Origin of the sequence: Streptomyces sp. B15 (assembly GCF_018070605.1) — a bacterium.
Taxonomy (GTDB): domain Bacteria; phylum Actinomycetota; class Actinomycetes; order Streptomycetales; family Streptomycetaceae; genus Streptomyces; species Streptomyces smyrnaeus.
This window is the reverse complement of record NZ_JAGPXJ010000064.1, coordinates 1-45,197: the sequence shown is the minus strand read 5'-3', so window position 1 is coordinate 45,197 and position 45,197 is coordinate 1. Positions and strand designations below refer to the sequence as shown.

Annotated in this window: 35 protein-coding genes and 1 pseudogene; 17 read left to right on the top strand and 19 right to left on the bottom strand. The window is 72.3% G+C overall.

Annotation, left to right across the window (positions count from 1 at the left end):
- Window positions 1-108: pseudogene (locus tag KBY19_RS36860) on the top strand (IS5/IS1182 family transposase); the annotation flags it as partial.
- Window positions 109-123: 15 nt separating this feature from the next.
- Here the strand turns inward: KBY19_RS36860 and KBY19_RS25185 are convergent.
- The 9 genes from KBY19_RS25185 to KBY19_RS25145 all read right to left on the bottom strand — a co-directional run bounded on the left by KBY19_RS25185 (window position 124) and on the right by KBY19_RS25145 (window position 18,065).
- The gene (locus tag KBY19_RS25185) at window positions 124-1,359 is read right to left on the bottom strand and encodes an ATP-grasp domain-containing protein (RefSeq protein WP_099885346.1); all 1,236 of its coding nucleotides are present in this window, start codon (window positions 1,357-1,359) and stop codon (window positions 124-126) included.
- Window positions 1,356-4,196, bottom strand: coding sequence for an amino acid adenylation domain-containing protein (locus KBY19_RS25180; protein WP_210966773.1), 2,841 nt, complete (start codon window positions 4,194-4,196; stop codon window positions 1,356-1,358). Before KBY19_RS25180 ends, KBY19_RS25185 begins: the two co-directional genes overlap by 4 nt.
- A 59-nt stretch (window positions 4,197-4,255) precedes the next feature.
- Window positions 4,256-5,131, bottom strand: coding sequence for an SDR family oxidoreductase (locus KBY19_RS25175; protein ID WP_210966772.1), 876 nt, complete (start codon window positions 5,129-5,131; stop codon window positions 4,256-4,258).
- The gene (locus tag KBY19_RS25170) at window positions 5,128-5,859 is read right to left on the bottom strand and encodes a thioesterase II family protein (protein ID WP_210966771.1); all 732 of its coding nucleotides are present in this window, start codon (window positions 5,857-5,859) and stop codon (window positions 5,128-5,130) included. Before KBY19_RS25170 ends, KBY19_RS25175 begins: the two co-directional genes overlap by 4 nt.
- A 1-nt stretch (window position 5,860) precedes the next feature.
- A complete protein-coding gene (locus tag KBY19_RS25165) occupies window positions 5,861-10,948 on the bottom strand; it encodes a non-ribosomal peptide synthetase (protein ID WP_210966770.1) in 5,088 nt (1,695 codons plus the stop codon).
- A gap of 63 nt (window positions 10,949-11,011) precedes the next feature.
- On the bottom strand, window positions 11,012-14,791 hold the full coding sequence (locus KBY19_RS25160) for a non-ribosomal peptide synthetase (RefSeq protein WP_210966769.1): 3,780 nt from the start codon (window positions 14,789-14,791) through the stop codon (window positions 11,012-11,014).
- Window positions 14,727-16,025: an MFS transporter gene (locus tag KBY19_RS25155; protein WP_099885350.1), complete on the bottom strand. Its 1,299-nt coding sequence runs from the start codon at window positions 16,023-16,025 to the stop codon at window positions 14,727-14,729. Before KBY19_RS25155 ends, KBY19_RS25160 begins: the two co-directional genes overlap by 65 nt.
- Window positions 16,026-16,606: 581 nt before the next feature.
- The gene (locus KBY19_RS25150) at window positions 16,607-17,509 is read right to left on the bottom strand and encodes a helix-turn-helix transcriptional regulator (protein WP_099885351.1); all 903 of its coding nucleotides are present in this window, start codon (window positions 17,507-17,509) and stop codon (window positions 16,607-16,609) included.
- A 319-nt stretch (window positions 17,510-17,828) separates the two neighbouring features.
- The gene (locus tag KBY19_RS25145) at window positions 17,829-18,065 is read right to left on the bottom strand and encodes a DUF397 domain-containing protein (protein ID WP_099885352.1); all 237 of its coding nucleotides are present in this window, start codon (window positions 18,063-18,065) and stop codon (window positions 17,829-17,831) included.
- Between the two features lie 226 nt (window positions 18,066-18,291).
- Here KBY19_RS25145 and KBY19_RS25140 point away from each other — a divergent pair, with 226 nt between their 5' ends.
- Complete coding sequence (locus KBY19_RS25140) at window positions 18,292-18,477, top strand: hypothetical protein (RefSeq protein WP_099885353.1); 186 nt, start codon at window positions 18,292-18,294, stop codon at window positions 18,475-18,477.
- Here the strand turns inward: KBY19_RS25140 and KBY19_RS25135 are convergent.
- Together KBY19_RS25135 and KBY19_RS25130 are read right to left on the bottom strand one after the other, a co-directional pair.
- Window positions 18,454-20,649, bottom strand: coding sequence for an ATP-binding domain-containing protein (locus KBY19_RS25135; RefSeq protein ID WP_210966768.1), 2,196 nt, complete (start codon window positions 20,647-20,649; stop codon window positions 18,454-18,456). The two genes, KBY19_RS25140 and KBY19_RS25135, sit on opposite strands and share 24 nt — an antisense overlap.
- Window positions 20,650-20,709: 60 nt before the next feature.
- Window positions 20,710-21,426 (bottom strand): TetR/AcrR family transcriptional regulator, encoded by a 717-nt coding sequence (locus KBY19_RS25130; RefSeq protein WP_210966767.1) that lies wholly within the window; start codon window positions 21,424-21,426, stop codon window positions 20,710-20,712.
- A gap of 247 nt (window positions 21,427-21,673) precedes the next feature.
- Between KBY19_RS25130 and KBY19_RS25125 the strand changes: the two genes are divergently transcribed.
- The 5 genes from KBY19_RS25125 to KBY19_RS25105 all read left to right on the top strand — a co-directional run bounded on the left by KBY19_RS25125 (window position 21,674) and on the right by KBY19_RS25105 (window position 26,461).
- Window positions 21,674-22,585, top strand: coding sequence for a universal stress protein (locus KBY19_RS25125; protein WP_099885356.1), 912 nt, complete (start codon window positions 21,674-21,676; stop codon window positions 22,583-22,585).
- A 190-nt stretch (window positions 22,586-22,775) separates the two neighbouring features.
- Entirely contained in the window at window positions 22,776-24,356 is a 1,581-nt protein-coding gene (locus KBY19_RS25120; RefSeq protein ID WP_099885357.1) for a cytosine permease, read from the top strand.
- Window positions 24,357-24,552: 196 nt separating this feature from the next.
- The gene (locus KBY19_RS25115) at window positions 24,553-25,338 is read left to right on the top strand and encodes an aldo/keto reductase (protein WP_210966774.1); all 786 of its coding nucleotides are present in this window, start codon (window positions 24,553-24,555) and stop codon (window positions 25,336-25,338) included.
- A gap of 2 nt (window positions 25,339-25,340) precedes the next feature.
- Window positions 25,341-25,760: an HIT family protein gene (locus KBY19_RS25110; RefSeq protein ID WP_099885358.1), complete on the top strand. Its 420-nt coding sequence runs from the start codon at window positions 25,341-25,343 to the stop codon at window positions 25,758-25,760.
- 77 nt (window positions 25,761-25,837) lie between these two features.
- Window positions 25,838-26,461, top strand: coding sequence for a hypothetical protein (locus KBY19_RS25105; RefSeq protein WP_099885359.1), 624 nt, complete (start codon window positions 25,838-25,840; stop codon window positions 26,459-26,461).
- Between the two features lie 3 nt (window positions 26,462-26,464).
- Here the strand turns inward: KBY19_RS25105 and KBY19_RS25100 are convergent, their stop codons facing one another.
- Entirely contained in the window at window positions 26,465-28,003 is a 1,539-nt protein-coding gene (locus tag KBY19_RS25100; RefSeq protein WP_210966766.1) for an ATP-dependent DNA ligase, read from the bottom strand.
- 89 nt (window positions 28,004-28,092) lie between these two features.
- On the opposite strand from KBY19_RS25100, the gene KBY19_RS25095 reads away from it, so the two are divergent.
- Entirely contained in the window at window positions 28,093-29,169 is a 1,077-nt protein-coding gene (locus KBY19_RS25095; RefSeq protein ID WP_099885360.1) for an ATP-dependent DNA ligase, read from the top strand.
- Window positions 29,170-29,173: 4 nt separating this feature from the next.
- Here KBY19_RS25095 and KBY19_RS25090 read toward each other — a convergent pair whose 3' ends face one another.
- Window positions 29,174-29,827, bottom strand: coding sequence for a TetR/AcrR family transcriptional regulator (locus tag KBY19_RS25090; protein WP_099885361.1), 654 nt, complete (start codon window positions 29,825-29,827; stop codon window positions 29,174-29,176).
- Between the two features lie 168 nt (window positions 29,828-29,995).
- Here KBY19_RS25090 and KBY19_RS25085 point away from each other — a divergent pair, with 168 nt between their 5' ends.
- Window positions 29,996-31,432: a carboxypeptidase regulatory-like domain-containing protein gene (locus tag KBY19_RS25085; RefSeq protein WP_210955107.1), complete on the top strand. Its 1,437-nt coding sequence runs from the start codon at window positions 29,996-29,998 to the stop codon at window positions 31,430-31,432.
- Between the two features lie 140 nt (window positions 31,433-31,572).
- Here the strand turns inward: KBY19_RS25085 and trxA are convergent, their stop codons facing one another.
- Window positions 31,573-31,962 carry a thioredoxin gene (trxA, locus tag KBY19_RS25080; RefSeq protein WP_099885363.1) on the bottom strand — a complete coding sequence of 130 codons (390 nt, stop codon included), beginning with the start codon at window positions 31,960-31,962 and terminating at the stop codon, window positions 31,573-31,575.
- 192 nt (window positions 31,963-32,154) lie between these two features.
- Here trxA and KBY19_RS25075 point away from each other — a divergent pair, with 192 nt between their 5' ends.
- A complete protein-coding gene (locus tag KBY19_RS25075; protein WP_180289809.1) occupies window positions 32,155-33,030 on the top strand; it encodes an endonuclease/exonuclease/phosphatase family protein in 876 nt (291 codons plus the stop codon).
- 30 nt (window positions 33,031-33,060) lie between these two features.
- Here KBY19_RS25075 and KBY19_RS25070 read toward each other — a convergent pair whose 3' ends face one another.
- From KBY19_RS25070 to KBY19_RS25060, 3 genes are all read right to left on the bottom strand, one after another.
- Window positions 33,061-33,597, bottom strand: a complete 537-nt coding sequence (locus tag KBY19_RS25070; protein WP_307843615.1) for an ATP-binding protein — start codon at window positions 33,595-33,597, stop codon at window positions 33,061-33,063.
- A 108-nt stretch (window positions 33,598-33,705) separates the two neighbouring features.
- Window positions 33,706-34,623, bottom strand: coding sequence for a 5-dehydro-4-deoxyglucarate dehydratase (gene kdgD / locus KBY19_RS25065; protein ID WP_210966764.1), 918 nt, complete (start codon window positions 34,621-34,623; stop codon window positions 33,706-33,708).
- A 121-nt stretch (window positions 34,624-34,744) separates the two neighbouring features.
- A complete protein-coding gene (locus tag KBY19_RS25060) occupies window positions 34,745-35,908 on the bottom strand; it encodes a mandelate racemase/muconate lactonizing enzyme family protein (RefSeq protein ID WP_307843616.1) in 1,164 nt (387 codons plus the stop codon).
- 203 nt (window positions 35,909-36,111) lie between these two features.
- On the opposite strand from KBY19_RS25060, the gene KBY19_RS25055 reads away from it, so the two are divergent.
- From KBY19_RS25055 to KBY19_RS25025, 7 genes are all read left to right on the top strand, one after another.
- The gene (locus tag KBY19_RS25055; protein ID WP_099885366.1) at window positions 36,112-37,008 is read left to right on the top strand and encodes a LysR substrate-binding domain-containing protein; all 897 of its coding nucleotides are present in this window, start codon (window positions 36,112-36,114) and stop codon (window positions 37,006-37,008) included.
- 170 nt (window positions 37,009-37,178) lie between these two features.
- Window positions 37,179-38,573, top strand: coding sequence for an MFS transporter (locus tag KBY19_RS25050; protein ID WP_099885367.1), 1,395 nt, complete (start codon window positions 37,179-37,181; stop codon window positions 38,571-38,573).
- A 206-nt stretch (window positions 38,574-38,779) separates the two neighbouring features.
- Entirely contained in the window at window positions 38,780-40,282 is a 1,503-nt protein-coding gene (egtA, locus tag KBY19_RS25045; protein ID WP_247691399.1) for an ergothioneine biosynthesis glutamate--cysteine ligase EgtA, read from the top strand.
- Window positions 40,276-41,610: an ergothioneine biosynthesis protein EgtB gene (gene egtB / locus KBY19_RS25040; protein ID WP_185018595.1), complete on the top strand. Its 1,335-nt coding sequence runs from the start codon at window positions 40,276-40,278 to the stop codon at window positions 41,608-41,610. Before egtA ends, egtB begins: the two co-directional genes overlap by 7 nt.
- Before the next feature lie 40 nt (window positions 41,611-41,650).
- Window positions 41,651-42,406, top strand: coding sequence for an ergothioneine biosynthesis protein EgtC (gene egtC, locus KBY19_RS25035; protein WP_099885369.1), 756 nt, complete (start codon window positions 41,651-41,653; stop codon window positions 42,404-42,406).
- On the top strand, window positions 42,403-43,386 hold the full coding sequence (egtD, locus tag KBY19_RS25030) for an L-histidine N(alpha)-methyltransferase (protein ID WP_099885370.1): 984 nt from the start codon (window positions 42,403-42,405) through the stop codon (window positions 43,384-43,386). Before egtC ends, egtD begins: the two co-directional genes overlap by 4 nt.
- Before the next feature lie 25 nt (window positions 43,387-43,411).
- Window positions 43,412-43,699, top strand: coding sequence for a hypothetical protein (locus KBY19_RS25025; protein ID WP_210966763.1), 288 nt, complete (start codon window positions 43,412-43,414; stop codon window positions 43,697-43,699).
- 109 nt (window positions 43,700-43,808) lie between these two features.
- Here the strand turns inward: KBY19_RS25025 and KBY19_RS25020 are convergent, their stop codons facing one another.
- The gene (locus KBY19_RS25020) at window positions 43,809-44,201 is read right to left on the bottom strand and encodes a DUF2267 domain-containing protein (RefSeq protein ID WP_099885372.1); all 393 of its coding nucleotides are present in this window, start codon (window positions 44,199-44,201) and stop codon (window positions 43,809-43,811) included.
- Between the two features lie 64 nt (window positions 44,202-44,265).
- On the bottom strand, window positions 44,266-45,197 hold a 932-nt coding region (locus KBY19_RS25015), incomplete at its 5' end, for a 4-hydroxybenzoate 3-monooxygenase (RefSeq protein WP_210966762.1).

Below are 45,197 nucleotides of genomic sequence, written 5' to 3'. Positions count from 1 at the left end.
AACAGGCTGAAGCAGTCCCGGGCAGTCGCCACCCGCTACGACAAGCGCGGATACGTCTTCCTCGGCACCGCCACAGCAGCAGCCCTGTTCATCTGGCTCCGCACATGATCGACCGGACAAGTCCTAGGCGTTCGGTGTGCGCGGGTCCGCGAGCGGTCTGAGCACCTCCAGCCGTACCGCCCCCGCAGCCTTCTCCAGCTCCGCACGGCACTCCTGCGGCGTGTCCGCCACCGCGGTCACCAGCGCGTACCGGCCGGCCACCTGACCGTGCGGCGGCAGCCGGAGCTCCTGCCCCGGCAGTGCGATCGGCAGCGCCTCCGTCACCGACGGCGGCAGCGCCGCCGCGTCGATCCGCACCTGGCGGGCGAGGCAGTCCGCCTCCGGATAGCAGAACCGCACCCCGGCCACCCGGCGGCGCCCGGGGCGGATGTCCGGCTCGGCGCCGCAGGCCACCCGGGCCGCGGTCAGTGCCGCGTCGGTGCCCAGCGCCAGCCGGCCGATGTCCGGGATACGGTCGCCGCCGATCCGGGCGTTGATCTCGACGATCTTCGGGCCGTGCGCGGTCAGCCGCAGCTCGGTGTGGGTCCACCCGGTGGCGAACCCCACCGCCCGGTGCGCCCGCGCCACCACCTCCAGCACCGCCGGATCGCCCTGAAGAGGGTCGGAGCCGTCGACGAGGTGGCCGGTCTCCTCGAAGTACGGCGGGAAACCGCACTGCTTCCGGGCCACGAAGGCAGGCTCCATCCGGCCCCGGAACCAGGCGGCGTCCACGCTGATCTCGGGGCCGTCCAGATACTCCTCGACCAGTACGTCGCCCGGGGCGACCTCCACCGCCCCCGGCGTCCTGGCGCCGCGGGCCAGCCGGAAGCGGCTCGCCAGCCGGTCCGCCGAGGACACCTGCACGACGCCCGTACTGGCGTTGAGCGCGCGCGGTTTGAGGACCAGCGGGTAGCCGACCCGGGCCGCCGCCGCCCGTGCCTGCGGCAGCGAGGTGACCAGCACCGAGCGGGCCTGCGGCACCCCCGCCTCGTCCAGCGCCAGGCGGGTGGCCCGCTTGTCCCGGCAGGCGAGCGCCGCCCGGGAGGTGCTGCCGGGCAGCCCGAGCAGCTCGGCAAGTTCAGCGCTCTGCACGACCCGGGTGTCATCCCAAGTGAGTACACCCTCGACCGCCAGCTGCCGGACAGCCGTCGCCATGGCGGCCACGTCCGAGGTGTCCACCACCGAGTGCCCGGACAGATACGCCGCCTCCCAGGCGGGCGCGCGGTCCGCGAGCAGATGGATGTCGTACTCGGCGGCGACCGAAGCCAGCAGATACTCGCGGTACACCTGCGAACCGGCGCCGACCAGCAGCAGTGTCATGCGGGAACCCCCTCCTCGGACAGCAGCGGGGCGAGTTGGCGCACCGTGCGGTGCAGATACAGCTGCGGCAGCGGGAAGCCGGGCAGCCCGGCCGCCTTCAGCGCAGCCAGCAGCCGCACCCCGAGCAGGGAGTTGCCGCCCAGCGCGAAGAAGTCGTCGTCCAGGCCGATCCGGAAGCCGAAGACCTCTTCCCACACCGCGCGCAGTCGCGACTCGACGTCGTCCCCCGCCGGTTCCTCCGCACTCTCCGACGGTCCGCGCAGCGGGGCCGGCAGCCGTGCGGTGTCCACCTTCCCGTTGGGGGTCAGCGGCAGCGCGGGCAGCGCCGTGACGGTGGACGGCACCATGTGCGCGGGCAGGAAGCGCGCGGTGTGCTGCCGCACCTCTTGCGCGGCGCCGGCCCGGCTGCCGCCGGACCCGTCCGCCCGGAGGACGACGTAGGCGTCCAGCCGGGCCCCGGCCGTATCCCCGCCCTCGCCCAGCCGCAGCACCACGGCCGCAGCCGTCACCGACGGCGCGTCGAGCAACTGGGCGCGGATCTCGTCCAGCTCGATGCGGAAGCCGCGCAGCTTCACCTGGTTGTCCAGCCGCCCCAGGTGCTCCAGCCGCCCGTCCGGCAGCAGCCGGCCCCGGTCACCGCTGCGGTACATCGGCCCCGGCGCGTGCGGGTCCGGCACGAACCGCCGCGCGGTCAGCTCCGGACGGTTGAGGTACTGCCCGGCCACCCCGGCCCCGCCGACGTGGATCTCACCCGGCACGCCGGGTGGCAGCGGACGGCCGTCGGGATCGAGGACGTAGACATGCCAGCCGGGCAGCGGCCGGCCCACCGAGCGCGAACCGGTCAGCGCCGCACCGCGGGTGACGGTCTGCGCGGTCACATGCACGGTGGTCTCGGTGATACCGAACATGTTGACCAGCCGGCAGTCCCGCTCCGGATGCCGGTCCAGCCAGAACCGCAGCGGCCGGGTGTCGAGCGGCTCACCGCCGAAGACGACCAGCCGCAACGAGTCGGTGATCCGGCTCTCCCGGTCGAGCTGCGCCAACTGGGCGAAGGCGCTCGGCGTCTGGTTGAGCACCGTGACCCGTTCCCGGTCCAGCAGCGCGGCGAACTCGGCCGGCTCCCGTGCCGCCCAGTACGGCACCACCACCAGCTTGCCGCCGGTCGTCAGACAGCCCCAGATCTCCCAGACCGAGAAGTCGAACGCACTGGAGTGGAAGAGCGTCCACACGTCCTCCTCGCCGAGCCCGAAGTCCCCCTCGGTGGCGGCGAGCAGGGCGGCGACGTTGCGGTGCGGTACGACGACCCCCTTGGGGCGGCCCGTCGAGCCGGAGGTGTAGATGAGGTAGGCGGCGTCCTCCGGTGACGGCCGGTGCGCCGTGCCGCCGTCCGGGGACGGCTGCGGCTGTCCGCCGCCCGCTCGCAGGCGACCGGGACCGTCGAGCGGGCCGTCGAGTGCCGCAGGGTCCACAAGGCACACCCCGTCCAGCCGCGGGAAGGCGTCCGTGTCCGTGACGACGAGGGGGACTTCGGCGTCCTCGGCGGTGTACGCGAGCCGCTCGGCCGGATACGCGGGGTCCATCGGTACGTAGGCGGCGCCCGCCTTGAGCACCGCGAGCAGCACCACCACCAGGTCGAGTGACCGCTCCAGACAGACGCCCACCCGGTCCCCGGGCCGTACCCCACGGCTGCGCAGCCCGGCGGCGAACCGGTCCGCACGTTGGTCGAGTTGGCGGTAGGTGAGACCTTCTCCCTCGCAGGTGACCGCCGGCCGGTGGGGAGAGCGCTCGGCCCTGCGCCGTACGGCCTGCTCGATCCGTTCGGCGGGTACGTCCAGCGGCCGCCCCAGCCCGCCGAGCCGGGCCAGCGCCAACCGCTGCTCCTCGTCGAAGAGGGGCAGTTCACCCACCGGGGTGTCGGGGGCGGCCGTGACCAGCGCCCGGTGCGCGGTGGCCAGCATGCCGGTGAACCACTCCACCGCCGCGTCGCCGAACGCCGCGTGCCGGTAGGCGCAGCTGCCGCTCAGCACGGTGGAGCCGTCGTCGGTGAGGTGCAGCGACAGCGGGTGGAGGGGGGCGAGGATCGGCCTGACCTCGAACGGTTCGGCCTTCGCTCCCGTCCCGCCGATCGTCTCGGCGGCCGGTGTGACCATCAGCCCGACGGCCGGTGTGCCGCCCGGCGCGGGCTGCGCCCGGCCGACCTGTGCCAGGTACTCCGCCACGGTCTGCGCCGGTGCGGCGGAGAACGCCACCTCGTGCTCGGCGTCCACCCCCAGCTCCACCTCGGACCGACCGGTGCAGCGGGCGAGCACCAGCCCCAGCGCCGCCCGGAGGGTGACCGCGGCCGGTACGTCGCCGTAGGCCTGGACCGTCAAGCGCCGCTGCCCCACCGTCGGGTCGCCGGGGTCGCCGAGTCCCCACTCCGGGGCCGGGTGCCGGTCGAGTCGCGCGAGCGCGGCCCGCAGCCGCTCGTCCCGCTCCGCGGCCGGGCCCCCGGGCCGGGCCGACAGGTCCACCGGCTCGCCCAGCAGGGCACGGGCCAGGTCGTACGGCTCGGCCGCCACCGCCTGGTGGGCGACCACGATCAGCTCCGCCGTTCCGTCGGTGTACCGCAGCAGCACCGCCCGCACCGCCGGCCCGGTGCGCGGGTCGACGGGCCGGGACAGCTCGCGTTCCCGGCGCACCGCGGCGAGCGAGGTGTCGGCGCCGCCGGGGATGTCGTCCACCCACAGCCTGGCGCCGTCCGCCAGCCGTGCCAGCTCGTGGCCCAGCCGTTCGGGGTCCGCCCCGCTGTGCAGGCGCACGGCGAGCGCCTGGCACAGCCTGCCCGTGTCGTTCATCGTCTTCGTCTCCCCGTGATCCCCGTGATTCCTGCAGTCCCCGTGATCCCCGTTGTCGCTCACCGGCTGGTGAACCCGCCGTCCACGGTGACCGTGGAGCCCGTCACCTGGCGCGATGCGTCGGAGCCGAGCCATACGGCTGCCCCGGCCACGTCCTCGGGTTCGATCAGCCGGTTCATCGGCTGCGCCGCCACGAACGTCTCCTCGTGCTCGGCCACCGGCACGTCCAGGGAGCGGGCGATCTCGCTGAGCATCCGCCCCTCGGCCGCGTCGTCGTCCCGTACCGAGCCGGGGCACAGCGCGTTGACCCGTACCCCGAACGGTGCGAAGTCCAGCGCAGCCGACTTGGTCAGCCCGACCAGCGCGTGCTTCGCGGTCACATACCCCGCGAAGTGCCGGTAGCCGACCAGGCCCGCAGTCGAGGCGACGTTGATGACGCTGCCCGCACGCTGATCCGTCATGGCGGTACCCACAGCGCGGATCATCCGCCAGGCGCCCGACACGTCGACGTCGAGCATCAGCTCCCACTCGGCGGGTGTGATGTCGTGCACCGTCTTGCCCGAAGGCGCCGCGACGCCCGCGTTGTTGAGCAGCACGTCGATCCGCCCGAACCGGTCCAGGGCGCCGTCCACCACCGCACGCACGGCGTCCAGATCCCGTACGTCCGCCTCGGCGGTGACCACCACCGAGGTGGCGGACAGCTCCCGGCACAGCTGGGCGGTGTGCGCCAACTGGCCGGTGCTGCCCAGCGGATACGGCACGCCGTCCAGGTCGTGGCCGATGTCGGTGAGCAGCAGATCGGCCCCGGCCCGGGCGTACGCCAGCGCGCACGCCCGGCCGATACCGCGGGCAGCGCCCGTGACCAGCGCCGCTTTGCCCGCGAGGGGTGCCGAGGTGGCCTCGCCCGGCGGGGGAGTGGTGAGCAGCGCGCTCACAGCCCCACCCCCTGCGAGGCCAGCTCCTGATCGAGCAGCCGCACCAGTCCGGCCGGGTCGTCCACCAGATACATATGGCCGCCCGGCAGTTCGACCTGGTCGCAGCCGCCCGAGGTGGCAGCGCGCCACTCGGCCGCCTGCTCGCGGGAGACCAGCTCGTCGTCCTGCCCGCGGATCGAGACGACCGGCACGGTCAACGGCTTGTCGGACGGCGCCAGATAGTTCTCGTGCATCTCCACGTCCGCACGGAGCGGCGGCAGGAGCATCTGCCGCAGCTCCGGGTGCTCCAGCGCGGGGTGGGTGTATCCGGCGAACTCCCGCACCTGCTCCAGGAACTCCTCGTCGGACAGTCCGGTGGCCCGCGTCCCGCGCCGCGTCCAGGGCCCGGGTGATCCGCTGACGAAGAGCTTCACCACCTCGGGGCGGCCCAGCGCGGCGATCCGGTGCGCCATCTCGTACGCCAGCACGGCCCCGAGGCTGTGGCCGAACAGTGCCACGGCCGGCTGACCGGCCAACTGGTCGAGCACCTCGGGCAGCAGTCCGTCCACCGCCGCCGTCACGTCGGTGAACAGCGGCTCACCGAACCGCTCCTCGCGGCCCGGCAGCTGCACCGGGGTGATCGAGACGGTGTCGCTGCCGTACTCCTGGCAGCGGCGGAAGGCGGACGCCCCGGCGCCCGCGAACGGGAAGCACAGCACGGGGATCGGCATGGATACGGGAACCGGCATGTCAGCCCTCCAACTCTGCCGCGGACGCCCACGCCCGCTCGATCAGTTCAGCCGCCTCGGCGGGGTTGCCCCGCACGAAGTAGTGGCCGCCGGAGCCGAGCCGGTGGAAGCCCACCCGCGCCGCCACCCGCTCCCAGCAGCGGTACTCCTCGGCGGCGTGCGCCAGCCCCTTGTCGTCCTCCGCGACGACGACGGTGAACGGCGCCTCGATCCGCCAGCCCGGGTCCTGTTCGGTCAGATCGATGAAGTAGCGGTAGCCACCGCATACGTCGTGCCGGAAGAGACGGCCCATGAACGACGTGTAGCGGCGGTCGAGGCCGTCCAGCTCGCTGTAACCGGTCTCCTCGACCATGTAGCTGACGATGTCGTCGTCGCTCCAGCTCTCGATCATCTCGATCGACTCGCGCATGTCGGCCGCCGTCGGCAGCAGCTTGGAGCCGATGAAGACCTGCCGCAGATCGAACCCGCGCTCCTCCAGCACCCGCGCCAGCTCCACGGTCACTGCGGCGCCACCGCAGTGGCCCCACAGGATCAGCGGCAGATCCGGCAGTTCGGCCGTCCGCTCGATCTGAGCCACCGCCCGCTCCACCGTCTCGGCGACATCGGTGAAGCTGCCCGGCCGGCTCGGGTTGTGGCCCGGCGGTTCGAGCCCGTACACCGCCAGATCCGGTGTGCGCTTGTCCACGGCCTCCGCCATCGGCTTGAAGTTGACCGGATGGCCGCACGGGTACGGCACGCACAGCACCGCGGCCCGGGCGCCCTCGGCGGTGGAGGAGAGCAGCTGCAGCAGTTCCTCGTCCGCGTCGTCCCCCTCCGCTCCGCCGTCCACGAGCGCCGCCAGCTCACCCAGCCGGGGCACACGGGTCAGCTCGGAGAGCGTGACCAGGCCCTCCAGCTCCAGCACGACACGCAGCGCGGACAGCGAGTTGCCGCCCAGCGCGAAGAAGTCGTCCGCCTCGCCGATCTCCTCCTCGGGCAGCTCCAGGACGTGCTGCCAGGCCGTACGGATGCGGGCGACGGTCTGCTGGGACGCCGGCCGGCCGGGCTGCGGCACCGGTGCGGACTGTTCCCCGGCCGAGGCACCGCCGCCCAGCAGGGCCCGGTCCTCGTCCGCCAGCAGCTGATGTGCCGTGTGCGGCGCGTCCGGCTCGCTCGCCATCAGCTCCAGTACGCGCACGAAGTAGCCGCCGATCCGGTCGATCTGCGCCTCGTCGTAGAGATGTGTGTGGTAGTGCAGGCACAGCTGCAGCTCGTCGTCGAGGAAGTCGCGGGAGAACTCCGTACGGAAGGGGAACTCCGTCTCCGAGTCCACCCGCATCTCCAGCAGCGAGAACTCCGGCAGCTGCCGCAGGTTCCGCAGCAGATAGAAGTGGGTGAAGTTGAAGGTGGTGGTGAACAGCTGCCGCTGGGTGGCCAGGTCCTGCTTCATCTGCGCCATCGGGTAGCGGCGGTGCGGCAGCAGCTCCAGCTCCGCTCGGTACACCCGCCGGATCAGCTCGGCCCAGCTGCCGGTGGCCACCTCGACCTGGAACGGCACCGTATTCAGATGCAGCCCGAGTGTCGTCTCCGCTTCCGGCAGTTCGGGCCGGCCGCTGTGCTCGTAGCCGGTCAGCACCGTCTGCCGGCCCGACACCAGGCTGAGCACCTTCATATGGGCGGCCAGCAGGACATCCTTGACCGGCACGGACAGCGCCTCCGCGCTCGCCTCGATGCGCCGGGTCAGCCCCGCGGGCAGTGGTACGTCCCGCAGTACGACGCGGAAGTCGTCGGTGTCGACGGCGTCCGGCTTGTGCGGTACATCGGCCGGCTGCGGGTCCGCCATGACGTCGCGCCAGTACTGTTCGGACCGCTCGGAGCGCAGCGCCTCCCTCTCCAGGCCGACGAAGTTGCGCAGATGGTTGTCGACCGGGCGGCGGGAGGTGTCCTGGCCCTCCCGCACCTGGTGGTACAGCTCGAACAGCTGGGTGTGCAGCAGGGAGATGGACCAGCCGTCCAGCGCCGAGTTGTGCTGGCTGACCGTGTACCGGTACAGCTCGTCCCCGAGCACCTGGATGTGCAGGGTGACCAGGCCGCCGCGCTCCCACTCGAACCGGCGCGCCTTCTCGCGGGCGAGCCACTGCTCGTGCCACGCCTCCTGCGCCGCATGGTCCAGATGGCGCAGATCCTCGATGGTCAGCGGGGGCGGCACCCGGCGGTGCACGATCTGCAGGAACTCGCTGTAGCCGGTCAGGTGGTAGGTGGTCCGCAGGATCGGGTGCCGCAGCGTCAGCAGCCGCACCGCCTCGGTGAAGGCCGCCGCGTCGAAGGCGCCCGTGACCGCGTAGCTGAGCACGTCGTGGTACTGCCCCAGACCACCGGTGACCTCCGTCTGGAAGATCAGCCCGGCCTGCAGCATCGAGAGCGGATAGGCGTCCTCGGCGTCCTCGGGCAGCCGTGCCCTGTCCTGCGGGGAGATCAGCTCGAACGGCTGGAAGGCACCGCGTGCCGCGACGTCCTCCACCGCCGCCGCACCCGGCGCCTGCGCCATCGACGCCACCAACAGCGCGATGGTCTGGTGCTGGAACAGCTGCTGGAAGGTGAAGTCGAGCCCGGCCTCACGGGACTTGGCCAGGACCGAGACGAAGTGGATCGAGTTGCCGCCCAGCGCGAAGAAGTTGTCGTGCACCCCGACCTTCTCCCGGCCCAGCACCTCCCGCCAGATACGCGCCAGCACCTCCTCGGTCCTGTTGCGCGGGGCGACATGTGCCGGTGCCTTCCTGCGGAGCGCGTCCGGGCTGCGCAGCGCCGCCCGGTCCAGCTTGCCGTTGGGGGTGAGCGGCAGCTCGTCCAGCACCCGGATCCTGCCGGGCACCATGTACTCCGGAAGCGCGGCGCGCAGATGCTCCTTCAGCTCCGCCTCGGACGCTCCGGCGGCCCCCGCTCCGCCGGTCGCCCCGGTCACCCCGTCGGTCAGTACGGCGAAGCCGCGCAGCGAGGTCTGCCAGCCGTCGTCGACCGCGACAACTGCCGCGTCCCGTACCCCCGGGTGGGTGCGCAGCCGCTCCTCGATCTCGCCGGGCTCCACGCGGAAGCCGCGCACCTTCACCTGCTCGTCGACCCGGCCGAGGTAGTCGAGGCTGCCGTCGGGCAGCCGGCGGGCCCGGTCGCCGGTGCGGTAGAGCCGTTCCTCACCGGTGGCGGCGCGCACCGCGTCCCCGGTCAGGAACTTCTCCGCGGTCAGTTCCGGCCTGTCGAGGTAGCCCCTCGCCACGCCCACACCGGCGACATGCAGCTCGCCGGGGATGCCCACCGGCGCCTGCCGTCCCTCGCCGTCCAGCACATACAGCCGGACGTTGTCGATCGGCCGGCCGATGGGCAGCCGCGCCCGGCCGGTCAGCCCCTCCACAGGCTGGTGGGTGACGTCCACGGTCGCCTCGGTCGGCCCGTACAGGTTGACGAGCCGGGCGTCGGGGACGAGTGCGCCGAACCGCGCCGCCTGCGCGGGGGCGAGCGCCTCTCCGCTGGCGAAGACCTGCCGCAGGGTGCGGGTGGCCGCTCCACCGCCGAACCGGTCGAGATGGCCCAGGAACATGCCGAGCATCGACGGCACGAAGTGCATGGTGGTCACCCGGTGCCGGTCGATGGCGGCCAGCAGCGCGGCCGGGTCCTTCTCGGCGCCGGGCGTCGGCAGGGCGAGCGCCGCCCCGGTCAACGACCACCAGAACAGCTCCCACACGGACACGTCGAAGGAGATGGACGTCTTCTGCAGAACGACGTCGTCGGCGCCGATCGGGTACGCGCGCTGCATCCACTGCAGCCGGTTGACGGCGCTGCGGTGTTCGACCAGCACGCCTTTGGGACGGCCCGTCGACCCGGAGGTGTAGATGACGTAGGCGGCGTCCCGCGCCCCGCCGGTGTGCTGGAGCGGCTCGGTCGAGGTCGCATACGACGCCGGGTCCTCGATGTCCAGGGCCGGGGTGGCGCCCACCAGTGCGCCGAACCGCCGCTGATGGAGGGCGAGCCGGGCCGCGCTGTCGGTGAGCAGATGATCGATGCGGGCCTGCGGATAGGACGGGTCGACCGGAAGGTAGGCGGCACCGGACTTCAGCACGGCGAGGACGGCGGTCATCATCTCCGTCGACCGCTCGGTCAACAGCGCCACGATCGAGCCCGGGCCGATGCCGCGCTCCCGCAGGGTGCGCGCCAGCTGATTGGCGCGTGCCTCCAGCTCCCCGTAGGTGACGGTGGTGTCCTCGGTCAGCAGCGCGGGCGAGTCCGGGGTGCGGGCGGCCTGTTCGGCGAACAGACCGTGCAGCGTGGCGTCCGCGGCGAAGTCACGCTCGGTCGCGTTGGCCGCCGCGACGGCCTTCTCGTCCGCGGTCGTCCACAGGTCGAGCGTGTCCACCGGCCGGTCGGGCTCGGCCGTCGCCCCGTCCAGAACGAGGGCGTACTGGGCCCCGAGGCTGCGTACGGACTCCTCGGCGAAGCGGTCCGCGGCGTACGCGAGAGTCACCGTCAGCTCGCCGTCGTTCCGGGCGGCGGTGACCATGACGCCGGGCGCGGTGAAACCAGGATCGTGGAAGCCGTCGAGCGCCACTCCGGTGTCGAAGGCATCGGTGCGGCCCAGTTCGGCGGCGAGGGCGGCCACGTCGCACTCCTGGTTGTGCTCGGCCTCCCGTACCGCGTCACCGACCCGGGTCAGCAGTTGACGCAGCGACCCGGTCGGGTCCGTACGCACCAGCAGCGGGCCGCCCGCGGACCGTGCGGCAGCACCCCGCTTCGGCAGCGCGACGGCCACCTCCTCCCGACCTGTACAGCGGCCCAGCAGTGCGGCCAGGGCCGAGGTGAGCACCACGCACAGCATCTCGGGGCGGCTGCGGGTGATCCGGTCCAGACGCTCGGTGAGCGTGCTGCCGAGCGGAACGGTGATGGCGGCGTGCCGGCCCGCACGGTCGGTGGCGTCCGCCGCCGCGGCGCCGTCCGGGCCGGTGCCCGGACGGAAGTCGGGCCAGAATCCGCACGTCTGAGTGAGTGAGCCCAACTGGGATCGCCAGTAGGTGGTCTGCGGTGACGGTGCGAAGGATGCTGCTTGGGATGGGAGCAGAGGCATGGATGTCTCCTGCACTTGTGGTGAGAAGCCGACTCGAAGTACTCGAAGGAGCGGAGCGAGACGTCAGAGATCGAAGTCGAAGTCGGAGGCTGAGGCAGAGGTGGAACCGGGCGCTGTCCGCGCTGCGGTGGAGCGCGCCGCGGTGAGCGCGGGATCGAGCGCGCCGAGTGGCGCGGCAGGATCCGCGACGATCGCGTCCAACAGGGCGATGAAGCGGTCGCGCCAGTTCTCGACCGTGTCGCGGCGCAGCAGCCGGGCGGCGTACTGCCAGGCGACGCGCAGGGTGCCGACGTCCTCATGGATCTGCATGTTGAGGTCGAAAACGGCCTGGCCGGTCTGCTCCAGACGCACCGGCACCCTGGCGCCCTGGAAGTCCACCGTCAGATAGCGCCCGCTGTGCAGGGCGATGAGTGCGTCGAAGACCGGCGTACGGCTGTAGTCGCGCACCGGGGCCGCCAAGGACACCAGGTCCTCGAACGGGAAGTCCTGGTGGGCGAAGGCCTCCTCGGCCGCCTGCGCGATGCGTTGCAGAAAGGTCGCGTAGGGCAGACCGGGCTCGGGCGCCGAACGCAGGCACACGGTGCCGGCGCACATGCCGACCGTCCCCTCCAGCCCGGGAACCGTGCGGCCGGAGACCGGAACACCGAGCGTGACGTCCGCGGCCCCCTTGAGCGCGGCCAGCAACACGCTGTGAGCGGACGCCAGTACGGCGAACAGGGTCACGCCGTGGTCGCGGGCCAGCCCGCGCAGCTGCCGGGTCCGCACCTGGCCCAGATCGAAGGAGACGACATCTCCGTCGAGGGCCCGCAGCGCGGGCCGCGGTGCGTCCGTCGGCAGGTCCGTGGTGTCGAGGGGAGCGGCGAACACACCTTGCCAGTACGGCCGCTGGGCCGCACGCAGCACCGCCCCCTGAGGCCCCGCCAGCCACTGGGCGTAGTCTCGGTACCGGAGTGGGGGAGGTGGCGGTTCCTCGCCCCCGTAGAGCGCGGACAGGTCGGCGAACAGCGGGACGAGGGAGAACCCGTCGACCACGATGTGGTGCAGATCGAGGCGGAGCGTCACCTCGGTGGCGGTTCGATGGATCTCGGCCCGCCACAGCGGGGCCCGTCCCAGATCGAAGGGGCGGACGAAGTCCGGCAGCGGCCCCGGTGGCCCCTCGGTCACCCGTACCGGAACGTCGACGGTGGGCTCGACGCGCTGCCTGATCTCACCTCCGTCGGCGACGAAGCGGGTCCGCAGCGCGTCGTGCCGCCCGGCCAACCGCCGCAGCGCCGCGGCCAGCCGTTGCGGGTCGGTGTCGGCGGGCAGCCCGAGCGTCACCGGCACGTTGTAGTGCACCGCCCGCTCGTTCTTGACCTGTTCGAAGTAGAGCTGCCGCTGCTGCGGAGCGAGCGGATACGTCTCCTGCCGCGGAGCGCGCGGTATCCGCGGAACCGGGCGGGCCGCGGAGTCGTGCAGCAGTGCGGCGAGCCGGGCCGGGGTGCCGCAGCGCAGTACGGCGCTGACCGGGCAGGCGCGGCCGAGCCGCTCTCGCGCACCGGCGGCCAGCAGCGTCGCCGTGAGCGAGTCCGCGCCGAGGTCCCGCAGGTCGTGGGAGGTTCCGATGCCGCTGATGCCCAGCGCGGCCTCGGCCAGTTCCACCAGGACGCGTTCGGTCTCGTCGACGGGCGATACGTAGGCGGTCCCGGCCAGCAGATGGGATCCGTCGGGGTCGGGCAGCAGGGCCCGGTCCACCTTGCCGTTGGGATTGAGGGGGAGCTCGGGCAACGGCACCAGGTAGGAGGGGACCATGTGTCCGGGGAGCGTTGTGGCGAGCAGGGCCCGCAGCTTCTCCGGCGCCGGTGGTTGCTGCCCGGCCTTCCCCGTGTAGTAGCCGTACAGACAGGTGTCGCTGCGCCCCGGGCGGGTCCTGGCCGTCACGATCGCCTCGGCCACCTCCGGGTGTGTGAGCATGACGCTCTCGACCTCGGCCGGCTCCACCCGGAAGCCGCGCACCTTGACCTGGTGGTCACGTCGGCCCAGGAACTCCAGGACCCCGTCGGAGCGCCGGCGCGCCAGGTCGCCGCTGCGGTAGAGGCGGTGGCCGCCCGGGGTGAACGGGTCTTCGACGAAACGTTCCGCCGTCAGTTCGGGCCGCCCCAGATAGCCGCGTGCGACCCCGTCCCCGCCCAGGTACAACTCACCGGGTACCCCCACCGGGCACGGCTGCCCGGCCTCGTCCAGCACATATGCGGTGGAGTTGGCGATCGGCCGTCCGATCGGGATACGCCCCAGGTCGGCGCGGGAGAGCCGGTGCGTGACCGAGAAGGTGGTGTTCTCCGTGGGGCCGTAGCCGTTGACCAGCACCAGCTCGGGGCAGGCGGCCATCGCCTTCGCCAGATGGGCGGCGGACAGGGCGTCCCCGCCGACGACGAGCTCCCGCAGCGGGCGGAGTGCGGCCGGATCCTGCTCCACGAGCTGATTGAACAGCGGCGAGGTCAGCCACAGCGTGGTGACACCCTGCTCCGCCAGCTCCCGGCCCAGCGAGCCCGCGTCCAGCACCGTGTCGCTGTCGGTCAGATGAACCCGCCCGCCGTTCAGCAGTGGCCCCCACAACTCGAACGTGCTGGCGTCGAAGGCGAGGGAGCCGGTCGGCATGACGATCATGTCCGGGCCGAAGCGCACATAGTCCGCGCCCCGTACCAGCCGCACCACATTGCGGTGGGTCACCTCGACGCCCTTGGGCCGCCCGGTCGTCCCGGAGGTGTAGCAGACGTAGGCCAGGTCCTGTGCCGCGGAGTCGGCCGCGACGGGCAACGGCTGCCCCGGCCCTGCGGCCTCGTCCTGCGGGGCGAGGACCTTCCCCGCGAAGGCGAACGGCACCGGCAGGCCGGCGGAGGCGACAAGGACGCGGACGGCGGAGTCGGCGAGCAGCCACTCGGTGCGCTCCGCCGGATACCCGGTGTCCAGCGGCAGGTAGGCGCAGCCCGCCTTGAGGATGCCGAGCGCACCGACCAGCAGCTCCGGGGCGCGTCCCGTGTGCAGCCCGATCCGGTCCCCGGGCCGCGCTCCCGCCGCCCGCAGCGCGTACGCCAACCGGTCGCTGTGCGTATCGAGTTCCGCGTAGCTCAAGGTACGGTCCCGCCAGGTGACCGCGGCCGCCGCCGGGGCGCGCCGCGCCTGTTCCCGGAAGAGCTCGTGCACGGTGGCGGCGGAGGGGTACGGCCGAGCGGTGTCGTTGAACGTCCGCAGGACCAGTTCCCGCTCCCCCTCGTCCAGCAGTTCCACCTCCCGTACGGCGGTGCGCGGCCGGTCCGCCAGGCAGCGCAGCACCCGCCGGAGATGGCGGCCGAAGCGCTCGGCGGTCTCCCGGGTGAAGAGCGAGGCGCGGTAGCCGAGCAGCAGATCCGCACCGTCCCGGGTGAGGGAGAGCTCGTACGGCGCGGTGTCCGGCCCCTCGTCCGGCAGGGCACCGTCCGCGAACCGTACCGCTGTGGCGCTTCCCGGGCCGCGTGGGACGGGTGCGGCCCCAGCAACTTCCGTGGCGAGCGCGGCGACCTGTTCGTGCCCGGTGACCTCGACGGTGAGTGCGCAGGCGCCGCCGATGGCCGGGTCGAGGTCCACCTTCAGCCGCCGCTGCCCGGTCCAGCGGTGCAGCACGATGACGAAGGCGGCCAGGGCGGTGGGGGCATCGGCGCCGGTCAGCCGCACGCGGGCCCAGGGGCCACGGGCCGCCTCCCGGGTGCGGGGATGATCGGTGACGAGCAGCACCGCGTCGCCGTTGGTGGCGGGTGCCGCGTCAGGAGGCCGCGGGGACGGTGCCTGCGTCGTCGGGGTCGGAGTCCCGCTGTGCTCGCTGGTCATCGGCTGCTGTCACCTCCAGTCTGAAGGGCGTGTTGCGGAAGAGCACGACCGTCAGCACACCGGGTGCGGTGGCCAGGGCGGCGACGACGAAGATGAGCCCCGTGTAGTGGCTGCCGCTCAGCAGCACACCGCCCAGCGCCGAACCCGCGGGCAGCGCACCGGCCATGACCGTGCGCATCAGCGTCATCGCGCGGCCCCGCATCTCGTTGGGCACCCTGGTCATCCGGACGACTCCGCCGAGCACCGTCATCGGCGCCGAGAGGATGCCGTTGAGCGCGAGGCCGAGCAGGATCCACGGCAGCGCGGTCGGGATGAGCAGGAACAGCACGGCCCCGGAGAGCAGTTGCAGCACCCCGATGCGCAGCATCTGTCTCTCGGACGTCTCCACGGCGCCGGAGACCAGGGAGCCGATCAGCTCGCCGGCCGCCATCACCGCGAGCATCAGGCCGAGCACTCCGGGCCCGCTGCCGAACTCGAACTTGGTCAGCCAGGGGATCGCCACCACCAGCGCCCCCGCCGAGACGTTGAAGGCGCCGAACGACAAGGTGAGCACCAGCAGGAAGCGGTCCCGCACGATGAGCAGGAAGACCGGTGTCCAGCCCGGCTTCCGCTGCGGCGACCCCGCCTCGCCGGACGGTTCGGGCCGGGCCAGCGGTGCCTTGATCCGGCTGATCAGGAAGGCGAAGAGCAGATAGGTGGCGGCGTCGAGCACCAGCACGTTGGGCGCGCCGAACAGGGCGATGAGTCCCGCGCCGATGGGCGGTCCCAGGACGTTGGCCGCTCCCATCGCGGTGGCCTCCAGGCCGGATGCCGCCTGGAGCTTGTCCGCGGGTACGAGTTCCGGCAGCACGGCGGGGGTCCCGGCGAGCGGGATGATCTTCAGCAGGCCGTAGACCAGGGCGACCACGTACAGATGCCAGGCCTCCAGCACACCGGCCACGGCCAGCACCGGAATGAGGGCGACCACGGCGCCGCGGAAGACCGAGTCGTAGATGAAGAGCTTGCGCCGGGAGAACCGGTCGAGCAGGGGGCCGACGATGGCGCCGCCCGCGATCACCGGAAGTGTGAGGCAGACGCCCAGTACCCCGAGGCCGGCGGCGCCCGCCTTTTCGAGAGTGATCCAGGCGAGGGCCGCGTAGGTGGCGCCGTCGCCGAGGAGGTTGAGCACCAGGGCCGACCACAGGAGCCGATAGTCCCCGATACGTAAAATGCTCAGATACGCTTTCACGTCCACACCGTTCAGTAGGCCGAAAAGGCGGAAGAGGCAGCCGGGCAGGCGTGCGGTGCACGTCGGTACCGGCAGGTGGGTGTGCGAAAGAAGGCGCCGGGCAGGACCTGGCCGCACGTGTGAGCAGCCGTGCGGACGTGGTCAGTGCTTCTGCGGCGTTACGGGAATGAGCTGTCGCCCCGTGTATTTCCGGCTTGACGGGGGCCGGAATTCCCCATGGCTGTGCCGCCCAAGATTCCCCCGTGAAGATCCCCCGTGATGCAGCGCCCCGCCGTCGGCGGTGCGCTTTGACGGCATGCTTTCTAACAGCTCGCTCGGAACCCGGTCAAGCAATCTCTTCTACGGAAAAATGTCTTCTTCCAGACTTGTGATCAAAGGAGGTTTTGTGAACGAGCAGGTGAGAAGAGGTGAATGAAAGATCGACCGGGGCTCGGAGGTGATCCGTCCACGCGCGGACGACTCCGGGAGTCCGCATGGCTCGACGGCAGCACGGACCGACCCGGGAGGGCGGCGGCGGAAGCGGGGCCGGCCGGGGGAGGGGAAGGAAGGTGAAGGGGGGGGGGGGGGGGGGGGGGGGCGGGGACGGCTCAGTAGTCGCTGAGCAACTTCTCCAGGAACGCCGCGGTCCTGGCCGGGGGCTCGGCCATCGCGCACAGCCGGTCCATGACCACCAGATAGCCCTCGACCTCGTCACGCTTCTCCAAGTAGAGGGACGAGGTGAGTTGTTCGAGGTAGACGATGTCCGGGAGGTCGGGCTCCAGGAAGCGCAGAATGGTCACCGGGCCGCCGGCGGCGGCGAGTCCGCCCATGCTGAACGGCGCGATCTGCAGTGTGATGTTGGGCTGCCGAGCGGCCTCGATGAGGTGTTCGAGCTGGGCGCGCATCACCTGCCGGGATCCCAGCGGGCGGCGCAGCGCCGCCTCGTCCATCACGGCCCACAGACGGGGCGAGTGCGGCTTGTCGAGAATCGACTGCCGCTCCATGCGCAGTTCGATCCGGCGCTCACTGCGCCTGCTGTCGTCCCGCGGATGGCCGAGCCTGATGACCTCGCGGGCGTAGTCGCGGGTCTGCAGCAGGCCGGGGACGAACTGCACCTCGTAGGTGCGGATCATCGCGGCGGCCTCCTCCAGGCCGAGCAGCCGGTCGAACCACGGCGACATCACATCGCTGTACTTCTGCCACCACCCCGGCGAGCCGGCGTGCCGGGCCAGCTCCAGATACTCCTCGCGTTCCTCCCGGTCCCAGACCTCGTACAGCGTCAGCAGGTCTGCCACGTCGCGCTCCTTGCAGCCGACGCGGCCCAGCTCCAGGCGGCTGATCTTGGCGTGCGAACCGCGGATCGCCTCGCCCGCCGCTTCACGGGAGATGCCCCGCTCCTCGCGCAGCCGGCGCAGTTGGGTGCCCAGGACGATGCGCAGGATCGTGGGTCCACCCCGGGGGTGGTCCTGGATGCGTCCGGGCGACGCCTCGCGTCGCGGCTGTGCTCCCATCACGTCCGCCTTGCTTCCCTGAGTGACTGTACGGATGCTCAGTGTCCCACTCCGCCAACTGAGCGTACAGCCATACCGGTTACGCGACCGGATTTCGAGCCTTCGTGGCGTGGACGTGCTCGGGTCTCTTCGGCGGCGTCGTGCCGGGCGCGCCCGCCGTACGCGCGTACCGCGCCGTCGCTCCCGTACCGGGGGCTTTGTACGTGAACCGCCGCCACACGTCCGTGTCGTGCGGCGGCGGTGCCCGTGGTGGTGTTCAGTTGTGGGACCTGCCGCCCGGCCGTGGCCGACCGCGTGCAGGCGGGTGGTGGGTGGGGCGCTAGGCGTCGAGCAGGTCGTCGAAGTCGCCGTCCTTGGCGCCCTGGACGAAGGCCGCGATCTCGGCGGGCGTGTAGACCAGGGCGGGGCCCGACGGGAAGCGGGAGTTGCGGACGGCGACTCCCTGGCCGGGAAGAGTGGCGACCTCGACACAGTTGCCGTTCGGGTTGCTGCGGCGGCTCTTGCGCCAGACCGCGCCTTCGATCTTCGTGGCCTCGATGCCGTTCTCGATCTGCATGTACGTCTCTCCCTACGTCACTTGCGTTCCCCCGTGGGCGGTTGCGACGTCTGGAAGCGTCTCATAGCCGAGCGTGCTTGCAGATGTACTTGCAGATGTACTTGCAGAAGTAAGTACGGAACCGCGACAATGCCCGTCGTACTCCACTCCGGAGCCCCAGCAGATGGGCTCAACTCCACGACTCGACAGCGGAGTTCACACACCCCGTCCGTCTACAGGAGTCCCAGTGACCACACCAGGCGCCGAATTCCCCGCCCCTGCGGACCCGGTGGACGACGGCCTCAGTTGCGACCACCCCCTCACCCGGCTGCTCCTCCTCCTGGAGATCGCCGATCAGCCGGACTGGCTCCGCGATCTGGCCGCACCCGCCCGCACGCCCGCCGCCCTCTCAGCTTCGCAGGGCCTCGGGTAGCTCGGCCGCGTACAGGATCTCCAGCCGCGACACCGCGCGGGTGAGCGCCACATAGAGGCGCTGCGGTCCGCGCGGCCCGCCCGCCGCTATCTCCGCGGGCTCCACCAGGACGACGTGGTCGTACTCCAGGCCCTTGGCCGACTCGGCGTCCACCACGGTCACCCGCTCACCCTCCTGCTCGGCGCCGGGCGTCCCGGCCGCGATCCCGTTCGCCGCCAGCGCTCGGCGCACGGCCCCGACCCGCGCCCCGTCGGCGATCACCCCGACCGAGCCCTCCCTCCCGAGCGCGGCAGCGACCCGCTCCGCCACGGCGCCGGTCGGCCCGTCCGTCCCCGGCACCCGCAGCGTCCTCAGCTCCCCGCCCGTGCGCAGCGACCGCGCCGGCGGGACGTCCACCGGAAGCGAGTCCAGCAACCGGTTGGCCGCCGCGAGCAGTTCGGACGGCACTCGGAAGCCCGTGGTCAGCGGGGCGACCGTCGCCTCGGGAACCCCCAGGTGCGCCAGCTGCTCCGGCCAGTCGTGGGCCGCCCACGGGGTGGTGCCCTGCGCCAGGTCGCCCAGCACGGTCAGCGAGCCGAAGCGGCTGCGGCGCGCCAGGACCCTGCACTGCATGGGGGAGAGGTCCTGTGCCTCGTCCACCACCACATGCCCGTAGCTCTCCCCGGGGTGGGCGATCAGGCCCGCCACCTCGTCCAGCAGCAGCAGATCCGCCTGCGACCAGCGTGCCGTCCGGGGTGATCGGGGGCGGCGGCCCTGCCACAGCAGCGCCCGCTGTTCGTCCTCGGTCAGCAGTCCGTCGGCGGCCTCGGCCAACGTCCGCGCCTCACCCAGCAGTCCGGCCACCACCTCCTCGGCCTTCACCCTCGGCCAGACGGAGTCCACGAAACCGGAGAGCGCCTTGACCCTGCCCATCCGGCGCAGCCACTCGCCCCCGGGCGGCCCGGCGCGGCGCTCGGCCTGGTCGCGCAGCAGCGCCACGGTACGCGCCCGTACCCGCTCCCGGCCGACCTCGTACGGCGGCTGCTGCGCCAGCGTCTCCTCGACCACGGCGCGCAGATCGTCCTCGTCCAGCCGCCAGCGGTAGGAGCCGTCGGGCACCGCCACCGGGCCGTCCGGCAGCCGTACGCGCGCGTAGAGGGCGCGCCGCAGTACAGCCGCCATACGCGCGCTGTGCTTGAGTTCCACCGCCTCCGGGTCGTCCTCGGCCCGCACCGGATGGCCGGGCAGCAGATCCCGTACGGTGCACTGCCGCACCCCCACCTCGCCCAGGGCCGGCAGCACGGCCGAAATGTAGCCGAGGAACGCCGTGTTGGGGCCGACGACGAGCATGCCGCCGCGCTCGATGCGGCGAGGGTAGGTGTACAGGAGATAGGCCGCGCGGTGCAGCCCGACGGCGGTCTTCCCGGTGCCGGGCGCGCCCTGGACGCACATCGAGCCGTCGGGGCCCGAGCGCACCAGGTCGTCCTGTTCGGGCTGGATGGTGGCGACGATGTCGCGCATCGGCCCTACCCGGGGGCGTTCGATCTCGCCGGCGACGATGCGGGAGGCGAGGGCCGATCCGGCGGCCGAGGCCCCGGCCGGTGACTCACGGGCCCCCGCCGGCCCCTCGCCCCCCGGCCTCCTGTCCTCCAGCCTCTCGTCCTCCAGCCCCGTCAGATCCTCGGCGGTGCCGGCGCCGTTCGGCGACCAGCCGAACCGCCGCCGGGAGCGGACGCCCTGCGGCTGCCGTGCGGTCGCCTGGTAGAAGGCGCGGGAGACGGGGGCCCGCCAGTCCAGCACCAGCGGCGGCGCCGAAGGGTGCTCGCTGACGCGGCGGCGGCCGATGTAGTAGCGCTGGCCGCGGTGCTCGCCGGCCTCCTCGCCGCCGCGTCCCCCGTCGCTGAAGTCGAGCCGGCCGAAGAAGGGCGGCCCCTCCGGCTCTTCTCGTACCTCCTTGGCCCGGCTGCGCAGATAGCGGCCCAGCGCCTCCGCGCTCGCCCCGTCGCCCGCGACGCCCTCGCCCGCCGCCTCCCCGGTGTGCTGACCGGTCAGCACACCGGCGCCCTCCAGCACCCGGTGCTGTGCCGCGGCGTTCGTACGGTCGAGCGTGGCGCGGCACCGGTCGGCGTGGGCGCGCTCGGCGGCCAGTTCGGCCCGGAGGGCTTCCTCTTGGGCGGTGTGGTCCCCGGACATGGGGCGGTGCTCCTCTTCGTCCTCGTTCCGGCTGGGTGGGTCGGCTGTGTGCGGTGCGCGTCAGGCGAACGGCGTCAGCCCGGTGCGCAGCAGTGCGAAGGCGTGCCGGGCGTCGCGGCAGGCCGACTCGTGCATGCTGTCGGCGCTCGCCCCCTGGGCGACGCGGTGCCAGTTGGCCGTGGCGAGGACCCGCTGGCAGGTCACGATCTGACCGGCCGCCAGCCGTGCCGTCAGGGTGGGCTGCGCCGTCGCGGCGCGGGGTGCGCCCGCGTCGGCTGCCGCCCCCACGGTGCTCTCGGTGCCCTCGGTCGGCTCGGTCCGCCCGTCGAGCCCTTTGGCCAGCTCGGCCGCCAGGGCCTCCTCGGAGCGGGCGGTGTAGGAGTGCAGCCGGGCCACCAGGGTCGGGGTGCCGTACAGCAGCCGGTGGAAGGCGAGCACTTCCGGCTCGTCGCACAGCCCGGTGACCGGATCGCGGGCCTCCAACCCGGCCAGGAAGTGCTGCTCCAGCGCGGTGAGGGGGGAGACGCCCGCTCCGCGCCGCGCCACCACGCGGGCCGCCTCGTCCTCGTGGTCCGCGAAGCGGTGGAGGGCCATGTCCTCCTTGGCGGGGAAGTAGCGGAAGAGCGTCGGTTTGGAGACCTCGGCGGCCGCCGCGATCTCGGAGACGGAGACCGCGTCGAAGCCCTTCCGCAGGAACAGGGCGACGGCCGCGTCGGAGATCGCCTGGTAGGTGCGTTGCCGCTTGCGCTCGCGCAGCCCGATGGGGTGGTCGCTCATGCGGCGACCGTACCAGAGAAAATGTAACTCGGTTAAATTTGTGTCTGAGTTGTGTTCAGGGGTGGCTCTGGGAGGTTGCCGGGGAGGCTGTCCCGGGAGGTCGCCGGGAGGGGCGGGCGCGGCTGTTTGCGGCGGGCGCACGGCGGCAGCCCACACGGCGGGCGCAGCTTCTACCGCATCTGTCCCGTGTGCACCACACTGGCGGTGTACCCGCACATCGAGGCGAGGACGCGAGGAGAGGACGGACATGTCGGAGACCAGCGAGCCCCCCGCGGGGACCCCCGCCCCCGCCCCCGAGCCCGGCCGTGTGGTGGTCGGCGTCGACGGTTCCACGCACTCCTTCCGCGCCCTGGACCGGGCCGCCGACGAGGCCTACCGCAGGGGCGCCGAGCTGGAGGTGCTGTGCGGCGGGGCCTCGGCCCGGCGCGGTGCCTACCCGGAGACGGAGGCGGACAGGGAGCGGCTTCGGCAGGCCACCGGTCAGGTCGCGGCCGAGGCCGCCGAGCGGGCCCGTAAGCGCACACCCGGGCTGACCGTCGTGGCGACCGGCGTGAGCGAACCGGCGGCCGACGCGCTGGTGCACCGCAGCCGCACCGCTCAGTTGACCGTCGTCGGTACCCGCGGGCACGGCGGCTTCCGCGGGTTGCTGCTCGGCTCGGTCAGCCTGCGGCTGGCGGCGCATGCGGCGGGACCGCTGATGGTCGTACGCGGCGAGATGCCCGAGCCCGGTGCGACGCCGGGGGAGACGGTCGTCGGGCTGAAGTGGGAAGGCGCGACGCAGCCGGTCGAGTTCGGCTTCCGGACGGCCGAGCGCTCCGGTTCGCCGCTGTGGGTGGTGCACTGCTGGATCTACCCGATGCTGCCCGGTGTGGCGCTGCGGCTGTCACCCAAGGAGCCCTCGACGGAGACGAGGCGCGCCGAGCAGTTCGTGGAGGACACGCTGCGGCCCTTCCGGGAGCGCTATCCGAACGTTCGGCTGGGCGCCGAACAGCACCAGGGCCAGGCGGCCGAGCATCTGATCAAGCTGAGCGAGGGTGCCGACATGGTGGTGCTGGGGGTACGGCGCCAGCAGCGGCGACTCGGCCTCCAGCTGGGCCCGGTGGTGCACGCGGTCCTGCAGCACGCCAAGTGCTCGGTGGTGCTGGTGCCCGGGTCCTGACCGCCTGCTTCCGGCCCCCTTGGAGGATCACCCGACTCCGAGGGGGCCGATCGTGTGACTCTGTACGATAGAGGGCGTCTTGCAACGCGCGTAGAGTCCCCGCAGTCTCCCCGGTGACGGCCGGAGACACCAGGTCACGACCCTGCAACGACGCACGTCGCACCAGAGAACCACGCACGGAGCCCTACCCATGGCAGTCTCCCCCGGCGTATCCCACGCCGACGGCGCCGCCCCGGCGCACTCCTCCGCCCCCACGTCTGACTCCGCCACGCCGGCGAGCGCCGTGATCGACGAGACCGTCGAGAGCCGCGGCATCGAGCCCGTACCCGATCACGAGCGGCGGGGCCGGGTCCGCGAGCTGTTCCCCACCTGGGTGGCCGCCAACATCAGCGTCCTGCTGCTCACCATGGGCGCCGGGCTGGTCGTCTTCAACGGCCTCAACTTCTGGCAGGTGCTGCTCGCGGCCTCCGTCGCCGGTGGCGTCTCCTTCGGCCTGGTCGGGCTGCTGTCGGTGTCCGGCAAGTGGGGCGGCGCGCCCGGCGCCATGCTCTCCCGGGCCACCTTCGGCGTGCGGGGCAACTACTTCCCCGGCATGATTCTGTGGGTCGCGCGCTTCGGCTGGGAGACGATCAACGCCGTCACCGGCGCCTACGCCGTCCTCACGGTGCTCCGGCTGCTCTTCGGGATCGAGAGCAGCACCCCGCTCATCGTCGTCACCCTGCTGCTGTTCGTCGGGGTGACGTTCCTGGTCAGCGGCATGGGCCGGAAGGTCCTCAACCTCTGCAACACCTGGTCGACCTACTTCTTCGGGCTCTTCACCGTCCTTGTGCTGGGCTACCTGGTCACCACCATCGACTGGGCGGAGGTCTTCTCCCGGCCCGCGGGCGGCACCGCCATGCTCATCGCGGGCATCGGCACCATCGCGGCCGGCGGTATCAGCTGGATCCCCACGGGCCCCGACTTCGCCCGCTATCTGCCGCACAGCGCCGAAGGACGGAAGATCTTCGGCACCACCGTCTCGGGCGCGCTGCTGGTACTGGTGCCGATGGTGCTGATGGGCGGCGTGATGTCGGTGAAGGAGCCGGCGCTCGCCAAGACCGACGACCCCGTCTCCTTCCTCGGTGAGGCGCTGCCGATGTGGCTGGCCGTGCCGTATCTGGTGATCGCCGTGATCGGGATGGTGCTGATCAACAGCCTCTCGATGTACTCGGCGGGCTTCACCGCGCAGACCATGGGCGTGAAGCTGCCCCGCGCCTGGGCCGTCAGCGTCAACGCGGTCATCAGCCTGGTCGGCGGACTGCTGCTGATGCTGGTGGCCAAGAGCTTCTACGGCTCGTTCATCTCCTTCCTCTCGCTGCTCGCCGTCTCCTTCTCCGCCTGGGTCGGCGTCTACGGGGTCGACATGCTGCGGCGCCGCGACCGGGCCGTCCGCTACGACCCCGCCGGGCTGCTCGACACCTCCCGCACCAGCCGCTACTGGTACGTCGGCGGCTACTGCTGGCAGGCCATGACGGCCTGGGGCATCGCCCTGCTGCTGGGGCTCGCCTTCACCACCTGCGACTGGTTCACCGGCCCCCTCCACTCCACCTGGATCGGCGAGAACGGGCTGGGCTGGGCCGCCACCGCGCTGCTGGCCGCACTGCTGTTCGCGGTGCTCCCCGCGCCCCGCGAGGGGGAGGCGTCCGCGCCGGTTCCCGCACCCCGCCAGGAGGACGCCCCGGACGAGCAGGCCGCCCAGGACGAGCAGGCCGCGCGGGCACAGCGCGGCTGAGCGGCTCCGGCGGACACACCGCCGGGCTCGTGCGGGCGAGGAGTCGGCACGGTCCCGGCGGTGTGTGCGTGAATGGACCCCGGCACAGCGGAAACCCCGGCTGACGGACAACGCCCGACAGCCGCCCCGAGAGAGCCGAGGTCCCACAGTGAGCAGCGCACACGTCCCCACCGTCCTGCTGAACAGCGGCGCGGAGATGCCGCAGCTCGGATTCGGTGTGTACCAGGTGCCCGACGACGAGGCGGCTGCCACCGTCTCCGCCGCGCTGGAGGCGGGATACCGCAGCATCGACACCGCGGCGCTCTACGGCAACGAGGGCGGCACCGGCAAGGCCCTGCGCGAGTCCGGCATCCCCCGCGAGGAGCTGTTCGTCACCACCAAGCTGTGGAACACCGACCAGGGCCACGACACGGCGCTGCGCGCCTTCGACGACTCCCTGGAGCGGCTCGGTCTCGACTACGTCGACCTCTATCTCATCCACTGGCCGGCGCCGGCCAGGGAGCTGTATGTGCAGACCTGGCGGGCGCTGACCGAGATCCACGACAGCGGCCGGGCCAGGACCATCGGCGTCTCCAACTTCGAGACCGATCACCTCCAGCGGCTCTTCGACGAGACCGGTGTGGTGCCCGCCGTCAACCAGATCGAGCTGCACCCCCGCCTCCAGCAGCCGGAACTGCGGAGCTTCGACGCGGAGCACGGCATCGTCACCGAGGCGTGGTCCCCGCTCGGCCGCGGCAACGGTGTCCTGGACGATCCCGTGGTCCGCAAGGCCGCCGCCAAGCACGGCAGGACCCCGGCTCAGGTGGTGCTGCGCTGGCACATCCAGCTCGGCAACGTCGTCATCCCCAAGTCCGTCACCCCGTCCCGGATCAAGGAGAACATCGACGTCTTCGACTTCGAGCTGGACGGCGAGGACCTGCGGGAGATCCAGCGCCTGGAGACCGGCACCCGCGTCGGCCCTGACCCCCGCACCCTGAACTGACCATGGCCCGGGACAGCGCGTGTGTCTTCTGCCGGATCGTCGACGGCACGGAGCCCGCCCACCGAGTCCACGAGAACGAGGCCGTCGTCGCCTTCCTCGACCAGCGGCCCCTCTTCCCGGGCCACACCCTCGTGGTGCCCCGCGGCCATGTGGAGACCCTGACCGATCTGCCCGAGGAGTCGGTCGGCCCGTACTTCACCGCCGTACGCCGGGTCACCGACGCGGTCGAGCGGGCCATGGCGGCCGACGGCTCGTTCGTCGCGGGCAACAACCGCGTCAGCCAGTCCGTGCCCCATCTGCACATGCACGTGGTGCCGCGCAGACGCAAGGACGGTCTGCGCGGCTTCTTCTGGCCGCGCGGCCGGTACGCCGACGAGTCGGAGGCCGAGCAGATCGCCGAGCGCATCCGCGCGCAGCTGTGACCACGAGACGGACGATCCACCCGGGGCAGGACAGGGGCGCGCAGGCCGGGCAGGACGGGCCGGTCTAAGATCTTTCGGTGCAGCTCTTCCCACCGCCGCGGATACCGGCGAACGAACTGAGGCCCGGCCGTCATTGGTATGTCACAGCGGCTGCGATCGCCGTCGTGCTGATCGGGCTGGGCGTGGCCATCGGTGTGTACCAGGTCAACAGTGCGATCGACGCGGTCGACACCGACAACCAGTTCGCCAACGGCGACACCGTCACCCTGAGGCTCGAACCGGAGGGCGAGAAGACGATCTGGGTCAAGTACCCGGGCCGGTCGCCCGGCCCGGAGTGCGACATCACCGGGCCGGGCGCCCCGAGTCTCGCCGACCCGGGAATCGACCTGTTCCTCACCCGTGACGAGACCTGGACGGCGCTCTACACCGTTGACGTGTCGCGGGCAGGCGACTACGCGGTCACCTGCTCCTCCCAAGCGCTCTCCCGGTACGCCGTCGGGGACTCCGGAGGCCTTGTCGCGTTGGCGGGCGGGCTGATGCTGGTCCTCCCGCTCCCCGTTCTGGGGGTCGGCCTCTGCCTCGCCATCGTCGTCGTCACCGCCGTCCGCCGCAGCGGCCACCGCAAGAGGCTGCTCGCCGAACGCCACGGCTCCTCGAAGAGCACGACCGCGGCTGCCGTGACTGATCGAGGGCCCGTCTGACGGTCACTGGGGCAGCAGGGCCGTGACCGCCGCCACCGTGTCGGCCTCCTGCGCACGCTTGTCGTCCCGGTAGCGCACCACCCGCGCGAACCGCAGGGTCACACCCTCCGGATAGCGGGTGGAGCGCTGCACCCCGTCGAAGGCGATCTCCACCACCAGTTCGGGGGCGACCACCACCCCCCAGGACTTCTCCTCGACGGCCAGTTCCCGCAGCCGCTCGGTCTGCCAGGCCAGCAACACGTCGGTCAGCCCCTTGAACGTCTTGCCCAGCATCGCGAAGGTGCCGTCCTCGCGCCGCGCTCCCAGATGCAGATTCGACAGCTTTCCCGCGCGCCGTCCGTGCCCCCACTCCGCGCCGAGCACCACCAGATCGAGGGTGTGCACCGGTTTGACCTTCAGCCAGGAAGCCCCGCGCCGCCCCGCCGAGTACTGCGAGTCGAGCGCCTTGACGACCACTCCCTCATGGCCGCGCGCCAGCACCTCCTCCGCGAACGCGCGGGCCGCGACACGCGTCGGCCCGTCCGCCGGATCGGGCACCGGCACCCGGCGCACCCGCAGCTCCTCGGGCAGTACCCGGGCGAGCGCGGCGTGCCGTTCCACGAACGGCCGGTCGAGCAGGTCCTCGCCGTCCAGATACAGCACGTCGAAGAAGACCGGATGCAGCGGCAGCTCGCTGCTGGCCCCCGCCACGTCCAGCCGGGAGGCGACACGTCCCGAGACCTCCTGGAACGGCCGGGGCCAGCCGTCCTCCTTGAGGGCGATCACCTCCCCGTCCAGCACCAGCTGTGCTGCGTCGGTCCTGCGGGCGATCTCGGCCGCCTCCGGCAGCCGGTCGGTGATCTCGTCCAGCGTCCTGGTGTAGACGCGCACCTGCTCGCCGTCCTTGTGCACCTGCACCCGGATGCCGTCCAGCTTCTCCTCGACGGCACACGGGCCCAGTTTGTCCAGCGCCTCGTCCACGTCCTTGGCGGTGTGCGCCAGCATCGGCAGCACCGGCCTGCCCACCTGCAGCCGGAAGAGGGCCAGTGCGTCCGGCCCTTGGGCCAGCAGCGCCTGGGCGACGCTGCCGAGCGACCCGCCGAGCATCACCGCCCGCCGCACCTCGCCCGGATCGGCCGCGACGGCTGCGGCCAGCCCCTCCACGGCGAAGGCGTCCAGCGCCCCCTGGCGCAGCTCGCCCCCGATCAGCCGGACGAGGAACCACTGCTCCTCCTCGGTGGCCGCCGCCATCAGCACATCCAGCTGCCGTTTGCGCTCCGCCTGCGCGCCCTTCCCGCTCACCTCGGCGATCCGCGCGAACGCGGCGTCCACCTCGGCGATGCTCAGCGCCGGCTCGTCGGCGGCCGGCGGCAACTCGCGCACGCTGCGCCAGCCCACTCCCGTACGGCGCTGCGGCAGCCGCCCCGCCAGATAGGTGACCACCACCGGCACCTCGGACGGCTCCGCCCTTCGGAACAGCTCCGCGAGCAGCGCCACCTTGTCGTTGCGGCCCGTGGCCCGGGCGATCCGGGCGAAGGCGCGAGCGATGTCTGCCAGCAGCATGGCCTCATGGTCGCCCATCGAGGCCGCGTGCGCTCCCGGCCGGCCCGCACGCCGTGCGGACCCGGGCTGCCCGGCGCAGAATCGGCAGTGTGGATCTCCCGGTGCTGCCGCCCGTGAAACCGATGCTCGCCAAGCCCGTCTCCGCGATCCCCGAGGCACCGCAGGGGATGCAGTACGAGGCCAAGTGGGACGGCTTCCGCTGTCTGGTCTTCCGGGACGGCGACGAGATCGAGCTGATCAGCCGGACGGGGAAGTCCCTTGTGCGGTACTTCCCGGAACTGGTCGACGGGCTCCGCGAGCGGATGCCGCAGCGCTGCGTACTGGACGGTGAGATCGTGCTCCCACTGGGCGGGCGGCTGGACTTCGAGGCGCTCCAGCAGCGCATCCACCCGGCCGCCTCCCGGGTACGGCTGCTGGCGGAGCGCACACCCGTCTCCTTCGTCGCCTTCGACCTGCTGGCATTGGACGACACCGGCTTCCTGGAGGCCCCGCTGACCGAGCGGCGCCGGACGCTGGAGAGGGCGCTGCGGGGCACGCGCCCGCCGCTGTATCTGGCGCCCGTGACCTATGACAGCGCCGTCGCCCAGGACTGGTTCGCGCAGTACGAGGGCGCCGGGCTCGACGGCGTGGTGGCCAAGCGGACCGATCTGCCCTACCGGCCGGGGGAGCGGGTGATGCTCAAGGTCAAGCACGAGCGCACGGCCGACTGCGTGCTGGCCGGGCTGCGCCCGCACAAGAGCGGCCCCGAGGCGCTGGGCTCCCTGCTGCTCGGCCTCTACGACGACTCGGGGGTGCTGCAGTACGTGGGCGCGTCGTCCTCGTTCCCGGCCGCGCGCAGACGGGAGCTGATGCGCGAGCTGGCACCGCTGGGCATGAACCGCCCCGAGGAGCACCCGTGGGCCCGCTGGCAGGACGAGGCCGCTCATGAGGAGGGCCGGATGCCGGGAGCGCCCAGCAGATGGAGCGGTGGCAAGGACGCCTCCTGGGTGCCGCTGCGCCCCGAGCGGGTGTGCGAGGTGGCCTACGACCACATGGAGGGGAAGCGCTTCCGGCACACGGTGCTCTTCCGCCGCTGGCGCCCGGACCGCGAGCCGGGCTCGTGCACGTACGAGCAGTTGGAGGAGCCGGTGCGGTTCGACCTGGAAGAGGCGCTCGGCGGCCGCTGACCCGTCACCCGGCGGGATCCGGTGCGGCCGGGTGCGCTCGCTCGCCCCCGGTCGGCTGCGGCAGTCCGGCGGCCAGCGAGGCGAAGCACGAGTCGAGCATGTCCAGCAGTTCCTCGGTCGGTGACTCGGGGTCCCATGCGCGGATCGAGGAGCGCAGCACCGTCAGTCCGACGCCGCCCAGCAGGCGGGGGTAGAGGGCGTCCGGGGACAGTCCGGTGCGTTCGGCGACCGCTTCGGCCAGCGCTTCGGCCATGTGGCTGTTGCTGTGCAGCAGTTTGGGAACCAGTTCGGGATAGGCGCCCAGCAGCCGTCGGCGCTCCCGCCAGCCCGCGTCGGCGACCAGCGCCGGAATGGCGGTACGCAGCGTCCGGTGCAGCGCCTGGAGCGGCGGCTCGCTCGCGGGGCGCGCGGTGAGCAGGTCGACGAGCTGGCCGGTGAGCCGGCGGTCCCAGTCGAAGACCGCGTCGTCCTTGGTCTCGAAGTAGTTGAAGAAGGTGCGTGCGGAGACCCCGGCGGCTTCGCAGATGTCCTGCACGGTGACGGCGGAGGGGCCGCGCTCCAGATACATCCGGACGGCGGCGGCACGCAGCGCCGACCGGGTCTCCAGTTTCTTGCGCTCCCGGAGCCCCTGGGCGGTCTCGGAGGTCGGGTCGGCCATCTGCAGCTCCTGTGCTGTCCCGTGCGCTGCCCCTTCGCAGGGTTCCTACAGTAGTGCATTTTTGCAGCACTGCATTTTTTTGTTAGCGTCTCTAATCATTGGCCATGCCATGCATCGCGGCGGAGACCGGACCGGCTGCTGCACGTACCGAGGAGGCGGACCCTGTCCATGGCGGAAAACGCGGGAAACGCGGGAAACGCGGGAAACGCGGAAGACGCGAAAGGCAAGGCGGACCCGGAGAGCGCGGGAGGCGGTACCTCCACGCTCGGCGCGACCGTACGCACCCTGGCGGAGACGCTGTGGTTCCCGGCGTTCTTCTTCACCGGCTTCCTCGTCTGCTATCTGCTGCCCTTCCACAACCCGGTGCCGCACCACGTGGACGTGGCCGTCGCGGGGCCGTCGGCCGTCCAGCTGGAACAGGCCCTCGAACACAAGAGCCCCGGCGCCTTCGACATCCACCAGGTCGCCGACGCGCAGGCCGCACAGGACGCGGTCACCGACCGTGAGGCCACCGCCGCCTATGTGCCCGACGCCGAGCATCCGAAGCTCTACGTCGCCAAGGCCGACGGCTACTCGCTCGAATCCGTCCTCCAGAAGACCTTCACCGGCGTCGCACAGCAAAGCGGCGGCCGGCTGCAGGTCCACGAGGCGGCCCCCACGGCGCCCGGCGACGGCATGGGCACCGGGCTGTTCTACCTCGTCCTCGCCTGCACCATCCCCTCCTACGTCAGCGTGATGATGCTGCTGCGGGCCACCACACTCGGGCGGCGCAAGAAGGTCGTCACCCTGGTGTCCATCGGTGTCGTGGAGAGCGTCGTCGCCTTCCTGGTGGCGCGCTCGATGGAGGTGATCCCGAACGAGCCGCTGGCCATCCCGCTGGTCTTCCTGATGACCCAGGCGGTCGCACTGACCTCCTACGGACTCGTCCCCTTCTGCAAGCAGTTCTTCCCGGGCGTGGCCATGGGGCTGTTCGTCCTGCTGAGCATGCCGTCCAGCGGCGGCGCGATACCCGTCCAGATGGTGCCCGGATTCTTCCGGGCACTGCACCCGATCATGCCGATGGGCAACCTCATCGAGGCGCTGCGCGGGCTGTTCTACTTCGACGGCAAGGACGTCTGGCAGCACACCCTCGTCATCTGCGCCTGGGTCCTCGCCGGTGTCGTCCTCATCGCGCTCGGCGCCTGGAAGGAGCGGCGCGCCGCCCGCAAGGAAGCACGCGCCGAGGAGGCGGCCGCGGCCGCCGAGCCGGCCGCCGAGCCGCCGGTCGAGGACCCCTCCTTCGAGCTGCCACGGCCCAGCGCCGTGGCCCCGCACAGCCGCCGCACGGGCCTGCACGAGCCCGATCTGACAGGACAGGTCACCGACGAACACGGCCGGCCGCTGCCCGGTGTCGCCATCACGGTCACCGGAACCCACGGCAGGGAACTCGTGCGCGCCATCACGGACCAGCACGGCGAATACGCGGCGGCGGGCCTGCCGGACCAGTTCGTCAATGTGATCGCCTCCAGCCCCGACCGCCTCGCCGCCGTCGCCCGCCTCCAGATCCGCGACGGCCACCCGATCCGCCACGACTTCCGGCTGACCCCCAGGCCGGTACCGGTGTAGCGGGGCCGTCCCCTCTCGGGAGAGGGGGCGGCGGGCGCGGTGACAGGGGCCCCCGACCTCGGCCGAAGCCGCGGCCTCGAACAGCGCGACGGCCGCCCCGCCCAGCCGGGCGGCCGTCGTCGGTGTGCGGGCGCGGGGTCTCAGGCGCCGGCGCCCTCCGCGCCGTCGGCGGCGGCCTGCGCCTCGGCGGCGCGCCGCACCTCGTCCATGTCCAGCTGCCGGGCCTGACCGATGAGGTCCTCCAGCGCTGCCTCGGGCAGCGCGCCGGGCTGCGAGAACACCAGGGTGCGGTCCCTGATGATCGCGAGCGTCGGGATGGACTGCACCTCGAATGCGGCTGCGAGCTCCTGCTGGGCCTCCGTGTCGACCTTGGCGAAGGTCAGGTCCGAGTGCCGTTCGGCGGCGGCCTCGTACACCGGGGCGAAGCTGCGACAAGGGCCGCACCACGAGGCCCAGAAATCGATCAGGACGAAGTCGTTTTCCGAGACCGTCTCCTCGAAGTTTTCCTTGGTCAGCTCGATCGTGCTCATGCTGTCTCCTGCCATGGGGGCATCAGGGCGGGCCGCGCCCTGGCGCCGGGGAACAAACTGTGCCGGGGTCCACATTCCCCGAGCCGGTTCCCGGCACAGGCCATGGCAACACACCCGGACCCAGGACGGCACGGCCGGGTACACGTCCCGTGCGGGGGCCTGTCCACGCGATGCCGGAGGGAGTGGCCGCAAGTGGCTGCAGAAGCGGTGGCCGAATCAGCGGGCGGAGGGGTCCACAGCACTCGGGTGATGACCATGAACGTGCTGGCGCCCCAGTACGCCGACCCGGCGGCCCGGCGGGCGGTACTGGCCCGGGAACTGCACCGGCTGCGCCCCGATGTGCTCGCCCTGCAGGAGGTGGGCCGCGACGAGCTGCCGGCCCTCGCCGGGGACGGTTGGCACCTCGCCCCGCACCCTCGGTGGTCGGCCGACGGCGTGGGTGCCGTGCTGGCCGCCCGACGGCCGTTCGGCCACGTCACGGCCGACCCGCTCCAGGTGACCGGGCGCACGGCGCGCACCGAGTGGTGCGGAGCCGTCGCCGCCGAGCTGCCGCTCCCCGAGCCGTTCGGCACGCTGCTGGTGGTCCACCACAAGCCGAGCTGGCCCTACGACTACGAGCACGAACGGGAGCTGCAGGCCCTCGCCGCCACCCGCCTCGCCGAGCAGGCCGCCGCCGCCCGTCCCGTGCGTCACACCGTCCTGCTCGGGGACCTCGACGCCACGCCGGACGCCGCGAGCCTCCGGTTCCTGCGGGGTCTTCAGACGCTGGACGGTGTCGGGGTCTGCTTCCAGGACGCCTGGTCGGCGGTGCACCCCGGCGAACCCGGACCCACCTTCGGCCCCGGCAACCCCCTCGTCCGGCAGGGTGACATGCCGGCGGTGGCGGACCGCCGTATCGACCACATCCTGGTGCGCTGCGGCTCGCACGGCCCCACCCTGCGGGTCTCCGGCTGCGAGCGGGTGCTGGTGCAGCCGGTGGACGGGGTGCAGGCCAGCGACCACTACGGGCTGCTCGCCGACCTCACGCTGCCGGACCACCCTCCGGGCCGGTGGGCCCTGCAGCGCTGAGTGCCGCGTGCACCGGAGCGCGGCCGGGGGTCATCCGTCGGCGCTTCGCACCTCGAAGCCGCCACGGCCGTCGAACCGGACCTCTCGTACGGCGTCGAAGCCGTCTGCCGGGGACGGCCTGCGCAGGCGCCGGTGGGTGGCCCGCAGGCCGACGTCCGGCACCCGGGCGCGGCCGACCCGGGCGGCGTTGCGGCGGAGCGAGGCCGCGAGGTCGGGCGGGAACCAGTAGGCGGTCACCCGGGCGCCGTGCGCGTGGCCCAGGGCGATCAGGGGCGCCCATTCCCCCGGTGAGGGATTGGTGTTGTCCACCGCGACGGGCTGCCCGGCCGCCAGCGCCTGGTCGATCAGTCGCAGCTGACGCCGCTGCTTGTTCCGGGCCGAACGGGGGAACAGGTCCTTGCTGACCAGCAGATGGCCGCCGACGGGCCCGCTGGTGCGCCCCTCGGTGCGGGCGCCGGTGTGTTCGCCGGAGAGATGCTGCCGATGGAAGGAGGACTTCCCGGCGGCTTGCAGCCCGACCAGCACGGCCAGCTCCGGGCCGCCCCTGATCGGCGCGTTCCGCTCCACCACCTCCTCCGGGTGGCCCCGGGGCCGTGCGGCCAAACGGGAGGGGGCGGCGGCCGGCGGGTGCGGTCGCTCAGCAGCCCGGCCCCTGGCCCTGCTCCACATGGCCGATCAGCACTTCATGTGGCCGATCAGCGCGGTGAGCTCCGCCAGTTCGTCGGCGGTCAGGTCGGTCAGCGGCGGGCGGACGGGCCCGGCGCTGCGGCCGGTGGCGGTCATCCCGGCCTTGACGATGCTCACGGCGTACCCGGGCCGCCGGTCGCGGAGTGCGGTGTAGGGGAGGACGAAGTCGGTGAGCAGCTTGGAGACGACCTCGTGGCGGCGGTCGCGTACGGCACCGTAGAACTCCAGGGCGAGTTCGGGGACGAAGTTGAACAGGGCCGAGGAGTAGGTCGTCACGCCCAGTTCCAGATAGGGCCGCGCATACGTCTCGGCGGTGGGCAGGCCGCCGATGAGGGTGAGGCGGTCGCCAAGCCGGGCATGGACGCGGGTGGCGGTCTCGATGTCGCCGACCCCGTCCTTGTAGCCGATGAGGTTGGGGCAGGCGTCGGCGAGCCGGAGGAGGGTGTCGGCGGTGTAGACGGCGTTGGCGCGGCTGTAGACGACGACGCCCAGCGAGGTGGCCCGGCAGACCTCCGCCACGTGCTGGGCCAGCCCTTCCTGGCCGGCTTCGGTGAGGTAGGGCGGGAAGAGGAGCACTCCGTCCGCGCCGGCCCGCTCGGCGGCGACGGCGAACTCGACGGCCGCCTTGGTGCCGTACCCCGCCGGGGCGAGGATCGGCGTGTCCTGCGGTGCTGTGCGTACGGCCGCCGCCACCACGCGGGCGACCTCCGCACTCGTCAGCGAGAAGAACTCGCCGGTGCCGCCGGCCGCGAAGAGCCCGCCGACCTGGTGGCGGGCCAGCCGGGCGATGTGCTCCCGATAGGCGTCCTCGTCGAAGGAGAGGTCGGGCCGGAAGTGCGTCACCGGGAAGGACAGCAGCCCGGAGCCGAGCCGGCGGCCGAGTTCCGGAGGGGTGAAGGACGTCATGGACGTGGTGCTCCTGTGTCGGAGAGGCGGAGGGGCGGGGGGCGGACGCGGGGGAGAGGGAGTGAGGAGCGCGTAGGTCGGGCGCGTGTGGGGCGGGCGCCCGGGTCGGGGCGCGCGTGGGTCAGGGGCGCTTGCCGACCTCGTGCTCGGCCTGCGTCCAGGCGCGGGCCTGGTCGCTGAGGGTGATGCCGAGCCCCGGGCGGGCGGGTATGTGCATCCGGCCGGCGCTGGTCTCCAGCCGCTCGTCGAACAGCGGTTCCAGCCAGTCGAAGTGCTCGACCCACGGCTCGATGGGGTAGGCGGCGGCCAGGTGGAGGTGGATCTCCATGGCGAAGTGCGGGGCCAGCTGCAGCTGCTGGTGCTCGGCGAGCGCCGCGAGCTTCAGGAACTGGGTGATACCGCCGATGCGCGGGGCGTCGGGCTGGATGACATCGGCCGCCCCCTGGCGGATCAGCTCCCAGTGTTCGGCGACGCTGGCGAGCATCTCACCGGTTGCCACCGGGGTGTCCAGCGCTGCGGCGAGCGCCGCGTGGCCCTGGGCGTCGTAGGCGTCGAGCGGCTCCTCGATCCACACCAGGTCGAACGGTTCCAGCGCGCGGCCCATCCGCCGGGCCGTGGGCCGGTCCCACTGCTGGTTGGCGTCGACCATGAGCGGGACGTCGTCGCCTACGTGTTCGCGGACCGCCCGCACCCGCTCCAGGTCCCGCTTGCCGTCCGGATGCCCGACCTTGATCTTGAGCCCGCCGATCCCGGCCTCCAGGGAAGCGGTGGCGTTGGCCAGTACCTCCTCGGTGGGCGTGTGCAGGAAGCCGCCGGAGGTGTTGTAGCAGCGTACGGAATCGCGATGCGCGCCCAGCAGCTTGGCCAGCGGAAGTCCGGCGCGCTTGGCCTTCAGATCCCACAGGGCGACGTCGAAGGCGGCGACGGCCTGGGTGGCCAGTCCGCTGCGGCCCACCGAGGCACCGGCCCACACCAGCTTCGTCCAGATCCGGCCGATGTCGCTGGGGTCCTCGTCCAGCAGTTGGTCGGCGATCTCCCTGGCGTGCGCGAACTGCCCCGGGCCACCGGCCCTCTTCGCATAGCTGAAGCCGATGCCCTGGTGGCCTTCCGCGGTGGCGATCTCCGCGAACAGGAACGCCACCTCCGTCATGGGCCGCTGCCGCCCGGTGAGGACCTTGGCGTCGCTGACCGGGGTGGCCAGGGGGAGGAGCACCGAGGAGAGTCGAACCCAGGAAATCCTGTCCCCGGTCGCCGCGTCGGCGTGCTGCGCCGCGTGGCCTGCCACATCGGAGGTCGAGAGGGTCGTCGTGGTCACCACTGTGTGTCCCTGGGGTGTGAGGTGGTTCGGGCCTGCGGGCCGGTGGCGGGCAGCACTGCCGCCGCTGTGCGCGGAGCCGGGGCTCGCCGTCGACCGCCTCCGAAGCTAGGGTCGGCGATTGATCCACGTCCAACATAAGTTTTGGATACGACCATACCGGGACGGCATCGTTGTTCACCCTGGCACAACTCACGAGCTTCATCGCGGTGGCCGAAGAGCTCCACTTCACGCGGGCCGCAGAGCGGTTGCGGATGACCCAGCCGCCGCTGAGCCGGCAGATCCAACTGCTGGAGAACGAGCTGCGCGTCCAACTGCTCGACCGCACCAACCGGTCCGTACGGCTGACCCCCGCCGGGCGCTCCTTCCTCCACGAGGCCCGCCGCATCGTGCGACAGGCCGAGCACGCCACGCTCGCCGTACGGCAGGCCTCGACGGGTGAGGCGGGTGCGCTGGCCATCGGCTTCACCGCCGCCAGCGCCCACTCGGCCCTCGGTTCGCTGCTGGACGTGGCCCGTAGCGCCATGCCCGGCGTCGAGGTCGTCCTGCGCGAGCTGGTCACCCGCGACCAGTTGGAGGCGCTCACCGAGGGGTCGCTCGATCTGGGGTTGATCCGGCCGGCCGCGGTCGGCCCCGAACTGAGGCTGCGGCCCGCCGGGCGCGAGGGCCTGCTGGCCGCGCTGCCCACCGGTCACCCGCTGGCCGTCAAGGAAGGGGACCTGGAGGTGGGCGACTTCGACGGCCAGGACTTCCTGATGTACTCGCCGATCGAGGCCCGCTACTTCCACGAGCTGCTGATCAGCATCTTCCGGGCGGCACAGGTCACGCCCGTCTTCACCCAGTACCTCAGCCAGATCCACAGCATCCTGGCCCTGGTCGACGTGGGCTGGGGCATCGCCCTGGTGCCGCAGACGGCGGCCCGGATGCGGCATGCGGGCATCACCTTCAAGCCGCTGGCACTGCCGAACCCCGAGCCGGTCCAGCTGAACCTGGTGTGGCACGAGAAGAACGACAACCCGGCGCTGCACTCGCTGTTGCGACAACTGGGACCTCAGGACTCACATCCGTAGCACCCGATCATTCAAGGAAGGTATCGCAGACAACAAAATTCACAATGGACGGGAATGGAGACCGAACCTACGGTCAGTCCTCAGCCGCCGGACCTGTGGCTTGGACCACACGCACGGCAGGACCACCCGCGGCAGCGCAGCCGCAATCCCACGGTCTAGGAGACTGACCCATGCCCGCTCTCGACCGGCAGGACGAGCCGGTGACCTCCGCCCCCGCCGCCGCGACCTCCGCGGCCCCCCGCACGGCAGGCCGCCTGAGATATCTGATCCTGGCGATGCTGTTCACGGTCACCACCATCAACTACGCCGACCGCTCCACCCTCTCGATCGCCGGCGACTCGATGCAGAAGGATCTGCACATCAGCTCGGGCGAGTTGGGCGTGCTCTTCTCGGCGTTCTCCTGGTCCTACCTCATCGCCCAGATACCCGGCGGCTGGCTGCTGGACCGCTACGGATCGAAGAAGGTCTACGGAGCGGCGATCTTCCTCTGGTCGGTGTTCACGATGGCCCAGGGAGCCATCGGCTTCTTCGCCGGAGCCGCCGTGGTGCTGCTGTTCATCCTGCGCTTCGTGGTGGGCCTCGCCGAGGCCCCGTCCTTTCCCGGCAACTCCCGTATCGTCGCCGCCTGGTTCCCCACCAAGGAGCGCGGACTCGCCGCCGCGCTGTTCAACTCGGCCCAGTACTTCGCCACCGTCGCCTTCGCCCCGCTGATGGGCTGGCTCGTCGTCACCATGGGGTGGGAGCACGTCTTCACCGTCATCGGCGGACTGGGCGTGGTGCTGGCGCTGGTGTGGACCAGGGTCATCCACCCGCCCCGCAGCCACCCGCGCCTCAAGCGGACCGAACTCGAACACATCGCGGCGGGTGGCGCCGTCGTCGACATGGACGCGCCCACACCCCGGGAGACGACCCGGGCCGAGGCCGCGACGACCGGCAGGCAGAACCTCGCCCACATCAAGGCGATGCTGCGCAACCGCACCATGTTCGGCGTCTTCGTCGGTCAGTACTTCATCAACACCATCACCTGGTTCTTCCTGACCTGGTTCCCCGTCTATCTGGTGCAGGATCGCGGCATGACCATCCTGGAGGCGGGTTTCGTCTCCTCGCTGCCCGCACTGTGCGGCTTCACCGGCGGCGTCCTCGGCGGCTTCCTCTCCGACCAGCTCGCCCGGCGCGGCCTCAGCCTCACCACGGCCCGCAAGATACCCGTCATCACCGGACTGCTGCTGTCCACCACCATCCTGATCTGCAACTACGTGTCCGCCTCCTGGCTGGTCGTGCTCATCATGTCCCTCGCTTTCTTCGGCAAGGGCCTGGGCGCCCTGGGCTGGGCGGTGATGTCCGACGTCTCGCCCAAACAGATCGCCGGCCTCGCGGGCGGTGTCTTCAACACCTTCGGCGCCCTCGCCGGCATCCTGACCCCGCTGGTCATCGGCTACCTCATCGACGCCACCGGCTCCTTCGACCTGGCCCTCGTCTTCGTCAGCGCCTGCGCCGCCATGGCCGTGGTCAGCTATCTGGTCATCGTCAAGGACATCCGCCGGATGGAACTCACCGAGCTGTGACCCCGCCCGCACCGCCCGGAGGCCTGTGCCGCGGGCGATTGTGCGGCGGCTGATTTCTTGCGGTGCGGCAGCCGATGAGGTGTTCTCCCCGGCGGGAATGGGGAGCGGCTTGGGTGGGTGGAGCGGCAGCCCGCGTTCCGCCCGGGAGACACCAGGGACAGCCGGACAGCAGGGACAGCGACGGCTCGGCGAAGGGGCGGCGGACGATGACCGGCACCGGAGACGAACACGCGGTCGAATCGCTGAGTGAGGCGGCAGCACTCGCGTACGTACACGGCATCTGTTTCAAGACGGGACCACCGCGCCGCGTCGGCGTCGAACTCGAATGGCTGGTCCGCCCGCTGCCGCCACCGCACGGCGGACCCTCGCACACCGCACCGCACCCTCCGCTCACCGGGGCCCCGACACCGTCTCCCTGGCCCACCGAAACCGCAGCGCCGCAGCCCTCCCCCCACCAGGACCGGGCCGGGGCCCGGGTCGGGGCGAGCACCCTGCGCACAGCCGCCGCCGCGCTGCGCGGCGTACCGCTCACCTCGGCGATCTCCCTCGAACCTGGCGGGCAACTGGAGTTCAGCTCCCAGCCGGCCACCTCCCTCGCCGCCTGCGTACGGGCCGTCTCAGCGGATCTCGCCGCCGCCCGCGAACAGCTGCGGCGGCACGGCATCGCACTCCTGGGCCACGGGCTCGACCCCCGTCCGCCCCTCCGGCTGCTGGAGGACCGGCGCTATCGCGCCATGGAGACGTACTTCGACCGCACCGGCCCGGCGGGGCGGGCGATGATGTGCTCCTCCGCCTCCGTCCAGATCTGCCTCGACGCGGGCACGGCCGAGCCGGGACCGTTCGGCCTGGGCCGCCGCTGGCTGCTGGCGCATCTGCTGGGCGCCGTGCTCACGGCGGCGTTCGCCAACTCGCCTGCCGTCGAGGGGCCCTGGTCCGGATGGCGCTCGGCGCGGCAGGGCGTATGGGCCGCGCTCGACGGCTACCGCAACCTCGCACCGCCCGGTAGCGGCGGCGATCCGCGTGCGGCGTGGGCGCGGTACGCGCTGGACGCGCCGCTGCTGTGCGTCCGCTCGGCACAGGGCCCGTGGACGGTGCCCCGCGACGGGATGACGTTCCGGCAGTGGATCCGGCGCAGCGCCCGCACCGGACCCGGCCACAACCGGCTCCGGCCGCCCCGGCTGGACGACCTCGCCTACCACCTGACCACCCTCTTCCCACCCGTACGCCCCCGGGGACACCTGGAGCTGCGGATGATCGACGCCCAGCCCGGTGAGGACGGCTGGATCGTGCCCCTCGCGGTGACCACGGCGCTGTTCGACGACGCCCAGGCCAGCGAGAGCGCCTACCGCGTCGTCAAGCCGCTGGCCGACCTCGCCACCGTGGGACCGGCCCCGCGCAACGCCCTGTGGCAGCGCGCCGCCCGGGACGCACTGACCGACCCCGAGCTGCACGCCGCGGCCCGCGACTGCTTCGACCTCGCCCGCCGGGCACTGCCCCGGCTGGGTGCGGGACGCCGGGTGCGGGCCGCCGTCGAGGAGTTCACCGCGCGCTATGTCGTACCCGGCCGCTGCCCGGCCGACGACCGGGCGGCCACCGCCGACCGGCCCGCCCCGCTCGGGGCCCCGCCGGCCGGGCCCGCCCCGCCGGACGACGGTCCCGCACCAGGACCGCCCCGGACCGCCCCAGGACAGCAGGGAGAACCATGGTGACCGCTGCCCACGGGCGCGCCGCGCTGCGCGCCCACGCCTTCGATGCCCTCACCCGCGCCCGTACCCGCACGCTGGCGCTCTCCGACTGCGTGGAGGACGCCGAACTCACCGCGCAGCACTCCCCGTTGATGTCCCCGCTGGTGTGGGACATGGCCCACATCGGCAACCAGGAGGAGCAGTGGCTGCTGCGGGCCGTGGGCGGCCGGGCGCCGCTGCGGCCCGAGATCGACTCGCTCTACGACGCCTTCGAGCACCCGCGCGCCGAGCGCCCCTCCCTGCCGCTGCTGCCGCCGGACGAGGCCCGCGCCTATCTGGCGAAGGTCCGCGGGGACGCCTTCCGGGTGCTGGAGCGCGCACAGCTGGAAGGACGCCCGCTGGTGGCGGACGGCTTCGCGTTCGGCATGATCGCCCAGCATGAGCAGCAGCACGCCGAGACCATGCTCATCACCCACCAGCTGCGGCGCGGCCCGGCGGCGCTGACCGCGCCGCCACCGCCCGCGGCGCCCACCGGGACGGCGGCACTGCCGCACGAAGTGCTCGTCCCGGCCGGGCCCTTCACCATGGGCACCGACGACGAGCCGTGGGCGCTGGACAACGAACGGCCCGCCCACCGCCGGGATGTGCCGGCCTTCTGCATCGACACCCTCCCGGTCAGCAACGGGGCCTATCTGCGCTTCATCGAGGACGGCGGCTACGCCGATCCCCGTTGGTGGACGCCCGCGGGCCGGGACCATGTGCGCCGCAACGGGCTGCGGGCGCCGCTGTTCTGGCGGCAGGAGCGGAACGGCTGGTGGCGCCGCCGCTTCGGGGTGCGCGAGCCCGTACCGGAGGCGGAGCCGGTGATGCACGTCAGCTGGTACGAGGCCGACGCCTACGCGCGGTGGGCGGGGCGGCGGCTGCCCACCGAGGCCGAGTGGGAGAAGGCGGCCCGCCTCGACCCGGACACCGGGCGCAGCCGCCGCTTCCCCTGGGGCGGCGCCGACCCGGAGCCCCACCACGCCAACCTGGGGCAGCGGCATCTGGGCCCCGCCCCCGTGGGCGGTTACCCCGACGGTGCCTCCGCGCTGGGCGTGCGGCAGTTGATGGGAGAGGTGTGGGAGTGGACGTCCAGCGACTTCGCGCCCTACCCGGGCTTCACCGCCTTCCCCTACCGGGAGTACTCGGAAGTCTTCTTCGGCCCCTCCTACAAGGTGCTGCGCGGCGGCTGCTTCGGCACGGACCCGGTGGTCGCCCGGGCGACGTTCCGCAACTGGGACCACCCGGTGCGCCGGCAGATCTTCGCCGGGTTCCGCACGGCGCGCACCCCCGCGCCGGAGGAGTCGGCGTGAGCGCCCCGGGCACGCCGGGCCGAGCGACCGGCAGCCGCTGATGTGCCGCCATCTGGCCCATCTGGGTCCCGCCCGGCCCTTGGGGGAGCTGCTGCTGGCGCCGCCCCACTCGCTCCACCGCCAGTCGTGGGCCCCGCGCCGCCAGCGGTACGGCACCGTCAACGCCGACGGTTTCGGGGTGGGCTGGTACGCCGACGGCGATCCGGTGCCCGCCCGCTACCGGCGGGCCGGGCCGATCTGGGCGGACGGCTTCTTCCCCGATCTGTGCCGGGTCGTACGGTCGTCGGCGCTGGTGGCCGCCGTACGGGACGCGACGACCGGCTGTGCGGCAGGCGAGGCGGCCGCGGCCCCCTACACAGCGGGGCCGTGGCTCTTCAGCCACAACGGTGCCCTGACCGGCTGGCCCGCGTCCGTCGCCCGGATCGCGGCCGCGCTGCCGCCGGACGAGCTGCTGGGTCTGGAGGCGCGCTGCGACTCGGCGCTGGCCTGGGCGCTGGTGGGGCACCTGCTGCGGGCGGGCGCCGGACCCGGCCCCGCGCTGGCCGAGGCAGCCGCCCAGCTGACCGCGGCCGCCCCCGGCTCGCGCTGCAACTTCCTGCTGACCGACGGCCGTACGCTCGCCGCCACCGCCTGCGGCGACACCCTCTGGTATCTGCTGAGGGCCGGTACGTCCCTGACCGTCGCGTCCGAACCGCACGACGCGGACCCGGGCTGGCGGCCGGTCCCCGACGCACATCTGCTCACCGGCGATCCGGGCGGCATCGAGCTGACCGCCCTGAAGGAGTCTCACGCGTGACCTCGAACTCCCGGTTCACCCTCACCCGCACCCTGCCCGCGAACGCCACTGCCGCCGCACTGGGCTCGGACGTCACCCAGGGGCTGACCCGCTTCCCCAAGACGCTGCCGCCCAAGTGGTTCTACGACGCGCGCGGCAGCGAGCTGTTCGAACAGATCACCGAGCTCCCCGTCTACTACCCCACCCGCACCGAGGCCCGCATACTCCGGGAGGCCGCACCCGAGATCGCCCGGCTCACCGACGCGCGCACACTGGTCGAACTGGGCTCGGGGTCCTCGTACAAGACCCGGCTGCTGCTGAGCGCGCTCGGCTCCCCGCTGACATATGTGCCCGTCGACGTCAGCGAGTCCGCGCTGGCCGAGGCCGGGCACGCGCTGCTCGCCGACCACCCCGGGGTGACGGTGCACGCCCTGGTCGCGGACTTCCAGCAGCGGCTGCCGCTGCCGCCGTGCCCGGAGCCGAAGCTGCTCGCCTTCCTCGGCGGCACCGTGGGCAATCTGCTGCCTGCCGAACGGGGCCGGTTCCTCGCCTCGCTGCGGGCCCGCCTCGGTCCGCACGACGCCCTGCTGCTGGGCACGGACCTGGTCAAGGACCCCGCGACGCTGGTCGCCGCCTACGACGATCCGGACGGCGTCACCGCCGCCTTCAACAAGAACGTCCTGCACGTACTCAACCGACGGCTGGGTGCCGACTTCGACCCGGACGACTTCGCCCACGTCGCCGCCTGGGACAGCGACAACGAGTGGATCGAGATGCGGCTGCGGGCCCGCCGGGCCCTCAGCGCGAAGCTGCCCGCCCTCGACCTGAGCGTCGACTTCCGGGCCGGGGAGGAACTGCGTACCGAGGTGTCGGCGAAGTTCCGCAGGCAGGGCGTGCGCGCCGAGCTCGCCGCCGCGGGGATGCGGCTGCACCGCTGGTGGACCGACCCCGCACACCGCTTCGCCCTCAGCCTCGCCGTGCCTGCTCCGGTCGCGTCGTGAGGGCCGCCGTGCGCATCCTGCGGGGGTGAGGTACGAGCAGACCACGACCGTTGCCGGGGACGCCGACGCGGTCTTCGCCCAGATCACCGAGCAGCTGCGCCGACGGGGGCTGCCGGCCGAGGTGGACCGGGACAGCCGCACCGCGGTGTGGGCCTCCGGGCCCGGCGGCGGCTGCGCCGGGCAGCTGTACGTCACCGACGCGCGGCTGCCCGGCGCGCGTGTCACGGTCAGTGTCGAGACGGAAGCCGCCGACGCGGTCCGCATCCTGGCCGGGATCGACCGGGCTCTCGCCGCCCTTCCCGGCGACGCCTGAGGCGGGGGCCGGGTCTCCGCCCGCCGGACCGGGCAGCCGCGAGGTCAGCGGCCGGGCGGAAGGGGCGACGGGCGCACCCCGTGGTGCGCCCCGCTCCTTCGGCGCCCGGTCACCGGCTCAGCTCGACCTTGCCGAACAGCGCGGCGTAGCCGCTGGGCAGCTGGCTGAGCAGTTGGTTGAGCTCACCACCGGAGACGGCCTCGGCGAGTGTCGACAGCACCGCACTGGCGTCCCACTCGGCGGTGCGGGGCCGCGCGTTGGTGCGCTCGGCGACATGGGCGCAGAACTGCTCGACGCCGTACGTCTCCGCCGGATCCTCCCCGGCCTCCGCCACGACCGGACCCAGCGGACCGGGCAGCTGGGCCGCCAACTCCTGCGCCTTGACGGGAGTGATCCGGGAGGCGAGGACGCTCAGTACCGCCCGGGTGACCTCTTCGGCCTCCGCCCGGTTCTGGTACTCGCCGCGCTCGCGGACCTGGGCCAGGAACTCGTCGTACCTCATGGTCAGCTCCTTCGTACCGCTGGACGGGTGCTCTCCCGTCACGCGGTACCCCCTTCCGGCGCATCTATGGGCCGGTCGGCAGCCCGGTGTAGTTCTCCGCCAGCTCCGCGGCGGCGTGCGGCGAGGTGGCGATCCGGTCCAGCTGGGACAGCTGCAGGCGGGTGTCGAAGGAGGACTGACCCGGTGCGATGTGCAGGGTCGTGGTCATGAAGTGCGAGAAGTGCTCGGCCCGCCACACCCGCCGCAGACAGGTGTCCGAGTAGCTGTCGAGCAGCTGCGCCGAGCCCGTCTCGTACAAATGTGCGAAAGCGCGGGCGAGGACCGTCACGTCGGAGGCGGCCAGGTTGAGCCCCTTGGCGCCGGTCGGCGGGACGATGTGCGCGGCGTCCCCGGCGAGCAGCACCCGGCCGTACCGCATCGGTTCCGTCACCGAACTGCGCATCGGCAGCACCGACTTTTGGGTGACCGGGCCGCGGTTGAGCCGCCGGCTCCGGTCGGCGCCGAAGCGGGCGTCCAGCTCGTCCCAGATCCGCTCGTGAGGCCATGCGTCCGGATTCGTGCCGTTCGGCACCTGGAGGTAGAGCCGGCTGACCGTGGGGGAGCGCATGCTGGCCAGTGCGAAGCCCCGCTCGGAATGGGCGTAGACGAGCTCGTCGTAGCAGGGCGGTGCCCCGGCGAGGATGCCCAGCCACGAGTACGGAAAGGTGCGCTCGTGGACGCTGCGCGCACCCTGGGGAACGGCACGCCGCACCACGCCGTGGTACCCGTCGCAGCCGACGACGTAGTCGCAGGTCAGCGTCGCCTCCTGGCCCCGGCGCAGATAGTGGACGGTGCAGTGGCCGGCGTCCGCCGCGGCGCCGGTGACGGCCCGCACCGGCGCCTCGAACAGCAGCGGACCGCCCTCCTGCGACTGGAGCGCCACCAGGTCCTTGACGACCTCGGTCTGCGCGTAGACCCACACCCGCCGGCCCCCGGTGAGGGCGGGGAAGTCGATGC

Excerpts from the sequence above, each read along its gene's own strand:
- KBY19_RS25185 (WP_099885346.1), bottom strand. The coding sequence starts at position 1,359 with ATGACACTGCTGCTGGTCGGCGCCGGTTCGCAGGTGTACCGCGAGTAT.
- KBY19_RS25180 (WP_210966773.1), bottom strand. The coding sequence starts at position 4,196 with ATGAACGACACGGGCAGGCTGTGCCAGGCGCTCGCCGTGCGCCTGCAC.
- KBY19_RS25170 (WP_210966771.1), bottom strand. The coding sequence starts at position 5,859 with ATGCCGGTTCCCGTATCCATGCCGATCCCCGTGCTGTGCTTCCCGTTC.
- KBY19_RS25165 (WP_210966770.1), bottom strand. The coding sequence starts at position 10,948 with ATGCCTCTGCTCCCATCCCAAGCAGCATCCTTCGCACCGTCACCGCAG.
- KBY19_RS25160 (WP_210966769.1), bottom strand. The coding sequence starts at position 14,791 with ATGACCAGCGAGCACAGCGGGACTCCGACCCCGACGACGCAGGCACCG.
- KBY19_RS25150 (WP_099885351.1), bottom strand. The coding sequence starts at position 17,509 with ATGGGAGCACAGCCGCGACGCGAGGCGTCGCCCGGACGCATCCAGGAC.
- KBY19_RS25145 (WP_099885352.1), bottom strand. The coding sequence starts at position 18,065 with ATGCAGATCGAGAACGGCATCGAGGCCACGAAGATCGAAGGCGCGGTC.
- KBY19_RS25135 (WP_210966768.1), bottom strand. The coding sequence starts at position 20,649 with ATGTCCGGGGACCACACCGCCCAAGAGGAAGCCCTCCGGGCCGAACTG.
- KBY19_RS25130 (WP_210966767.1), bottom strand. The coding sequence starts at position 21,426 with ATGAGCGACCACCCCATCGGGCTGCGCGAGCGCAAGCGGCAACGCACC.
- KBY19_RS25125 (WP_099885356.1), top strand. The coding sequence starts at position 21,674 with ATGTCGGAGACCAGCGAGCCCCCCGCGGGGACCCCCGCCCCCGCCCCC.
- KBY19_RS25120 (WP_099885357.1), top strand. The coding sequence starts at position 22,776 with ATGGCAGTCTCCCCCGGCGTATCCCACGCCGACGGCGCCGCCCCGGCG.
- KBY19_RS25115 (WP_210966774.1), top strand. The coding sequence starts at position 24,553 with ATGCCGCAGCTCGGATTCGGTGTGTACCAGGTGCCCGACGACGAGGCG.
- KBY19_RS25110 (WP_099885358.1), top strand. The coding sequence starts at position 25,341 with ATGGCCCGGGACAGCGCGTGTGTCTTCTGCCGGATCGTCGACGGCACG.
- KBY19_RS25100 (WP_210966766.1), bottom strand. The coding sequence starts at position 28,003 with ATGCTGCTGGCAGACATCGCTCGCGCCTTCGCCCGGATCGCCCGGGCC.
- KBY19_RS25090 (WP_099885361.1), bottom strand. The coding sequence starts at position 29,827 with ATGGCCGACCCGACCTCCGAGACCGCCCAGGGGCTCCGGGAGCGCAAG.
- KBY19_RS25085 (WP_210955107.1), top strand. The coding sequence starts at position 29,996 with ATGGCGGAAAACGCGGGAAACGCGGGAAACGCGGGAAACGCGGAAGAC.
- trxA (WP_099885363.1), bottom strand. The coding sequence starts at position 31,962 with ATGAGCACGATCGAGCTGACCAAGGAAAACTTCGAGGAGACGGTCTCG.
- kdgD (WP_210966764.1), bottom strand. The coding sequence starts at position 34,623 with ATGACGTCCTTCACCCCTCCGGAACTCGGCCGCCGGCTCGGCTCCGGG.
- KBY19_RS25050 (WP_099885367.1), top strand. The coding sequence starts at position 37,179 with ATGCCCGCTCTCGACCGGCAGGACGAGCCGGTGACCTCCGCCCCCGCC.
- egtA (WP_247691399.1), top strand. The coding sequence starts at position 38,780 with ATGACCGGCACCGGAGACGAACACGCGGTCGAATCGCTGAGTGAGGCG.
- egtB (WP_185018595.1), top strand. The coding sequence starts at position 40,276 with ATGGTGACCGCTGCCCACGGGCGCGCCGCGCTGCGCGCCCACGCCTTC.
- egtC (WP_099885369.1), top strand. The coding sequence starts at position 41,651 with ATGTGCCGCCATCTGGCCCATCTGGGTCCCGCCCGGCCCTTGGGGGAG.
- KBY19_RS25020 (WP_099885372.1), bottom strand. The coding sequence starts at position 44,201 with ATGAGGTACGACGAGTTCCTGGCCCAGGTCCGCGAGCGCGGCGAGTAC.